This window comes from Anaerosporobacter faecicola (genome assembly GCF_012070565.1).
GTDB classification, from domain to species: Bacteria; Bacillota; Clostridia; order Lachnospirales; family Lachnospiraceae; genus Anaerosporobacter; species Anaerosporobacter faecicola.
This window is the reverse complement of the sequence record NZ_JAAQRO010000012.1, coordinates 1-51570: the sequence shown is the minus strand read 5'-3', so window position 1 is coordinate 51570 and position 51570 is coordinate 1. Positions and strand designations below refer to the sequence as shown.

Sequence of the window (51570 nt, the reverse complement as noted above, 5' to 3'; positions counted from 1 at the left end):
TTCGTATTTTGTTTGTTGTGGTGACTACATTATACTTCAAAAAGGGAGGTCATTGCTCTTTTTATTGCAAACTCCCATAAAATCGAGGTTTATACAATAAAAAAGGTAGTAAAATTTGACACTACCTACTAATTAAAGGAGGATACTATATGAAAATGTTACAGAGTATTGTTTTAAAAAAACGTATCGCTAAGGCGATGTGCATAACACTTACTTTGGGAATTATATCTATACAACCAAATGTTTCTTTTGCACAAACGTCAGATGCAGTAGTTTGTGTCAGTACGGAGTCATATGATTTAGTTACTGATGAGCAGGGATTGATTAATATGGCTCTAAATCAAACAAAAACAACGATGTCTATTACGAATAGTATTACGCAAGATACGATGAAAGCTGTCGATAATTCTGATGATAATGGATTAACTGTTGTTCAATTAGTTAATGAAAGTTATTACAGTGACGGAAGCATAGAAAAAGCATATGTTGTTGATAATTTTGCACTTGAAAACAAGGTTACAGGAAGTATCTCATATTCAAGCTCAACTACCAGTACGAATACTACAAAGTACAGTATTGCTGCTAGGCAGACGTTATATTTTACTTGCAAATACTATGAGTCAGGTGTAGTTGGTGTATATAATGATATTTTAGTTCATGCAACTAAAGTTGAATCTTATGTGAATTTTAGTTCAACTGCAGTTGCGTATTTTAAACATGGTATTATTGCAACTGCTTTTTTGAATACAAGTGTATATCCTGAGGTTTATAATATTCAAACTGTTGGGGCGCCGGTAAATAATAAATCATATTATGTATATGCGAATGAATCAAACTACTATAAATCTGACAGTAATGGTATGTATTCATCAATAATGAATGTACGTACTTCAAATAATAATGAATTTGAACTGCAAATCGATATATTAAGCATAGTGGATGGTATATAAAGTGAAGAAAAAAAGGGTATTGTCAACGGTTTTAATTATGTTTATCAGTGTTTTTCTTACATCATGTTCGAACAAATCGACTAGTAAAGATAAAGATTACGGGATTTCTTCTCCCATAAGTTATTTATCTTGGGGTACTAGTATTGATGAATGTAAAAGTAATCTTGCAGATCATCAAATAGATATGAATAATGAGGATAACAGTTTATTTTATCGTCTTTCTCCTACGGTAAGCATATTAGGTTACACAGATGAAATAACGGAGATACTTCTAAAGTTTGACCCTGCAAGTACAGAGGAGTATTATCCCTATCATTCAGAAGCATTAAGTTCTATACAGATCGTATTCACTGATATTGATCTTAATCAGTTGAAAGATAAAATTACCGAATTAGTTGGAAGCGAGGGAGAGCATTGGGTTGATAGTAAGGATATTTACTATGTTACTTGGAAGAGCACAGATACGCTTGATAATCTGGACCATGACTCCTACCAATTATTAGAGGATTTATGGTTGCTATTAGAAAGTAATACGAATGTAAAGGTAGCGCAATACAAAGAAAAGATTCAATCCATAAACAAAGTAGTCATGCATTATACAACAGAAAACGATTGTTCTGTAGAATTTTTTGGTGGAGTTAATGTATTACTATTCAATTTGAAGCAAGTAGACAAGTAGAATTAGTAAGTATAGTACTCTCGAAATAGAATAATGTAATTGATAAAAGTTGTCTTTGATCCTTACATCATATAATGAGTTGCCCGACAAATAGGATTTGTCGGGCATGAGTCTACGCATGACTACGCATTTTATGCTTTCGTCATGCTAAAAACATGCGAAATCCGCACTAATCGTGCTACTTTCTCATGTTTTAGCGGTCCCCATAGACACAATTTTTCATGCAAGCATGAAATTGTGTCTATTTGTCCCTTGACTCATATAATAAAAAGAGCTCTATATCCATCTTGGTACGTGATTCTAAGAATCACACACCAATGTTGGTATAGAGCTCTTTTGAGTATTCTTTCTTTTATTCTTTCGTTTGTTGATCGTTGTTATCGTCTTTCTTTCGAAAAACACGACATAACATCATGTATACATATAAGCATATAGGAATCACGATCGTACAGAATAGACTTGCTTTGAAAAGAGAAGCAGACGTCTTTGTGGCAAAGATAGCAGAAATCAAGGTAACAACATAGAGTCCTACTAAGAAAACAATGCCAATAATCGCTAAGATACGTTTCGATTTTTGCATGGGATAGTCCTTTCATGAATTGTTTACTAATGAAAAAGTGATTGAGGCATAATAACGTGTGTTCTTTCAACATAAACACAGGAGCGTACACCCCTACCATCTCTATTACGCAAGCATCGCACATCGAAAAATTTACTTCGTGCATGTGATTTCTATATTCACTACGAATAAAGCAATCATCTACGCGTTCTGAACATTCATGTGCGAAGTATGAATATATTATAGATTGCTCCACATAGAAATGCAACTAGCAAGAAAACGAAAAATATTTTTTGGAAATGTATAAACAAGATTGTTTCGATACATACTATAATTAATCTAATAACCAGTGAGGAAGTAAGTTGAACTTACCCTACTTCTGGTTTAGATTACAACACAGCAACGTTTACGTTTGCTGGTTGCAAATGATAATAGTTGGACTCCCCCTCCAATTATTATACAGTCGTCCGAAAGGGCGAAATCAGATTCTTGACAAGTCACTAAAGAAAAATTAAATACTTATCCTCCCCTTTTTGAATCACTTTGGTGATTCGGATACCTCTTACAATTGATAATTGTAAGAGGTATTTTTTCGGTAATCTCTAGGGGATTGGTTGGTAACTTTACGGAATAGATCCCCGAAATAGTTGCTATCACTAAAGCCACATCGTGTCGCAATGGAAGTAATGGAATCATTGGTATCTGCTAGGAGATGAGCAGCTTCTTTTAACCTTGTATGAATCAGATATTCTTTAAAACCAAAACCAGTAGAAGTCTTGAACTTTTTAGAAAAATACGTTGGAGAAAGATTTACATAAGCTGCTACATCTTCTAGTGTAAGGTCGCTGGAATAATTGTTACAGATATATTGCGCTGCACTTACAATATCAGAATCCGTTGTCGTATCTTCGTTCTGCATATGAGAAGATTCCTTTGTTCGCATTAAGAAAACCAGAAGTTCCTCAAAATAATTTAATAGGAGAGAGGAAGAAAAATTATCTTGTGAAGAATATTCCTGTAACATACGATTCAATAATTGTTGAAAGTAATCATTGGAATCCTCTCCAATGGTTCTTTTTTGTGTACAAAGACAAGCAGAACGGATATCCTCTGTAATAGGTAAGTGAAGAGATGAGAGCCATTGCTCATTAAAATATAGAACGATTCGTTCATGGCAGGAATCGGAAAGAAAGGAGGTGCGATGCAATTCCCCTTTGGAGATGAGAACTAGATCATGCTCATGAAGTGTATAAAAACTGTGATTGATGAAGAATTTACGTGTTCCAGATAGCAAGAAGTACAGTTCATATTCGGAATGAAAGTGATTGGATTCCATCTGGAAATAAGGTCCTCGTGAAACTTTATCAATATAAAAATCCATGATTTTATTGTTCATAGGTTTGGGTTCTTCCTTTCGTTGTTTATTGATTAGGGTGTGAAATTCCTGTGTTGTATTACAGTAGTCATAAATCTATATCGACAAGTTTACCACAAAAAAACAGTACTTTAAAGAAAAATACCCTAGAAAAACAGTAGAATCTACTTAGAAATTGCGATAAAATACCAACATAAAACATGGGCAATGTATGGAATATGAATAGAGTACTCAATTGGACAGATTGAAGTTACAGAATATGAACATATAGGATTTGCATGGGTTGAGTATTGGAAGTAAAGAGGTAAGTAATGAAAACGGAAAACGAGAAGTTATCAAAAAGAGACGAGAAAAATAGGGAATACATATTAAACGGGAACATGTGGAGCGTGGTGATGCGAATATGCTTTCCTTTGGCGTTGTATCAATCTTTGACACAGATTTTTAAGATATTTGATTCTCAAATGGCCTCCTACATTAGTTCGGAAGCAGTATCAGCAGTAGCATATCTTTCACAGTTGAATATGGCAATCAGTGCTGTTGGTGGAGGACTGGCGGTAGGGGCGAGTTTGAAGATTAGTGAGACTTTTGGAGCAGGAGATTTTAAGAAGGTTAAGAAACAGGTAAGTACGTTATATTTGATCTGTGGATTAATTGGACTGATTATAATTGGTGTATTCGTTCCATTTGCAGAAGGATTTCTTCGTATGGCTAAGACACCAGATGAATTGATTACAGTTGGAAAACAATATTTCATAATAGAAACCTTTTCTTTGGTAATCCTGTTCTTTAACAATGTGTATATTGCAATTGAGAGAGCAAGGGGGAATTCGAAACGAATCCTGAATCTGAATGTTATGATGATTGTGGTGAAATTATCCTTGACAGCTTGGTTTGTATATGGATTACACGGGAATGTAACCAGTATAGCAATAGCAACGTTGCTATCTCAACTTTTGATGTTTGGTATCGCTATTAAGAATATGAGTGGAAAAGAAGGAATCTTTGGATTCTCTATTCGAGCAACAGCATTGAATCATGAAATTGCTTCTCCAATGATTAAACAGTCAATACCTGTTATTGTAGAGAAGTTCTCGTTCGCAATAGGGAAAGTAATCGTGAATTCCATGAGTACAGGGTATGGAGCACTAACAGTAGGAGCATTAGGGATATCAAATAATATTGGTGGGATTACAACCAATCCTCAAAATGGATTCCAAGAGGGTGGAGCGGCTATTATCAGTCAGAACTTAGGAGCTAAGCAGTATGATCGTGCCTTTGACGCATTTAAAAAGATAATGGTTTGTAATATTGTAGTTGGATTTATTGGTTATGGATTGACAATGTGGAATCTCCAGATCATCAGTGGAATGTTTGCAAAAGATGATGTTGTTTTTAGAGAATTGATACAGCATATCTATCGTTATGAAGCATATGGTGTGGTACCACTTGGAATACATGCATCAATTATGGCATTGCTGTACGGATATGGTTTGATGAAATACACATTCTTAGTGAATTTTATGCGCGTATTTGCACTAAGAGTTCCTGTGCTATGGTTTCTACAGAATTACACAAACATCGGAAGTGATAGTGTTGGTATTGTCATGATGATCAGCAACATAGGCGTAGGGGTGCTATCAGCATTGATTGCAATCATTGAGATTGGTAAGATTAGAAAGCAGAGAATGCAAGAAGAGCAAAGGGTAGCAGTATAAGGAAAAATATAGAACGATAAATCGAATGGTAAATATACCAAGAAAAAAGACAATATATATAGGACTAAAATAGAACAATAAACAGAACCAATATATAAATTAGGTAAATAGAATAAAGAGATCGAAGTAAAATGAGGAAAAAAAGACAAGTAATTTAGATTTTCGTTTACGTTAAGAGGTATCTTACGAAACGAATTCTAAGTTCTTGTCTTTTCTTTGTTTGCAACTAGAAGTCTGTTGTTTCTCTTTTTACTAATTCTGCTGAGAAGACAGAACGGAACGGAACAGAATTCCCATTAAATATATTCATCAGAGTTGAAACGCAGTTTTTACAGATTGTTTCAAGCTTATTGTCAATGGAAGTCAATTCTGGATCACAACAGGTTGCAATCATGGAATTGTTATAACCGATAATTGAGAGATCCTTTGGAACGGAGATTCCTTTTAACTTGGCAAATTTTAGTGCACCAACGGCAAGATTGTCGTCTGATGTTATGATCGAATCAAATGTAAGGCCTTTCTTTGTCAAATTTACTAAGAAATCTCTAGTTTCGTGAATATCACCAACAAAATATTGAATATAAGATTCATTAATCTTTAAACCCATCTCAGAATAGGCATCATGAAACCCTTTTAACTTCTTTTTACCACTATATGAATGAGAATTGTAAAGATATAAGATGCGCTCATGCCCTGTTTTTAAGAGCTTTTGTGTAATCTGAAAAGTCGCGTGATAATCATCACAGAGAGAACTATAGATATTAGGGGCATCGATGGCACCATTTAGTAACATGATAGGTACAGATTTTGCAGCTTCTTTTATATACTGATTTTTTTCTTCATCTGCTTCGACGAAATTTGAACCTACTAAGATGATACTGTCTACTTTCTTGGAAAGTAGCAAATTAAGATACTTTTCTTTGTCTTCCTGATTATAACCGGTACAACAAAGAAGGGAATCATATTGTTCTTTATGTAACATTTGTTCAATGTAGTAAATTGCACTTGCTAGATATGGGTCAGAAGAATCAGCGCATAGAATACCGATCGTCTGCATGGTATTAAGTCCCAGACCTCTTGCAAATGCATTTGGTGTATAATCATATTGTTCAATAACGGCCATTACTTTTTTACGTGTTTTTTCACTCACGTTGCTGTTCCCATTGATTACTCTTGAAACAGTGGCGATAGAAACCCCCGCTTTTTGTGAAATGTCGTATATGTTCATTCTTTTACCTCTCTCAATACATGTTTACGTGTGACGTATGAACGTCATTTTGCTTATTTAATATAGGGTAACTGTTTCAGAACGAATCAGTTCTGAATAGTTGCAGAATAAGAAAATACTAATTTAATAGATAGTTATATATGTTACCAATAATGCGAATAGAGGCTAACATACGATAAAATCTAGCATATCTATTATACTATATTTTGTCTGAACAGGAAATGCTTGCATTGAATTATCTGAAAGATTCGTTGCATTTCATACATTATATGTAAGTACTTTCATTTCTATACACATTATATATGATAATTATAGCAGTTACAAGAGAAAAAACAGGAAGCAATGAATAAAAGTATACAAAAAAATGGGGAATGATTGAATCTATATTGATGAAAATGACATATTGTTTAAAAAATAGTATTGACTAAATTATTAAAATGTTGTAATATCAATGTAAGCACTTACATATAATATTACATATAACTTACAGAGCCCATGTAAGTAGTAATTTAGTTAAGTGTAGAAGAAATGTGAAATCAAGAAAAAGGAAAAAGGAGAGGGCTTTTTATGAAAAAATTCAAAAAAGTTGTAGCACTTTGCTTAGCATGTACTATGGTATTATCTTTAGCTGCATGTGGCAAAAAAGATTCATCTTCTAAGAACAACACAGCATCTACAGAAGAAGGATCTACAGAAGGTTCTACTGAACAAGTAACAATTAAGTTATCTTGGTGGGGTGGAGATGAAAGACATACTGCAACAATTGACGCAGTAAACAAATTTATGGAATTAAACCCAGACGTTAAAGTAGAGATGGATTACGGCGCATGGTCTGGTTGGGAAGATAAGATGTCAACAGCATTCTACTCAAGCACAGCTGCTGATGTTAACCAAATTAACTGGAACTGGCTTACATCTTTCAGTTCTGATGGAAGCGTTTTCTTAGATTTAAACACTGTAAAAGATACGTTAGATTTGTCTAAATTTTCACAAGCTGCTTTAGATCAATGTGTAGTTGCTGATTCACTTCAAGCAGTTCCTGTATCAATGACAGGTAGAATTTTCTACTTCAACAAGACTACATTTGAAAAAGCTGGCATTGCAGTTCCAACTTCTTTAGAAGAATTAAAAGCTGCTGGTCAAACTTTCAAAGATACTCTTGGAGAAGATTATTATCCATTAGTACTTGGTGAATACGACAGAATGATTCTTATGGTTTACTACTTAGAATCTGTATACGGTAAGAACTGGGTAGAAAACGGAACACTTAACTATACAAACGAAGAAATCCAAGCTGGTATTGAATTTATTCAATCATTAGAAGATGCTCATGTAACTCCAAGTATTCAAACAATCTTAGGTGATGGTGCTGAATCATTAGATAAGAACCCTAAGTGGATGGACGGAACATATGCTGGTATTTTTGAATGGGATTCTTCTGCTACTAAATTCAGAGACGCTCTAAATGAAGGTCAAGAATTCGTAGTTGGTGATTACTTCAAAGATATGGGTGAATACCAAGGTGGATTCTCTAAAGTTTCTTTAGGGTTTGCTATTTCTAAAAACACAAAATACCCAGAACAATGTGCAAGATTAATCAACTTCTTATTAAATGAAGATGAAGGTGTTGCTATCATGGGATCACAAAGAGGTATTCCTCTAAGTGCAAGTGGTTTAGCTTACTGCCAAAACAACAACTTATTAGATGCTACTGTTGCTGAAGCAAACTCTAAGATCTTAGCTTGGACGCAATTCCAATTAGATCCAACATTTGAAGATGCAAAATTAAAAGGAACTGATGGTGTTTACTATGATGCATTCCAAGGCTTAAGCTATGGTGAATATGATTCTGCTAAGACTGCTAAAGTATTAGCTGACGGAATCAATGATGTTCTTGGTAAATAATCAATAAAATAACGATTTGTTTGGAAAACTTCTTATAGGAGTAAACTTCTATTAAAGAAGACAAACTTCTATTCAGGAGAAGGACTGATGTGTAGAAGAAGGGGATATCCTTTCGGGTATCCCTTCCTTTATGCAAATGAAAGAAGATTTGTGAAATTGTTGACAGGAGAGAGTCATGATCGTAACACAGTATCTAAAAACATATCTTTCAAATTACCAAAACTATAAAGAGTATTGGAATTATGAAGATGGGTGTGTACTTATGGGTTGCAAAGAGATGTATGATACAACTGGAGATTTGTTTTACAAGGAATTTATTCAAACATATGTGGATTCATTTGTTAATCTGGAAGGAACAATTTCGAGGTATAAAAGAGAGAGTTATAGTTTAGATAGTATTAATGCAGGCAAGATTTTATTTTTCCTCTATAAACAGACGAAGGAAGATAAATACTACAAAGCGATTGAATATAGTATGGATCAGCTTAGGAAACAGCCGAGAACCAATTGTGGTAACTTCTGGCATAAGAAGATATATCCAAATCAAATATGGTTAGATGGCCTGTATATGGCACTACCATTCTACATGGCTTACGAGACTGTATTTAATAAGAAGGAAAATTATAATGACATCATCAATCAATTCATGAATGTCAGAAAATATATATTTGATGATAAGAAGCAACTTTATTATCATGGCTATGATGAGACAAAGACAATGCCTTGGGCGGATCCAATAACGGGGGTATCAAAGAGTTTTTGGTTACGTGCAATGGGTTGGTATCTCATGGCATTGATCGACACAATGGATGTTATGTCGATTGAAATATTTGAAGCTTATAAAACGTTAGAAGGTTTGTTCAAAGAAGCTGTTAAGGGAATCTTGCAGTATCAGGACAAAAATAATAAGATGTTTTATCAGGTTATAGATAGAAGTGACGTGAAAGAAAATTATACAGAAACGTCAGGAACTTCTATGATTGCTTATGCAATTTTTAAAGGCTGTCGACTTGGTGTACTTTCTGAAGAAAGATATAAGAAACGTGCAGAAGAAATCTTAGCAAGTGTAATTGAACAAAAACTTGTTGAGAAAGATGGTACAAAAGTGTTAACAGATATTTGCCATGCAGCAGGACTAGGTCCAAGTACAGAAAGAGATGGCAGTATCTTGTATTATTTGTCTGAAGAAGTCGCAGTAGATGACCCAAAAGGCGTTGGTCCTTTTATGATGGCATATGCACAAAGTCTAATGACGAAGTAATACACTAGAAAGGGAGGAAAAAAATATGGCAAAGAATGCAGTAGACTCGGCAGTTTTTGTTCCAAAGAAAAAGTTTTCGATGAAAAAAACGATGAAGAATAATATGGGATTTTTCTTTATTTTACCATGGTTAATCGGATTTTTAGTATTCCGTCTTTATCCGTTTGCATCTTCTTTGGTTTACAGTTTTACAGATTTTCATTTATTTAACGGGATTAATGAGACAGGTCTTATGAATTATCAGGAGATCTTCACTTCGGATAAGATCTTGAAAGCGTTAAAGGTTACCTTCAAATATTCATTCATTACGGTGCCTTTAAAGTTAACTGCCGCACTATTCATTGCTTATATCTTAAACTTTAAGATCAAAGGTGTTAACTTATTCCGTACAGCATACTATATTCCATCTATTCTTGGTGGTTCCGTAGCAATCGCTGTTTTATGGAAAGCAATCTTTAGAGATGACGGATTAGTAAATACAATGTTAGGCTTCTTCGGTATTGAAGGACCACATTGGTTAAGTGATCCAAAATATGCGATCTTTATTATTTGTTTACTTCGTGTATGGCAATTTGGTTCTGCAATGGTTATCTTCCTTGCAGCACTTAAGAATGTACCAGAAGAATTATATGAAGCAGCATCTATCGATGGAGCAGGAAAATGGAGACAATTCTTCAAGATTACAGTTCCTATGATCACTCCAGTTATTTTCTATAACTTAGTAACGCAGTTATGTCAAGCGTTCCAAGAATTCAATGGACCTTATATCATTACTCACGGTGGTCCAAGAAACTCAACAACGTTAATGTCATTATTGGTTTACAACAGTGCGTTCCAATCACATGAAATGGGTCTTGCAAGTGCAATGGCATGGGTAATGTTTATTATCGTAATGATACTTACTGGTATTGCATTCTGGAGCCAGAAACACTGGGTATACTATAGCGATAGTGATGGGAGGTAGAAAATAATGTCGTTGAAAACTAGAAAGATCATAGCTACTATTCTAAAGTACGCAGTATTACTCTTTGTAGGGCTTTTCATGGTCTATCCATTATTATGGATGATCAGTGCAACATTTAAGAGCAACAATGAAATCTTCGCTGGTGTTGGTTTGTTTGCGAAAGAACCTACTTTAGATGGATATAAAAAGGCATTCCAAGGATTTGGTGGCGATATTAACTTAGTAAAATCCTTAATTAACACATATTCATATGTAATTCCTAAAGTTGTCTTTACTGTAATATCAGCAGTAATTACCGCTTATGGATTTGGTAGATTTCAGTTCAAAGGTAGAAACTTCCTTTTCGCTGTATTAATGGGAACATTATTCTTACCTCAGGTAGTATTGAATGTACCTCAGTTCATCTTATTCAATCGTTTAGGATGGGTTGATTCACCATTATACTTACCAATTATTGTTCCAACTCTTTTTGCTGTTGATACGTATTTCGTATTTATGTTAATTCAGTTCTTACGTAATGTACCAAGAGAATTAGAAGAAGCAGCAGAAATTGATGGTTGTAATGTAATTCAAACATTAGTTAAAGTTATTGTACCAATGCTTAAACCAGCAATCGTTTCTTGTGCGTTATTCCAGTTTATGTGGTCATCAAACGACTTCATGGGACCTTTGCTTTATGTAAGTACACCATCTCGTTATCCAGCGTCTTACTTCGTTAAGTTGTCAATGGATGCCGATAATGGATTCCAATGGAACAGAGTATTAGCAGTTTCCTTGATCTCAATCTTACCATCCTTGATTGTATTCTTCTGTGCACAGAGTACGTTCGTAGATGGTATCACAGCTGGTGGTGTAAAAGGTTAAAATCAAACAGGATTTGGTGCCAGTCGGTTTAGGATGGTAAATATATAGAAAACAGGCTGCTGAATGTGTTCAATTTAGCAGCCTGTTTCCATAAAAAAGAGAATGTCAGTGGTTCGTTGTTGATCTGATTATTTGAGGAGATTCGTATATAGCAAACATCTACTCGCTAGAAAATTGTAAGTGCGAAGTTTGAGTTAATCACTCAAATCATGAGATCAACTACGAAGTTGTGATGGATAGTCAATGAAGTAGTTTTAATATGATTTCTTTGATGAGTCATGGAAGCAGAGAAGAGAGGAAGGTGAATAGAAGAATGAATCTTGCGATTCTAATGAAAACAGCGAGAAACGTTGTGTTAGAGATTAACGATGAAGGTGTGTATGAAACGAAGTGTCAATATGACATTTTTGTAAATGAAGAATATAGATGTAGTACGAATAAGGTCGTAACAAGTTTATATGAGCTTTGGCCTGATACGGAATACCTGATCCAGGTGAAGAAAGAGGGGGAAACACTTGCAGACATAACTTTTCGCACCGATTATGAATTTGTTACATTGGATGTTACGAAATTTGGAGCTAAAGGGGATGGCATACAAGATGATACCACATTTATTCAGGCAGCGATTATGGCTTGTCCAAAGGAAAGTAGAGTCTATTTCCCAAAAGGAACATATAAAGTAACGAGTATTTTCTTAAAAAGTGATATTCGAATCGAATTTGCGAAGGGTGCGATGTTGTCTGCGGATACGGAGCGTGAACATTTTCCTAAATTCCAAGGATTAATCGAAAGTTTTGATGAAACTGAGGAATACAATCTAGGAACTTGGGAAGGAAACCCACTGGTCATGTATTCTGGCATTATCACAGGAGTTAACGTAGAGAATGTTCTAATCTATGGACAAGGGATCATAGAAGGAAATGCTAGCAGGGAAAACTGGTGGTTTAATGAGAAAGTGATGCGTGGGGCATTCCGTCCTCGCTTGTTCTTTATTAATCATTGTAAGAATGTAGTCGTACAAGGATTGCTATTTCGGAATAGTCCAGCTTGGACAATTCATCCGTATTTTAGTCAGAATATTGGCTTCTATGATGTGGCAGTGGAAAATCCTGCAGATTCACCGAATACCGATGGACTTGACCCTGAATCCTGTGAAAATGTTGACATCGTTGGTGTTCGATTCACATTAGGAGATGACTGTGTAGCAATTAAATCTGGGAAAATCTACATGGGTCGTAAGCACAAAAAACCTTCTACCAATATTACCATCCGTCAATGTCTTATGGAAAATGGACATGGAGCAGTAACCATTGGAAGTGAAATGGCAGGTGGAGTAAATCACGTTTTCGTGAAAGATTGTATCTTTCGGAGAACGGATCGTGGGCTACGGATCAAAACAAGAAGAGGACGTGGAAAAGATGCCATCTTAGATGAAATCGTATTCGAGAATATTAAGATGGAACAGGTTATGACACCATTTGTAGTAAATGCATTTTATTTCTGTGATCCTGATGGACGAACGGAATATGTGCAATCCAAAGAAACATATCCAGTTGATGAACGGACACCTTTGATTAAATCCCTGGCATTTCGACATATTACTTGTGAAGACTGTCATGTTGCTGCTGCGTATTTTTATGGTCTGCCAGAAAAGAAAATTGAATATATCGAAATGAAAGATATTAACGTTACGTATGCCCAGAATCCCCAAAAGGATGTACCAGCCATGATGAATGGCATTGAGCCATGTTCCAAACTTGGAATCTATGCGAATAATATTGAAAAAATGGTCATCGAGAATGTAAGGATTACGGGACAAGAAGGAGAAGCGATGACGTTACTTCATATTGATGATCCACAGATACAATAAGAATGTAGTCATTGGAAAGGAGTAAGATATGCAGATCGGATTAAGACTTCATGATGCAAAACAATTACCATTAAAGGAACGTTTAGAAGAGATAAGAAAGCAAGGGTTTGTGTGTGGACATTTGGCATTGTCAAAAGTAATCACAGAGAATTCTGTTGCGAATCCTGCATTAACTCCAGGATACGCCATGTATCTTAAGAATCTGTTCGCTAAAAATGAAATCGATATCGCAGTTCTTGGCTGTTATCTGAATCTGGCTAATCCAGATCAGGAACAATTAGCTGTAATCAAGGAACGCTATATGGCAAATATTCGTTTCGCGGCACATTTAGGCTGTGGCGTTGTTGGAACAGAAACGGGAGCGCCTAATACGGAATATTCCTTTGAACCCGCTTGCCATAGTGAAGAGGCTTTAGAAATATTCATACAAAACCTAAAGCCAATCGTTGCATATGCGGAGAAGATGGGCGTAATTGTTGCCATTGAACCCGTATATAAACATATCGTTTGTAATCCAAAGAGGGCTAGGTATGTTCTTGATACGATTCAATCTCCGAACTTACAGATTATCTTAGACCCAGTGAATCTGTTGTTTGAAGGAAATTATCAAGATCGTGACGCTATCATTTCGGAAGCCATCACCTTATTGGGAAAAGATGTTGCAGTCGTTCATTTAAAAGATTTTATAATTGAGAATGGAATGATGAAATCTGTTGCAGCCGGTACAGGGATGATGAATTATGAACATATTTTACAGTTTATTAAGAAAGATAAACCGTTTATTCATACTACATTAGAGAATACGACACCGGATAATGCCGTGTCCGCTAGAGAATATCTAGAAAAGATCTATCAGTCCATATAATAAACGTTTGCTTTTTATTGATAGAAGAAACAAAGCCTCTGTAGAGAGGTTTGAGAAGAAAGGGATAAGTAATGATGAAAATTAATGAAAAGATTGAAAAGAAATTTGGTAAGTATCCAGAGAAGATCTTACAATTCGGAGAAGGTAATTTCTTACGTGCCTTTGCAGATTGGATGATCGATGGAGCGAACGAAAGAGGCGACTATCAAGGAAGCATCGTACTTTGTCAGCCAATTGGTGATTTCCCTAAGATGGCAGATATGATCAATGCACAAGACGGGATCTATACATTAGCAATGAGAGGCATTGAAAATGGAGAGCCTGTTGAAAAGATTAAACCAATTACAAGTGTATCAAGATGTATCAATGCATATCGTGATTTTGATGCGCTTATGGAGATTGCACGTAGTGCTGATTTAGAAGTTGTCATTTCGAATACAACAGAAGCAGGTATTACGTATAAAGAAGGAGATCAAGTGACAGATCGACCTGCAAGCTCTTTCCCAGCGAAAGTAACACAATTCTTATATGAAAGATTCAAAGCATTTAACGGAGATAAGAGCAAAGGACTTCTGTTCTTACCAGTAGAATTAATTGATTATAACGGCTCTGAGTTAAAGAGAATCGTTCTTCAATATGCAAATGAATGGAACCTTGGTGAAGACTTCCTGACTTGGATCGAGGAAGCAAACAAATTCACCAATACATTGGTTGACCGTATTGTAACGGGATATCCTAGAGACCAAATTAGCTATTTTGAAGAAAAGAATGGGTATTCTGATGATGTAATCGTTACAAGTGAAGTATTTAACTTATGGGTTATTGAAGGAAAGAAAGAATGGGCAGACATTCTTCCAATTCATAAAGGAGAAGCCAATGTTCTTTGGACAGAAGATGTGAAACCTTACAAGATGAGAAAAGTTCGTATCTTAAATGGTGGTCATACATCAACTGTATTAGCTGCGTACCTTGCTGGACATAATATCGTACTTGATTTTATGAAAGACGATGTATTCGAAGGATATTTAGAAAAATTACTACACAGTGAAGTAATTCCTACATTAGATTTACCAAAAGAAGAGTTAGAACAGTTCGCAAAAGCAGTTGGTGAACGTTTTGCAAATCCATATATCAAACATAACTTACTTGATATCTCACTTAATTCTTGTGCCAAATTCAACGCAAGATGTTTGCCTTCTTTACTTGGTTATGTTGAGAAATTCAATGAAATTCCTAAGTTATTAACCTTCTCCTTAGCAGCATTTATCAAATTCTATCAAGTAAAAGCTGTAGATGGTAAATACATGGGATGTCGTGCAGATGGAACAGAGTATCAAGTAAAAGATGATGCGGAAGTATTATCGTTCTTTGAAAAGGTATGGGAAGACAACACAAGTGCACAAATCGCCAAAGCGGTATTATCCAATACAGCATTCTGGAGCGGAAAAGACTTAACAGAAGTAGCTGGTTTAGAAGAAACAGTAGCTGCTTATCTAGAAGAGATGAATAGCAAAGATATGAGAGAAATCGTAGCAAGTCTGTAATAATGACATGCACAATGGAAAAAAGAGGAAGGAAACGGTCTCTATGGAAAATAAAGTAATCATGATCTCGGATAAGGATAGTGTTGCAGTGGCATTATCAGAAATCAAAGCGGGAGAAGTTGTCAATGTGAATGGAAATGAAATCACAGTACAGAATGATATCCCATTCGGTCACAAGATCGCACTATTTGATATAAATGAAAATGAAAATATCATCAAATATGGTCATCCAATTGGTCATGCTCGTTGTGATATTAAACAAGGTGAACACATTCATGTGCATAACCTAAAGACAAATCTTGATGGTGTTTTAAACTATGAGTATAAGAAAAACGAGCAAGTGTTTGAACCATTTAAAGGAAAAACGGACTATACATTTGAAGGTTATGTAAGAAAAGATGGAAAAGTTGGTATTCGTAACGAAGTTTGGATTGTTCCAACGGTTGGTTGTGTGAATACAACAGCCAAAATCTTAGAAGAACAAGCAAAAAAAATGTTTGGTGATCAGGTGGATGATATCTGTGCATTTACCCACAACATGGGTTGTAGCCAGTTAACAAAGGATCATGAAAGAACACAACACATATTAAAAGGAATCATTAACAATCCAAATGCAGGAGCTGTCTTAGTATTAAGCCTTGGCTGTGAGAATAACAATTTAGAAGTATTCAAACCAGTACTTGGGGACTATGATCAGGATCGTGTCAAATTCCTGATTACACAGGACGTGGAAGATGAATACGAAGCTGGTATGGACATTATGAAAGAATTAGTAGAATACGCTTCTACATGCAAGAGAGAAACCGTATCTGCTGACAAATTAGTCATGGGATTCAAGTGTGGTGGATCCGATGCATTCTCTGGAATTACAGCCAATGCACTTTGCGGTAGAATCAATGACCGTGTTGTTTCCTTAGGGGGAAGTACCGTTCTTACAGAAGTACCAGAGATGTTTGGTGCAGAAACCTTATTAATGGAACGTGCCGTAGACCGTGAAACATTCGATGAGACAGTGGATTTGATCAATAACTTTAAAAATTACTTTACAAAGTATGATCAGACAATCTATGAAAATCCTTCTCCAGGTAATAAAAAAGGTGGAATCTCTTCTTTAGAAGAAAAATCACTTGGTTGTACACAAAAAGGTGGTCATGCACCAGTAGTAGGCGTATTAAATTATGGAGAACGAGTAGAAAAATGTGGATTGAATCTACTCATTGGACCAGGTAATGACCAGGTATCTTGTACAAATCTTGTGGCAAGTGGGGTACAGATGGTCTTATTCACAACAGGACGTGGAAACCCATTCGGTTCACCAGTACCAACCGTGAAGATTTCATCAAATAGCAAATTATATGAAAGAAAAACAAACTGGATCGATTTTAATGCCGGACAAATCTTAGAAGGTAAGACATTCGAAACCGTAACCGATGAATTCTTCAGATACCTACTAGATGTAGCATCAGGCAAGAAAACCAAGAACGAAGAACGAGGATACAAAGAAATCTCCGTATTCCGCGATGGCGTAATATTATAATGCAAGGGTCAAAAGGTCATTTCACATTGTGCTTGCACATATGTGAACATGACGTGTTGACCCGCAAAACATGAGCAAGGAGCGCGGAGCGCGGATTGCGAATGTTTTAGAATTGCGAGAGTTGCAAAGCAACGAAGCAATTCGTGCATTGGCAAGGGTTATCAAAAGGTCATTTCACACCTGGCTTGCACATATGTGAACATGACGTGTTGACCCGCAAAACAGGCGGTTTTGATAGGAACCAAGATCGCCAGACATAAGAAAGGGCATGGGAATTAGTATGAAACAATTTATGGATCAAGACTTTTTATTGTCAACAGAAACAGCAAAGAAATTATATCATGAGCATGCAGCGATGGTACCTGTACTCGATTACCATTGTCATATCAATCCAGAAGAGATTGCCAATGACCGTAAGTTCGAGAATATTACACAGGTTTGGTTAGGTGGTGACCATTACAAATGGCGTCAAATGCGTTCCAATGGTATTGAAGAACGATACATCACGGGAGATGCGACGGATCGTGAAAAATTCCAAAAGTGGGCAGAAACATTAGAAAAAGCGATTGGAAATCCATTGTATCACTGGAGCCATCTAGAATTACAGCGTTACTTTGGTTATACAGGACACTTAAATGCAGAAACAGCACAAGAAGTTTGGGATTTATGTAATGCGAAGTTACAGGAAGATTCTATGAGTGTACGTAATCTGATAAAACAATCAGGTGTAACCTTAATCTGTACAACAGATGATCCGGTGGATTCTTTAGAATGGCACCAAAAAATCGCAGCAGATGAGAGCTTTGATGTACAGGTTCTTCCAGCATGGAGACCTGACAAGGCTATGAATATTGAAAAAGTGGATTATGTAACATATCTGAATAAATTAGCTGAAGTGAGCGGTGTTACAATCACAACCTTTGCATCTCTAAAGAAAGCATTACAAGAACGTCTATCTTACTTTGCAGCAAATGGTTGTAAAGTGTCTGACCATGCATTAGAATATGTGATGTATGCACCAGCAACAGAAGAAGAGATCGAAACAATCTTTGCAAAGAGATTACAAGGGGAAGCAGTAACGAGAGAAGAAGAATTAAAATTCAAAACAGCATTCATGGTATTCGTTGGCAAAGAATATCATCGTTTAAACTGGGCAATGCAATTGCACTATGGATGTAAACGTGACAACAACGTATTCCGTTTTAATCAATTAGGGCCAGATACAGGATATGATTGTATTAATAATTATGCACCTTCTGCTCAAATGGCTGATTTCTTGAATGCACTAAATGCAACCGATCAACTTCCAAAGACGATCATCTACAGCTTAAATCCATATGACAATGCTGCAATTGGTACAATTCTTGGATGTTTCCAAGATGCTTCAATAGCTGGTAAAATCCAACAAGGTAGCGCATGGTGGTTTAATGATCATAAAACAGGAATGACAGAACAAATGACTTCGTTGGCAAATCTTGGTTTGTTAGGGAATTTCATCGGTATGTTAACGGATTCAAGAAGCTTCTTGTCTTATACAAGACATGAGTATTTCCGTAGAATTTTATGCGAATTAGTTGGTAATTGGGTTGAGAACGGAGAATATCCAAATGATGAAAAAGTTCTTGGAAAAATGATCGAAGACATTTCCTATAACAATGCAGTTCGATATTTCGGATTTTCATTATAGATGATGAAGCTTGCTCGTATCGACTATGATGTATGTTCATGATTTGATTTGAACAGGAACAATGATATAATTAATGGTGCCAGAGAACGTATGTCTTCTTATGGCACCATTTGTTGAAATAAATATATAAAGGTTGTTATAAATTACGTTTCGCTACATAAGCGAGGAAAGAGGAATCAGCATGGAAAAAAAGGAATATGCAGCATTGGCATTAGGTGAGATTTTATTACGTTTATCTACACCGAATAATGAAAGAATCGTACGTGGAGATACCTTTCAAAAATGTGCAGGAGGCGCAGAATTGAATGTTGTTTCTGGAATCTCTGCCCTTGGTTTGCGTACAGGAATCATCTCCAAAGTGCCGCAAAATGATCTAGGAGTATTCGTGCGTAACCACATTAGATTCTGCGGTGTAAGTGATGATTTCCTTCTATATGATAAAGCGAGGGATTCGAGACTTGGAATCTATTATTATGAAAATGGTGCTTATCCAAGAAAAACATCCGTTGTATATGATCGCTCCCATTCATCCATTACGACACTAGCAGTAGATGAGATTCCAGAAGAAGTGTATCGTTCTACTCGTTTGTTCCATACAAGTGGTATCACATTAGCATTGTCTAGCCAATTACGTGAAACAGCAGTAGAGGTCATCAAGAAATTCAAAGAACAGGGAACAAAGATTTCGTTTGACGTGAACTATCGAGCAAACTTATGGAGTGAGGATGAAGCGAGAGAAACAATTAAAAAAATCTTACCTTATGTGGATGTATTATTTGTTTCAGAAGAAACTTCAAGAAGAATGTTTGCAAAGAAAGGCGAATTGAAGGATATTATGAAGTCCTATGCCGAGGAATATGGCGTGAAGATTGTTGCAACGACAGAGAGAATAATCGTTAGTCCGAAGAAACATCATTTCAACTCTATGATCTATAATGCGGTGGAAGATCAGTATTATCAAGAAAAACCATACGAAAACATTGAAGTTGTAGACCGTATTGGAAGTGGTGATGCATATGTATCAGGCGTACTTTATGGATTACTTCAATACGATGATTGTGAGAAAGCTCTAAAGTTTGGTAATGTTGTGAGCTCACTTAAGAATACCATTCCAGGAGATGTTCTTTCCACAAATCTTAACGAAGTTACTCGTATTATGGAAGAGCATTCCGGATTAAAAGAAGTCAGCGAATTAAATCGATAAATGCAATCCTCTGGGGGAATTGCAAATTTTCGGTTGAAATTGCCCTACAAGGTATGATATACTGAAACGAGCAATGAACACCAATGCAAAAGGAAGGGTTAACATGAGTTTATTAGAACAATGGAGAGAGCATGCTTACTCTCAAGATACAAACCAAAAACAAGGTCAGCTTTTTTGGGCTAATTATTTCAACATTGAAAAAGGCATCTATGAACAATTATTAGCAGATCCTGAGAATGTTGTAACAGGAACTGTTAAAGAATTAGCAGAAAAGTACGATACTACTATTGAAATCATGACTGGTTTCTTAGATGGTATTGATGAAAGTTTAAAAAATCCAAATCCAATTGAGACAATGGATGAGAATACAGAAGTAAACCTTGGCTTCGATAAAGAAAAACTTTATTATAACATGGTTGGATGCAAAGCAGACTGGTTATATGAATTACCAGCATGGGACAACCTCTTAACTCCAGATAAGAGAAAAGAGTTATACCTTCAATCAAAGAAATCTGGAACAATTGTGAAAGAGAAGAAGATTGGTAGAAACGATCCATGTCCATGTGGTTCAGGTAAAAAATACAAACAATGCTGCGGTAGATAATACCATCTATTCGAAGAATGAGAGACTGTTACGTAATGTTTTCATACATTATGTAGCAGTTTTTTTGTGCGGGATATAAGTTACAGTAAAGCGCAGGGCTCGTTTCTAATGTTTCGGAAGTATACTATTTGGTTCACAGTACGTTGTCAAATGTTTTACAAGTTTACATGATTGCTAGATAGATTAAATGCTAAATTATAGTATGTTTGAATAGAATATAACAAGGAATAGAGGGTGGCTTATGGGAAAAATGAAGCAAGATAATGATAATAATCGTGGAGTAAGGAATTTTTTATTGGGTGGATTACTGATTATTGGCTCGGTTTGTATAGCAGCTACTGGAGTTGAGCTGTTTGAGAAGGTATCGAAAGACGAACCAACCTATTCCTATGTAAAAACGATAGAAGAGTATGAAAAACAAGAAAAATTAAGGGATACGGTTGAGCAGACTGTGCCAAAACAGGAGGAAAAAGAGCAGGAACAACAGAAAGATGGTTCAGGGGCAACAGAACAAAACGGAGAGGAAAAGACAGGAGAATATTCGGATAATGAATTAGCTGGAGAGTCGGATGAAACGAAAGAGACGGATGTTGCAAAAAAAACAGAACCATGTAAGGTGAAAGGTATCTATGTAACGGGGCAGATGGCAGGCTCAACAAAGAATATGAATAAACTGATTAATCTTGTGGATACCACGGAATTGAATGCAATGGTGATCGATATTAAGAATGATTCCGGTGAAATTACATATAAAATGGATAATGATCTTGCGAAAGAGATTGGTGCGCCTGTCAATTATATAACCGATATGAAACAATTGATACAAACGTTAAAAGAAAAGAACATCTATCTGATTGCACGAATTGTCGCCTTCAAAGATCCCATCTTAGCAGAGAAAAAACCAGAACTTAGCATTAAGAATCCAGATGGTTCGATCTTTCGTGATAAAGCAGGATTGGCATGGGTGAATCCATATAAAAAGGAAGTATGGGAATATCTAGTGAGTGTAGCAACGGAAGCAGCCAACTTAGGATTTGATGAGATCCAATTCGATTATATTCGATTTTCTACTGACAGTGGAATCAAAAATGCGGATTTTGGAGAGGCTGCAAAAGAGCAGTCAAAGATTGAAACGATTACTTCATTTACAAAATATGCCTATGAACAATTGAACCCATTGGGTGTCTATATATCAGCAGATGTATATGGAACAATCATTGGAAGTAAGGTGGATGCAAAGATCGTTGGGCAAAGTTATGTGAAGATGGCAAAATATCTAGACTACATTTGTCCTATGATCTATCCTTCCCACTATGGAAATGGAGCCTACGGAATTGATTACCCTGATTTGGAACCTTATCTCTTAATTAAGAAAGCACTAGAGAATTCCAAGGAAGTTCTGGCCGCTAAAAAGGCTGGAGAACACCAAGCAATTGTACGCCCATGGCTGCAAGATTTTACAGCATCCTGGATTGATAACTATCAAAAGTATCAAAAGCAAGAGATACTTGAGCAGATTAAAGGGGTCTATGATGCTGGGTATGAGGAATGGATCATGTGGAATGGAAGCAACCAATATACAGTGGATGCATTTGCGGAGGTTAACGAATAGTATCATATAGAGAAACACCCATCGTACCCTAATTGTATGAAATACGAATTGTATAAGATATAAGATATAAGATATAAGATATGAAATATGAAATATGGGATATGCAATACGAGATAAAAGATACGATTATGAAATACGCATCAACATAATAAAAATAAAAGTGCAGCTAGAAGTAAACAAAAAATAAGAGGAAAGATAGTGTAAAAAAAGAAATGGAAATAGAATCAGAAGGAGAATCCATGAAGATCATTGATATGCATTGTGATACGATCACAGAATTATATAACAAACGAAAAAAGGAGCAAAGTCAAGAAAACTTGCGGCACAATTCGTTACATATTGATCTGGAAAAGTTGCAAAAAGGACAGTATATGCTTCAGAATTTTGCTATTTTTCAATCCTTGAAAAAGCATCCGAATATGTTTGAAGATAGTATCCACTATATTGATTACTTCTATCAAGAAATGGAAGCAAATCAAGATGTAATTCGTGCGGTACGTTCCTATGAAGAGATAGAGAAAAACCAACGAGAGGGGAAAATCTCTGCACTGCTTACCATTGAAGAGGGGGGAGAAGCAGAGGGAAAATTAGAATATCTTCGAACGTTCTATCGGTTGGGTGTGAGAATGATTACGCTTACATGGAATTTCGAGAATGGAATCGGATATCCGAATTTTATAGATGAAGAAGGAAAAGAACCTGACCGTAAATCCCGTAATACCGTGCAAGGATTAACAGAATATGGCATTGCATTCGTGGAGGAGATGGAACGTTTGGGAATGATCATTGATGTTTCTCATCTATCCGATGCAGGATTTTATGATGTTCTACGTTATACAAGAAAACCGTTTGTTGCAAGCCATTCCAATACGGTGCATTGCTGTAATCATTGTAGAAACGTGACGGATGATATGATCCGAAGGATTGCAGAGCGTGGAGGAGTTATGGGGATTAATTTTTATCCACCATTTCTCGACGAGGTGCCAGCAAATGAAAATAGAAATGCTTATGCAAGTATTCAGAAGATGATCGCGCATATTAAGCATATGCGTAAGATTGGTGGAATTGGGTGTATTGGACTTGGTACAGATTTTGATGGTATCGAAGGTGACGTAGAGATTACCAATGCCTCCCATATACAGAAACTTGTTGAGGCTTTGAGAAAAGCAGATTTTACAGAAAATGAGATAGAAGCCATTTGCTATAAGAATGTGCTACGTGTATACAAAGAAATCCTGTAAGGATTAACTCTTTCGGGTATAGGGGAGAATAAAAGGGCATAGTATAGAATAGTGGAATTGAAAGGTTGCGGATCTATGAAGTTTAGTAAGATGCATGGACTGGGAAATGACTATATCTATATTAATGCAATGGAGGAGAAAGTAGAAGAACCCAAATATTTAGCAATGCAATTATGCAGAAGACATACTGGAATAGGTGCAGATGGAATTATATTGATCAAGTCTTCAAGTGTGGCAGATTATCGAATGGATATGTACAATGCAGATGGGTCACGTGCACAGATGTGTGGAAATGGAATCCGTTGTGTGGGGAAATATGTATATGAGCAAGGCTTAACAGAGAAAACAGAACTTTATATTGAAACATTAGCCGGAGTGAAACACATTTTCTTAGAAGTTGAGGATCATATTGTTAAAATGGTAACAGTAGATATGGGAGAACCGGGGCTTCTGCCAGAGGATATTCCTGTTATATCTGATAATCAAATAACAAAGAACTTGCCTGTCAAAGTGAATGATCAAACATATCAGTTAACCTGTGTCTCTATGGGAAATCCACATGCAGTTGTATTCGTTGAGGATATATGTGAGGTGGAAGTGGAAAAGATAGGACCTTTACTAGAACAACATAAAATCTTTCCACAACGTTGTAATATTGAATTTGTAGAAGTGATTACCGATCATATCTTACGTATGCGGGTATGGGAGCGAGGAACGGGACTTACATTAGCCTGTGGAACAGGTGCGTGTGCCTGTGCAGTTGCCAGTGCATTACATGCATATACAACGAGAAGAGTTGATGTGATTCTAGATGGTGGGTTATTGACCATCAACTGGGATGAAGCAACCAATCATGTCTATATGCGTGGACCCGCAGAAATGGTGTTTCACGGGGAGTGGGACATAGAGTGATAAGGATATTTTTATGGACTTGGTGATTAATTCAGTAGGAGAGAAAGAACGTTTAACAGTTCCTTTTGGACTTGTTAAACGTTCTTTTTTTCTAAATAAGAAAATCCTCCGACCTCCTATTATAGAAGTTTCCGGGTATGCGCACTTGCGTATAAGGTAGAGATTAGCTATGACTGACACTGACTGTGCTCGGTGCGAAGAACAAATCTTATTATAGGAATTAGATAAGCGAATTCGTTCGTAGATTATAAGATTGTATGATGATTATGTGCAATATAACGAAAAAATACTGGAAACAGAGGAGTAAATTAACAAAGAAAGGAGCTAGAGGGGGGGCATAAGGCGGGATGTGTTAAATTGCATAAAAAAAATAGAATAATATCGATTTTTTGATTAATATGTACATTGACAAATAATTAACAACATTATAAAATAGACTTTGTTAAAAGATAAACAATATCTCGAAGAAAGTATTGTCGAGATTCTTGTTAATTATTTAACGTAATTATTCAGTTAATAACGAAAAGAACATAGATGCGATTTTATGTTTGAAGTAGTTAAGAAGTTTATATCCAAGAAGTAGTATTCATGAGGAACCCCTCTGGATACGGTATGATTTCAAAATTAGGAGGATAATTGGAATGGCAAAGAAAGAAGAACAAGCTACAGTACAACCAACTGGCTTAGTTGATAACGTTGATGCATTAGTAGCAAAGATGAATCAAATCAGAGAAGCTCAGAAAATTTTCGCAACTTACACACAAGAACAGGTAGACAAGATTTTCTTAGCCGCTGCTACAGCTGCAAACAAACAAAGAATCCCACTAGCAAAGATGGCAGTTGAAGAAACTGGAATGGGTATTGTTGAAGATAAAGTTATCAAAAATCACTACGCAGCAGAATATATCTACAATGCATATAAGAATACAAAAACTTGTGGCGTTATCGAAGAAGACACTAGTTTTGGAATCAAGAAAGTTGCAGAACCAATTGGTTTGATCGCAGCAGTTATCCCAACTACTAATCCAACTTCTACAGCTATTTTCAAAACATTAATTGCTTTAAAAACTAGAAATGCTATCATCATCAGCCCACATCCACGTGCAAAAAACTCTACAATTGCAGCAGCAAAAGTTGTTCTTGATGCAGCAGTAGCAGCAGGTGCACCAGCTGGAATTATTGGTTGGATCGATGTTCCTTCATTAGAGTTAACAAACGAAGTTATGAAGAGCGCTGATATCATCTTAGCTACAGGTGGTCCTGGTATGGTTAAGGCTGCTTACTCTTCAGGTAAACCAGCACTTGGTGTTGGAGCTGGTAACACTCCAGTAATCATGGACGAATCATGTGATGTTAAATTAGCAGTTAACTCATTAATTCATTCAAAAACTTTCGATAATGGTATGATCTGTGCTTCCGAACAATCTGTTATCGTTAATGAAAAAATCTACGCAGAAGTTAAGAAAGAATTCCAAGATAGAGGATGTTACTTCACTAACGCTGCTGAAACAGAAAAACTTAGAAAAACAATCCTTATCAATGGCGCTCTTAACGCTAAAATCGTTGGTCAAAAACCAGTTACTATCGCTAAATTAGCTGGATTTGATGTACCAGAAGCAACGAAGATTCTTATCGCTGAAGTTGAATCTGTATCCATCGAAGAAGAAATGGCACACGAAAAATTATCTCCAGTATTAGCTATGTATAAAGCAAAAACATTTGATGAAGCAGTTTCAAAAGCAGAAAGACTTGTTGCTGATGGTGGTTATGGTCATACTTCATCATTATATATCCATGTTGGAACTGGAAAAGAAAAGATTGAAAAATTCCAAGAAGCTATGAAGACTTGTAGAATTCTTATCAATACCCCTTCTTCACACGGTGGTATCGGTGACTTATACAACTTCAAATTAGCTCCATCATTAACTCTTGGTTGTGGATCATGGGGTGGAAACTCTGTATCTGAAAACGTAGGTGTTAAACACTTAATCAACATCAAGACAGTAGCAGAGAGGAGAGAAAACATGCTTTGGTTTAGAGCACCTGAAAAAGTATACTTTAAGAAAGGTTGTCTTCCTGTAGCTCTTGATGAACTTAAGAACGTAATGGGCAAGAAAAAAGCATTTATCGTAACTGACTCTTTCTTATATAAGAATGGTTACACAAAATGCGTTACAGATAAATTAGATGAAATGGGTATCCAACATACTACATTCTTCGAAGTAGCTCCAGACCCAACTTTAGCATGTGCTAAAGAAGGTGCAAAAGCTATGAGAGCATTCGAACCAGACTGCATTATCGCAATCGGTGGTGGTTCAGCTATGGATGCTGGTAAGATTATGTGGGTTATGTACGAACATCCAGAAGCTGACTTCATGGATATGGCTATGCGTTTCATGGATATCAGAAAACGTGTTTATACATTCCCTAAGATGGGTGAAAAAGCATACTTCATCGCTGTTCCTACTTCTTCAGGTACAGGTTCAGAAGTTACACCATTCGCAGTTATCACTGACGAACAAACTGGTGTTAAATACCCATTAGCTGATTATGAATTATTACCAAACATGTCAATCATTGATGCTGACATGATGTTAAACCAACCAAAAGGATTAACAAGTGCTTCTGGTATCGATGCATTAACACATGCATTAGAAGCTTACGCTTCAATCATGGCTACTGATTACACAGATGGTCTTGCATTAAAAGCAATGAAGAACATCTTCACATATTTACCAAGTGCTTATGAAAATGGTGCAGCTGACCCTCATGCAAGAGAAAAAATGGGTGATGCTTCAACTATGGCTGGTATGGCTTTCGCAAATGCATTCCTTGGTGTATGTCACTCAATGGCACATAAATTAGGTGCATTCCATCACTTACCACATGGTGTTGCTAACGCATTATTAATTACAGAAGTAATGAAATTCAACGCTGTTCATGTTCCAACTAAGATGGGTACTTTCTCACAATATCAATATCCACACTGCATGGAAAGATACGTAGAATGTGCTAACTTCCTTGGAATTCAAGGTAAGAATGATCAAGAAAAATTCGATAACTTATTAAAAGCAATCGAAGAATTAAAAGAAAAAGTTGGTATTAAGAAAACAATCGCTGATTATGGCGTAGATGAAAAATACTTCTTAGACACATTAGACAAGATGGTTGAGCAAGCATTCGATGATCAATGTACAGGAGCTAACCCAAGATATCCATTAATGTCAGAAATCAAAGAAATGTACTTGAAAGTTTACTACGGTAAATAATCAATAGAGATTAATTAAATCAAAATTCTGCCAAAACCCCTGGAAGGTTTCTTCCGGGGGTTTTTTTGGCTTTTTTTCGGCTCTGTGCCACGTGTTGGGTTGCGAGTGAACGATATCCTGTATTACATGTTAGACAAACTTAAATTGTGCAAATTGACGGACATCAAAATAAATAAGGGTTTTTGACACCCAAACCATTATAGTAGAACAATACGGTTGCAGCTGGTGGATGATCATATATTTTCCGTAAATATGAATGAAAAATGGGTGGAAAGATGCTTGAAAACATTTTGATAAAAATCAAAAAGAAAACATTGACAGTTGGTTCATGTCTGCTTATAATTTGAGTATAGGAAAATAAATTAATCTGTTTAAGAGATTAATATTAGCTTAATAAAATTGCTAAATTAATTATTAACAATCCATTTCATATGAATTATTGCATAAGAAAAAGGAGGAAAGAAGTATGGCGTTCGGGAAAGAATTTGTATGGGGTGTTGCAGCTTCTGCCTATCAAATTGAGGGTAGGGCAGAGAATGATGGAAAGGGTGAAGAAATCTGGGATATCTTTGGAAAGCAACCAGGGAAGATTAAAGAGGGGCATACTGCTGAGGTGGCGTGTGATCATATTCACCGTTACAAGGAAGATATTGCATTAATGAAACAATTGGGCATACGTGCTTATCGTTTTTCAATGGATTGGTCAAGAATTTTACCAAATGGAATTGGAAAGGTGAATGAACAAGGGATTGCTTTCTATAATGATTTGATTGATTGCATGCTAGAGAATGAAGTTGAACCGTACATAACCTTATATCATTGGGAGTTGCCATATGCGTTATATCAAAAAGGTGGGTGGTTGAATCCAGAATGCATCGATTGGTTTGGAGAATATGCAAAGGTTGTAGCAACGTATTTTTCGGATCGTGTTACAAAGTTTTTTACCCTCAATGAACCACAATGCTTTGTGGGGCTTGGGTGCTTAACAGGAGAACATGCCCCTGGAATCAAACTGCCATTGAGAGATACTTTTGAGATGGCACATAACGTATTACGAGCAAATGGTAATGCAACACGAATGCTTCGAGAATATGCGAAACAACCAATTGAAGTAGGATATGCACCTACCTGTGGTGTTGCGTATCCAGCAAGTTCAAAACCAGAAGATATTGAAGCAGCAAGACAATGTTATTTTAGTTGCCCAGATTTTGAGCGTTGGACCTGGAATGTAAGCTGGTGGAGTGATCCAGTGATTTTGGGGGAATATCCAGAAGATGGTCTCCGCAAATATCATGCCTATCTACCAAAGATAACAAAAGAAGATATGAAATTAATCCAACAACCATTGGATTTCTTAGGACAGAATATATACAACGGTTATCAGGTTAAAGCGGGAGAAAACAGTCCGTGGGAATTTGTAAATCGTAAAGTGGGACTTTCCAAGACGGCAACTAACTGGCCAGTAACGCCAGAATGTATCTATTGGGGAATGAAATTTCAGAACGATCGATACCACATTCCCATGTATGTAACGGAAAATGGTATTTCCTGCCATGATACAGTATCACTAGATGGAGAAGTACATGATCCAAACCGCATTGATTTCTTACATCGTTACCTGTTACAAGTAGATCGTGCCATTCAGGAAGGGATTGATATCAGAGGATATTTTGAATGGACTTTACTAGATAACTTTGAATGGAATTGTGGTTATACAGAACGATTTGGTATGGTTTATGTAGATTTTGAAACGCAACAGAGAATAATTAAGGATTCAGGCTATTGGTATAAAGATGTGATTAATAGCAATGGGGCAAATCTAATCATCAAATAAGTTGAGGAGGAAGTAACATGCTTGTGGATGAAGCAAAAGTAATGTTGGAAACAAAAATTCTCCCATTTTGGGAAAATCTAAAAGATGATACATTCGGTGGGTATTATGGTTTGCTGGACTATAATCTAAAATTAGATAGAAAGGCAGTGAAAGGTTGTATATTAAATAGCAGAATATTATGGTTCTTCTCCAATGCCTATCTTACCATGCATGATGAGAGACTATTAACGTATGCAGAGCAGGCATATGAATTTATGATCAAGTACTGTATGGATACCACTTATGGTGGTGTTTATTGGTCGATTAATTATGATGGCACCGTGAATGACCCAACAAAACATACGTATAATCAGGCGTTTGCTATCTATGCGTTAAGCTCCTATTATGCTGCAACGAATAAGCAAGAAGCACGAATTTTTGCAGAACAGATCTATCACCTTATTGAAACAAAGTGTAAGGATTCAGTTGGATATCTAGAAGCATTCACCTATGATTTTCAGCCTGAAAGTAATGAAAAGTTATCGGAAAATGGAGTAATGGCAGAGAAAACCATGAACACATTATTGCATGTATTTGAAGCATATACAGAGCTTTATCGAGTTACCAAAAATCAAGCAGTAGCAGAGCAGCTAATGAACATATTGAATATGTTTGAGAATAAAGTGTTTAACAAAGAACGACGAAGACTAGAAGTCTTTTTTGATAAGAATATGAATACGATACTTGATCTGCATTCCTATGGACATGACATTGAAACTGCATGGCTGCTGGACCGTGGTTGTGAAGTCCTTCAGGAAGAAGATTTAATCCAACGGGTAAGAGCGATTACAGAAGTGTTGGAAGACCAGATCTATCAAGTAGCCTATAAAGAACATTCTTTAATGAATGAGTGTGAGAATGGAATTCCCAACAAAAATCGTGTTTGGTGGGTACAGGCAGAAGCGGTTGTCGGTTTCTTGAATGCATACGAAAAAACAGGAGAGGAACGCTACAAAGATGCGGTGAGAGATATTTGGAAGTTTATCGACAGCAAAATTGTTGATCACAGGGAAGGTTCTGAATGGTTTTGGCAAATTGATGAGTATGGAAATCCAGATAAGAGGCCAATCGTTGAACCATGGAAATGCCCATATCACAACGGAAGAATGTGTTTTGAAATTATAAGGAGGAATATTGATGTTGCATAAAAATTATTTTACAGAATTAGAGAAATATAATACACTAATACATAGGGAGAATAAGATTGCTGATTTTTATAATGGTATTTTTGAACGTTATGAAAATCCTGTATTGACAAGAGAGCATATTCCATTAACTTGGAAGTACGATCTGAATGTAGAGACAAACCCATATTTTATGGAGCGACTTGGCGTGAACGCAGTAATGAATTCCGGTGCCATCGAGCTGAATGGAAAGTTTTATCTGATTGCACGAATCGAAGGAAATGATAGAAAATCCTTCTTTGGAGTAGCGGAGAGTGAGAATGGTATTGATGGATTCGAGTTCTGGGATTATCCTGTTGAATTACCAGATACTTGTAAAGAAGAAGTAAATGTATATGATATGCGTCTGACAAAACATGAAGACGGTTATATCTATGGTGTATTTTGCTCAGAAAGTAAAGATACCAGTGTGGGTGATTTATCAGCAGCTGTTGCAGCAGCTGGCATTGTTCGAACAAAAGATCTTAAGACATGGGAGCGCTTGGACAATTTGAAAACACTACATTCTCCTCAACAAAGAAATGTTGTTTTACATCCTGAATTCGTGAATGGAAAATATGCCTTTTACACGAGACCAATGGATGATTTTATCGATACAGGGTCAGGCGGTGGCATTGGCTTTGGATTGTGTGATGATATTGAACATGCGGTTATAGATGAAGAAATCATTACAAGTTGCCGAAAATATCATACCATTACAGAAGTTAAGAATGGTGCTGGAGCTGTACCAATTAAAACAGAAAAAGGATTCATCCATATTGCACACGGAGTACGAAATACTGCAGCAGGGTTACGATACGTTATTTATGCATTTGCAACGGATTTAAACGAACCATGGAAAGTAATTGCTGAACCAAGTGGATATTTGATCGCGCCAATGGGGGAAGAACGAGTGGGAGACGTATCCAATGTTGTATTTACCAATGGTGCAATCGCAAGAGCGAATGGAGACGTTTATCTCTATTATGCATCTTCTGATACGAGAATGCACGTTGCGACTACTACCATCGATCGTTTAGTCGATTATGTATTCCATACACCAAGTGATCCATTGCGCTCGCCAGATTGTGTGAAACAAAGATGTGATTTAATCCGAAAGAATCTAGCGTATTTAGAAAAGAAGGAAGGCTAGGAGCCGAAAACTGATATGAAAACCATTTCGTCTTTCACAATTTTTATAGGATAGGCGAAGTGGTTTCTATATATAGTATTGGAATGTTTGTAGATGGGAGAAGAAAATGGAAATAAGAATACCGATAACCGATCGAATCGTTTCACCTAGTGAAAAAGAATTGCAATATTGCGGGAGAATTGATTGGTCGAACTCAGAAGAACCTGTTTTTGTTTATCCATGCAGTTTTGTAACATTTCGTTTTACGGGAACGAAAATTAAAATTATAGTGAGCAATCAACACGATTACTATGATAATTATATTGGCTACATATTAGATGGAGAACAGGGAAGGCTTCTGTTACCTGAAGATTCACAAAAAGTGATTCTATCCATTGGAGAAGAGTTAGAGGATAAAGAGCATGAAATCCTCTTATTCAAACGGATGGATGGGTGTCATTATTTTACGTTGTTTGGATTTGTAATCGATGAGAAAGCTAAACTTTATCAAACAGAGAAACTTCCAGAGAGACGAATTGAAGTGTATGGAGATTCTGTGTCAGCAGGTGAAGTATCAGAAGCACTGGAATATATGAAAAAACCAGACCCACAGCATAATGGAGAGTATTCCAATGCATGGTATTCCTACACCTGGATTACTGCAAGAAAACTTGGGGCACAATTGCATGATATAGCCCAAGGGGGAATTGCTTTACTAGATGGAACAGGATGGTTTTGCGCCCCAGAGTTTTATGGAATGGAACACAATTGGGACAAGATCAAATACAATCCACATCTGGGCACGAAAACAGCGTGGGATTTTAAGAAATACACCCCTCATGTTGTAATTGTAGCCATTGGTCAGAATGATAATCATCCTTTTGATTATATGAAAGAGGATTACAATGGTGTAGAAGCAAAACATTGGAGGGAGTCTTATAAGAAATGGATCTGTACCATTCGAAAAACTTATCCGAAAGCATGGATTGTTCTTACCACAACCATCTTAGAACATGATAAAAACTGGGATTCTTCAATTGAAGCAGTTACCAAGGAACTACAGGATCCAAGAATAAGACATTTCCTATATTCTCAAAATGGAAGTGGAACGCCAGGACATATACGGATTCCAGAGGCAGAAGATATGGCAAAGGAACTTAGTACCTATCTTTTGTCATTAGGTGATGAAATTTGGGAAGATTAACGTGGGATGATTTGTGTCTTGCACAAATTCACCAGACTTAGGAAAGGGCATGAGAATGAGTATGAATACTTTGGAAAAATACAAGGAATGGTGTAACAATACATATTTTGACCAGGAAACCAGAGCGGAACTTCAATCAATTAAAGATAATGAAGCAGAGATTGAAGATCGTTTTTATCGTGATCTGGCTTTTGGTACAGGTGGATTACGTGGAATATTAGGAAATGGATCAAATCGGATGAACCGATATACGGTACGTAAAGCGACACAAGGATTAGCTAATTTTATCTGTAATAAACAGGGACAGGACAGAGGCGTTGCCATTGCGTATGATTCTCGAATTGGTTCAGCAGAATTTGCAAAAGAAACAGCATTGTGTCTTGCAGCAAATGGAATCAAAGTTTACATATATCCAACATTAAGTCCAACACCACAATTATCGTTCACTGTACGCAAACTTAATTGCATTGCGGGTATTGTTATTACGGCAAGCCATAATCCATCGAATTATAATGGATATAAGGTTTACTGGGAGGATGGAGCGCAGATTACCTATCCCCTTGATCAGGAAATCATTGCAGAAGTAAATGCGATTAAGGATTATGCACAGGCAAAAACGATGAAGGAAACGGAGGCAAAAGAAAAAGGACTTTACGTAGTGATTGGTAAGGAGATGGAAGATGCCTACATAGATGAGATGAAAAAACTTGTCCATGATCCAGAGCGCGTGAGGGAGTATGCGAAACAAATCAAAGTTGTATATTCTCCTCTTCACGGAACGGGTTTAGTTCCCGTTACAAGAATCCTAAAAGAAATAGGCTTTGACCAAGTATATGTTGTGGAAGAACAGGAAAAACCAGATGGTAGATTCCCAACTGTGAGCTATCCTAATCCAGAAGATCCGAAAGCATTTACATTAGCTCTTAATCTAGCAAAGAATGTGGATGCAGATGTGATTTTATTGACGGATCCAGATGCAGATCGTTTGGGTGTATATGCGAAAGATCGAATAACAGGTGCTTATATGCCGTTTACAGGAAATATGTCAGGGTTGTTGATCTGTGAGTATCTATTATCAAGATATCAAGAAGAAGGAAAACTATCTGATCAAGGAGCAATTGTAACAACGATCGTATCCAGCAATATGGCAAGAGCAATAGCAAATGCTTATGGTGTTACATGTATTGAAACATTAACTGGATTCAAATACATTGGTGAACAGATTAAATTCTTTGAACAAGAAAAATCCTATAAGTACCTGTTTGGATTTGAAGAAAGCTATGGTTGCCTGATTGGAACCTATGCGAGAGATAAAGATGCTGTTTCTGCAGTGATGGCCCTTTGTGAAGCTGCTGCTTATTATAAAGCAATGGGACGTACATTATGGGATCAGATGCAGGTAATCTATCAGAAATATGGCTACTATGTGGAGGATCTTCATACTATAACCTTGAAAGGACAAGAAGGAGCGAAACGAATTCAAGAGATTATGGAGCAATTTCGAACGAGGCCAATTCCTGAAATCGCTGGCATTAAAGTACTTGGTCTGCGTGATTATTTATTAGATCGTTCCCTATGTTATGAAAGCCAAGAGGTTGCTTCTACCGGATTACCAAAATCAGATGTACTGTATTTTGAACTTGAAGAAGATGCCTGGTGTTGTGTAAGACCTTCTGGGACGGAACCTAAGATCAAGTTCTATATGGGCGTGAAAGCCACTTCATTGGAAGATGGAAAAGAGCAGGTAAATGCACTGAAAGAAGCAATGAATCATTATGTTATATAGAAACCCTCCGGGGGATGCACACTCGCACATAAGGGAGATGTCAGCTGAAGTTGGCTGTCCTCAGCGCGGAGAACAAAGTGTACTATATATTGGTGTTACCAAAAAGAAAAGGGACTGTGAAAACAGTCCCTTTAGGTTTACTTGCGAGTAATTTGTTATATTATGTATAAGCGAATGTACGGAGGAAGCAGTAGGTTCTATTCGTAATCTACTACATCAAGCCATTTCATTAATAAATCTTTTTCTTCTGGTTTGTTTTTCGTAAGTTGAGCAGCAGCTACGATAGGTAACCAAGTCTGTACGTAACGTTTCTCTGTTTGACTCTTCTTGCAGAAGGCATCCAAATAGAGGTCTGCAGTTTTTGCATCATCCAAAGAGAGAAGCAAATATGTTCTTGCAACATCTGCACTTGCATTACCTTGTGATGCGTGTACCCAGTCTAAAACATACCATTTATCTTTTGCTACGATGATATTACGAGGATTAAAGTCGCCATGACAAACTTTAATATGCTTTGGCATACCATCTAAGCGAGTTAACAGATCATACTTTTTAACATTGTCGATACAATCAAGGCTATTGATTTGACGAACCATCTTATCTTTTAATTTGTTGAGGAGTGGAGAACGTTTAGAGTGAATCTCTAACTGCAAGTCCACCATCTTTTCAATATAGGATTGGATCTGATCAGGATTCTCTTTCATTAATTGATAAAGGGTTTTTCCTTCGATAAAGTTCATGCTGATCGCCCATTGGCCATTATTGATGGAAACTTCACTGATACTAGGAATTGCTAATCCAGTTTCTTCAACTCTTGAGGTGTTTAACGCTTCATTCAATACTTCTGTTTTAGGAAAATCTTTATTAAATACTTTAATTGCAGTGTTACCGTCTCTGAATACACTAGCATTGGTACCTTTTGAAATTAAGTTCTCTAACTTCATATGAATCGCTCCTCTCGTTTCTGTCTTTCCTTTTAGTTTTCCATTCTGTTACTTAATAGTAAGCTTTTGGATTGACTATATTATACTACAATATGCTTAGAAAGTATAGTGTATTTGGTAAAAAAATATAAAAAATATATAAAATTATATTTACTAGAATAAAATTGATAATAAAAACGACGGTAAAAAGAATAAATATAATACAAATGCATGCAATTTGCCGAAATATTATATACAAAAAAGGAGGAAATAGTAGAATTATACTGTATTATATGTTAAAATATAAACAATACAAAAGAAAAATGAATTGGAATGTTATACAAAAATAACAAAAGGGGTGCTTGACATGAAGTATTATATAGGAAGAAGTTCAAACACAAATGTTACAGAAGCAGTAAAAGAGGCAACACAGAATCTTACCAAACCAAAGTTAATTTTTTTCTTTTGTGGTGTTTCTCACTTTTCTGAATATACAAAAGAATTTTATAATTTATTTCCTGCTAGTATTACGATTGGTTCAACTACAATTGTTGAATTATGTAAGGAAGGAGCTTTTAAAGATCAATTACTTGTCCTTGGTATTGAAGATGGTATCGAATGTAGTGCGGATTTGCTAGAAGACGTAGATCGATATCCAGTTAAGTATGTGAATCGTGTTGAACAATGTGTGAAGAAAATGTCTAGTTTACAGAATTGTATATGCTTTGTATTTAGTAATGCATTTCTGGGGTGTGAAGAGTCGGTATTGAATACGCTGAATTCTGTTTTAATGGAAAAAAATATCCCTGTTGTTGGTGGAACAGCAGGTAACAATGCAAAAGAGAATGTTACATACGTAGCATTGAATGGAAAGATTGTAGAAAAATCTTCCGTATTTGTGCTGATTCGAAACTTAGGTGGTAAGATCCATTTTATACGAGAGAATATTTACAAATCCACGGGTAAAACCTTCATAGCAACGAAAGTGGATAGTAGACAGAGAATTGTATATGAGTATGATCACAGACCTGCGGCTGATGTGATTGCAGAAGCGCTGAATACCACCGTTTCTGGATTAAGCAAATATATGGATACTTGTCCAATGGGTAGAATTATTGGAAATCATATGTACATAACAGCTAATTGTAGTGTTTTGGAGAATAAGGGAATCATGTATCATGCAAGGGTCTATAATAATGCCAAAATGGCGTTGTTGGAACCAGATGATTATCGTACTGTTGGAGAGGAAACATTTCGTGAGATTAAAAAGGAAGTACCAAAACCATCTCTTACGTTGATTGTACATTGTCTTGCAAGAACACTATTATTCGAGGGAGAAGGATATCTGCAGGAATATGCGAAGAAAATTGGTACAGAATTAGGTGATTATGTAGGCTTTTCCGGTTATGGAGAACAATTAAATCAACATAATTTTAATCAAACAATGACAGCAGTAGTATTTGAATAGATCGACTTTGTGAGAGAAAATCTTGCATGAAGCTTTGTGTTGATCACAAAGTTGTTAGACCTTTGAAAGGACATGGTGAAGAATATGAACATCTTTAAGAAGAATAGAAACAAAGAAAATACAATCATAGAGAATGAGGTGAAAGAAAAGTATCAAGATGCAACACATATCCAATATGGTGTTGAACATGTAGAAAAACGTGTAGAAGACTTTATGAATCAAGAAGGAGATGTTACGAAATATCTTGATGAGATTAAGGATGGTTTTGACTCTACGAATATGCAATTTAATAGAATTAATGACAATATCGATCATACATATACGAATTTTCAGGAATTTCATAGTTATGCTAGTCAGGTGAATGATATTGTATCAAAGTCAGATGCTGCTATATCACAAGCAGATGAAAAAGTAGGTACATTATCAAACTATATTGAACAATCCTGTTCGCAATTAGGGAATATAACGAATACCTTTAAAACATTGGAAAAGAACTTTGAGAACATACAGGAAATGTCTCAAAATATCACAGGAATTGCTTCTAATACGAATTTACTTGCCTTGAATGCTTCCATTGAAGCAGCAAGAGCGGGGGATGCGGGTAGAGGATTTGCTGTAGTAGCAGAGCAGATTCGAGATCTTTCTACTTCAACAACTAAGTTAGTTGCAGGAATTGATGAGTCGGTTAAAGCGTTGTATGACAGCCTTGATGGATTAAAGAAAGAGATTGAGCAAACAAAAAGTACCATACAGGATAACCTATCCTATGCGAAAGATGTGAAAACAAATTTTGCTGAAGTAACGGAGTGTACAAAAGAAGTAAAAGAATTCAGCAATAAGATAGTGAATCAAATTGGTATTGCAGGTAATGAAATCGAAGATGTTGCTAAGGATACCACAGAGATTGCATCGGTTATCAATCATTTAGGAAGCAAATTGGATACATTAAATGAAAAAATGTCAAGGAAATCCACACTTCTGTGTGAAGTAATCGATTTCTTACAACAATTGGATCATATTGTAGAAGAAGAGATAAAAAAATAGGAAAGATTGAATCCTTAACGAGTTTTGAATTAGGTATGTTTGACAATCGTGCTATAATAGAAGAGTGATATTGTAGAATTGGTTGATGAGCGAACAATCGAGCGTAACCAATTGATTTGCTATTTCATACGGAAAGATAAGCTTGGAAGGGAGAATTCAATAACATGAAGAAAAGAATTACTTTATTATGTATAGCGATTTTGTGTGTTGTAACATGCATTGGCTGTCAGAAGAAGAATAATGCAGAACAAGTAACTGAGGAAACGGCAGAAGTAACAGAAGAAACGGCAGAAGTAACAACAGAAACGGCAGAAGCCACGACTGATTCCGTACCAATAAAGGTTGCTGCGTTGAAAGGACCTACGGCTATGGGAATGGTTAAGATGATGGATGATGCAAAGAATACGAAATCCTATGAATTTCAAATTGCATCTGCTGTTGACGAAATCACGCCAATGCTCGTAAAGGGTGAAGTGGATATTGCCGCAGTACCTGCCAATCTGGCATCGGTTCTGTATAATAATACAAAAGGTGAAGTTAAAGTCTTAGCAATTAATACGTTGGGTGTTTTATATATTGTTGAGAATGGGGATACCGTACATAGCATTGCTGATCTAAAAGGGAAAACCATTTATGCAAGTGGAAAAGGAGCAACGCCAGAATATTCATTGAATTATATCTTAAAGGAGAATGGAATCGATCCACAAAAGGATGTAACCATTGAATATAAGTCAGAACATTCCGAATGTGTTGCTGCATTAGCAAGTGAAGAAAATGCAATTGCCATGCTGCCTCAACCATTCGTAACAACAGCGCAGATGAAGAATGAATCCATCCGTATTGCAATTGATCTGAATGAAGCATGGGCTGCCTTGCAAACAGAGGACAATAAGAGTGCAATGGTAACAGGAGCAGTTGTAGTTCGTACGGAGTATTTAAAACAACATCAGGATCAAGTGAATGAATTTCTAGATGCTTATAAAGATTCTGTAGATTACGTGAATACCAATGTGGAAGAAGCTGCTACTATGATAGAAGAACAAGACATCGTACCAGCAGCAGTTGCCAAGACTGCACTACCGTATTGTAACATTGTTTTCATCGAAGGAGAGGAGATGAAAGCAAAATTAGAAGGCTATTATTCCGTATTATTTGATCAAAATCCAAAATCAGTTGGAGGAACATTACCTGATGAATCGTTCTACTACAAACGATAATAGCAAAAAGAAACAATCCATCCGGATCTGGGCAGTCATCTGCTGGTTGCTGATTTGGGAGGGAGCGAGTCGTATATTGGATCAGGAGATACTTTTAGTATCTCCTGTTTTCGTGGCAAAGCGTTTATGTATATTAACAGGAGACCAGGATTTTTTTCAACGAATTGCATATTCCATGTCTCAGATCATTCTGGGATTTTTGCTTGCCACATTTTTGGGAATTATCCTAGCAATTGGAAGTAAGCTGAATCGGTATATAGAAGAATTCTTACAACCATTATTTGCTGTAATGAAAGCCATACCAGTTGCCTCCTTTATCATTTTATGTCTGGTATTTTTGTCATCAAAGAAGTTATCTACCTTTATCGTATTTTTAATGGTTTTACCCATTATGTATACGAATATGCTTCAGGGGATGAAAAGTTTGGATCATGAACGAATGGAGATGGCAACTGTATTTGAAGTTCCATGGTTTCGGAAGATTCGTTACATTCATATCCCGGCAATCTGGCCATTCTTTTATGCAGCTTGTAAAGTTGGTATTGGTTTTAGTTTTAAATCAGGAATTGCGGCCGAGGTAATCGGGATACCAGATGGAACCATAGGAGAACGCTTGTATGAGTCGAAGATTTATCTGGATACACCAGATTTGTTTGCTTGGACCATTGTCATTGTTATAATTAGTATTGTATTTGAAAAGATATTTTTACTGCTTCTACGTTGGTTATATCGTAAAATTACAAAACGAATCTAGTGAGGTAGCTCATGTATATTGAAGTGAAAAATCTATGTAAACAATATAATGGTTTGATGGTATTAAAGGACTATTCTTACCGTTTTTCATCTGGAATGATTCATTGCATCATGGGTGAATCAGGTAAGGGGAAGACCACATTATTCCGTATCCTTCTTGGTTTAACGGATGCAGATGAAGGAGAGCTTATAGGAGTAAAGAATAAGAAGATCCGTGCTGTTTTTCAGGAAGATCGATTACTAGAGGAGAATACAATTATTGATAATCTACTATTTGTCCTTCCAACAAAAAGGGGGGCATTAAAACGTAGATTGGCTGAAATTTCAGAAGCATGTGAAGCGGTGGGACTTGGATCGTTAGAGAATAAGCCGGTGAAAGAATTAAGTGGTGGTATGAAACGCCGCGTTGCTATATTACGGGCATTGTTAAGTGAGTATGATATCTTACTTATGGACGAACCCTTAAAAGGGTTGGACCAAAAGAATAAACAATTGGTTGCCTCGTATATTCAAAAAAGATTACTAGAGGAAAAACAAGAAAAAATCGTAATTATGGTAACACATGATCAGGAAGATGTAGAGTTAGTAAAAGGCAATGTCTGCTATTTATAGACATTGCCTTGTTTTTATCCTACATCCAGACCACTGTGGTAAGAACGATTTCCAATGGTTTCGAGCAACCGGTCAAAGAGCCTTCGTTCTGTCCAAGCAGTTGCTTTGCTTGCAATATATGATTGAAGTCGTAATGCGATATCTTGATAAAAGTGAGAAGATTTGCGGTAGAGATCATCAAAAGAATCATTTGAAACAATGCTTTGATCCCATGGATTGTGCCAAAGGGCATGGGAGCGATTACAAGCATCCATGGTATCTGTTAACGTATCATTATTAAATAAAGAAGAAAGCATGCCTTCTTTTTTTACTAAACGTTCGATAGAACGAATACTTTTTTGTTTTCGCCCTTTTGGATCATGAAGTAGAAGTGTTTCGTATTTCATAGCGGTAATGGCTTTACGGATCTTTCTAGGATTTGTAATTTTGGCTTCCTTACTGGAATTTGATAAGAAAGAGTGATAGGTTGCATTAAGCGCAGAACTCATAGTAGAAGCAATCACTTCTTTTTCTTTTTTTGATAAGCTAATGGTTTTATTAGGATAGAATTGAGAAGGCATCATAGACTTCTTTTCTAATAACATCTGTTTGTCAATTAAAGCTTCCAATGTACCATGTGTTGGAAAGCTTGCAAGACTGGAACCTGGTATGGAAGGAGAATAACCTGTTCGATAATAGATATAGGGATGAATATAGGAATCCAGTGTATAGTGACCCAATAGACCACATAGATATGCCATCCCACAACAAAATTCGTCTCCAGTTAATTGATCCAGTTCTTCAAGATAGTATTGAAAGAATTGTGACACCTTATGTTCATGCATATGATCACCAAGGTTGTATTCGGAGGCACCCAGTACAAGGGATACATCGAAATAAAAGAGATCGGGCCCTTGTAAACCAAGTTTATATGCATTTTGGTTTTGATATAGAATCTGTTTGATAAAGGAATTGGTTTGCTGATGAAACAGATCGATCCCGTATAGATAATGTGTAATAAATGCTGGCATAAGTACCTCCTTTAGCTTTCTAGGATTAGTATAGCAGAAGTTAGTGAAAAAGATACAAAAGTATTCTTTTTTAAGAAACAATTTAGATACTTTATAGAATGTTTCTGAATGCAAACGATTTGAGACAGTTGTCCCTTTTTCATCTTTATGTTATGATAGAGGTGTTTGCAATGTAGGAAACATTACATTTAATATGCAAATATGCAATGTAACCGAACAGAACTTCAAGCTGTTTGGATACAAATAAATAAAGGAACATGTAACAAATCGTAAGAGTATGTCGTTACAGATGAAGTGTTATGGAAAGAACAAATGGAAAAGATATTCGTAAAGAAAGTAAACTTGTTCGATGGTTTGCCTCCATCCTTATGATTATGCTGATGACAGTGACTGCAGAGATTTTAGGAGAGAAGTGATTTATCCAATTTCCGTTTGCATCATGGCAATTATCATTGTTGGTGTGCAGTGGTGGTTTGAGAAAAAAAGTTATGTTGAAAGAGTCATCTATCAACCAGTAGAGAGAAGGAATAAGGAAAGTGTGTTGTATTATGGGAAGCGGATTGTAATATTTTTAATTCTTGCTTGTATTCCAATTCTCTTTGGAAAATTATACATAGTTGCACCACCGTTGATCGTTACCTTTATGGAGTTTTCCAATGAAAAAGCGAAGATTCGTGGTAAGTATAGAGAAGTCATGATTCTTATGGTGACGGCTTCTATTCTTGGAACTTGTTCACGGTTGGTTCTTCATGAACAAATGAGACTTTCTCTCACTTTTTGTACCTTTGTCATTATCAGTTGTATGTTGGTTGCATTCACAGTTATTAGGGTTTCCTTCCCACCAGCAGGAGCCATCAGTATGTTACCGTTGATTCTGAAAGTTCCAGGATTACGTTATTATCCAGTTTATGTGGGTATAGGAAGTGCGGTGCTTATCTTTGCGGCATGTTTTTGTTTTAAAGAAAAGGATATAGAAGCAAAGGATATTAAAGAAATGGGTATTAAAAGCATAGAGTGTTAAATGCAAAAGGTATGAAAATAAAGGAAATTAAAAACCAAGTCTGTTAAAACAAAGGGAATAAAAAGCAAAGAGTAAAAAAGAAAAAGATCTAAGCTTTTATATAATATTTCTAACCTAAATCTAACTCTTCATTTGGTATACTTTTGATAAGAGAAATGAAGCAAGAGTCTTGAACGAAAAGACGGCTTGTTTCTCATTCTAGAAAAGAAACCAAAGGAGAGTTGATTTTATATGAGAAAGAATAAAGTTTTAATGGTAATTACAATTGGTATGGTAAGTTTAGTTGGATTGACTGCTTGTAAGAAAGTAGAAGTGAAAGATCAAGATTCCAATGTAAAGGTTGAGGCATCTGGTATTCACATTCAAGATGGGGATGAGGAAGTAAGAGTCGATACGAATGGAGTATATGTAAAAGGGAAAGATGGAGAAGTAATTGTAGATTATTCCAATATGCATAATTGGTTAGAGGATTGCATCGAAGAAATTGGTGATGCTGTTGACGATGTTTTACATGATGAGGATACAACGGTTATTATAAATGGAAAAAGAATTTATTAACGAATAGGTGCTATTGTTAAGCAATATTTCATGCTTAGCACGTGTACAAATTCGTTGGAATTATGAAAGGTATGGATATTACTATGAAATTGCTGATCGTGGAAGATGAGATATTAATGCACAACATTATAGCAAAAGGGTTGAAGAAGACGGGATATGCGGTAGATTCTGCGTATGATGGAGAAGAAGCACTTGAATTATTTGATGTGAATTCCTATGATCTGATAGTACTAGACTTGAACCTTCCTAAAGTAGATGGTATGGAAGTGTTGCACCAGATTCGTCAAAAAGATCACGAAGTGAAGGTTTTGATCCTATCTGCGCGTAGTCGTGTGGAAGACCGAATACAAGGACTGGATGCAGGGTCTAATGATTATTTGGTGAAACCATTTGACTTTCAAGAGTTAGAAGCAAGAATCCGCTGCCTTCTACGGCGCAATTTTATTCAAGAAGATACGGTACAACGATACCATAATATTACATTGGACACAGCAAAGAAAATGATTTTTGTGGATGATAAGAAATGTGACCTAACAAAAAAAGAATATGGCATTTTGGAATATCTACTATTACATAAGAATCGTGTCATACAAACCGAAGAACTGATTGAGCATGTGTGGGATAGTGAAACGGATTTATTCTCCAATTCTTTTAAATTTCATATGAGTTCTCTGAAGAAGAAGTTAGCAGCTAATGATGCAAATATCATGATTAAAAATCTACGTGGACAGGGTTATCTGATAGAAGATGAGGAAGTACTATGATGGAAAGAAAAAAGAAACAGTATATGTCATTAAAGGGGAAGTTAATCGGAATCACAAGTGGAATCTTTGTAGTGACAATCGTTATACTAACCATACTTCTCGTACAGAATGCGAAAGCAACGTATGGGAATGAATTCAAGTTACAGATAGGGAATGGAATCTCTTTTTCAATGAATGATAATGGAGTCAATATTGATGGAAACAATGATCTCAATGAAATCTTATCTTTTATTGATAAACTGGGAAAGGGGAAAGACACAGAACGTGGACCATTACAAAAAGCAAATCTAGATTTTGCAAGGAAGAGTATCTTATGTATGATTGGCATTAGCTTGGTTAGTCTATTAATCATTTCACTTGTTGTAAATCATGCGTTGAAGCCAATGAAACAACTTGAGGAGAGTATTCGAAATGTGAATGAAAGAAATCTAAACCAACCAGTTTCTGTTGCAACAAAGGAACGGGAAATAATCAGCCTAGAATCATCCTTTAATACAATGATTACAAAATTAGATGGTGCATTTCAGATGCAGAAGAATTTTGCGGCGAATGCGGCACATGAATTAAAGACGCCTTTAACAACCATGAAAGCGGGCATACAGGTTCTTCAGTTGGAAGGAGAGCCAACGCTACAAGAATATAGAGAGACAATTGATGTAGTGGAACAGAGTACAGAGCGATTGATTCATGTGGTGGAAGATTTGTTGAATCTTACAAGAGAGGAAGAAAATGGATATGGGGAGCATATTCATTTACAAGAACTTGTGGATATTGTGGTTGATGAGTTAATGCTAACAGCACAGGAAAAACAAGTGAATATGGAAGTTCGAACCTGTACGGGAGAGATGTATGGTAATTCTACACTGCTATATCGCGTTATATTTAATCTGGTGGAGAATGCCATCAAGTATAATCGACCAGGTGGCAATGTATATGTGGAAAGTTTTAATTCCCCAGACGGGACGGTTAATATAGTAATTGCAGACCAGGGAATTGGTATGAAGGAGGAGGAGTTACAACATATATTTGAACCGTTCTATCGGGTAGACAAATCCCGTTCAAGGCAGATGGGAGGTTCCGGATTAGGTTTATCCATTGTGAAGAAGATTGTGGAGAAGCATTATGGTACGATTTCGGTAAACAGTATTCCAATGGTTGGAACTACCTTTCATATACAATTCCCTTCTGAACATTGAGAGAATGTCTCAAGAAGGAAAACAAAGCCCTATCATACGAATATCAGGATTGCATAGTAGGAAATAGAATGGTAACATAATAGTATTCATGCATATACAGAAATAGAGTGTATAGAACGATGAGATCATATCTATGGAACATAATGGATGAATGAAAAAGGTATGAACCAAAATTGTTTGGAACAGAAAGGGCATGTTACGTATTATGGAAGAAAAAACAGGCTTAGATGCTGCTGCACTGGCAGGTAGAATTCTTTTGCAGAATGGAGCAGAGATCTTTCGCGTGGAGGAAACGATTGAACGAATCGCAAAATCCTATGGAATGGAAGGAAACAGTTCCTTTGTATTAAGTAGTGGAATATTCATTACAGAGGAAAAAGATGATAAACATTTTTATGCAAATGTTAAACATATCCCTCTTAGTGCGGCTCATCTTGATAAAGTAGCAGCAGTAAACCAATTATCGAGAGAAATTGAAGAAGGAAAATATACAGCCACAGAAGCAATTGCGGAATTAGAAAAGATTCAGCAAATGCCGGAGAAACCAAAGTGGGCACAGATTCTTGCATCAGGAATTGGAAGTGCCTGCTTTGGATATTTGTTTGGTGGTACATATATGGATAGCATAGCAGCATTCATAGTAGGCAGTCTATTATGGATGTTTCTTTGCGTCATGTCAAAAAGAAAAAAGCGGACAACAAAGATTATGTTAAATTTAGGTGGTGGAATGTTTTTAACGTCTTGTGCCATTCTCATTTATCAACTAGGTATCGGGGATCGTTTGAGCCACATTGTAATCGGATCAATCATACCACTCGTACCTGGAGTTGCTTTTACCAATGGAATTCGTGATTTAGCAAATGAGGACTACATCAGTGGGATTGTTCGTCTTGTAGATGCCTTGTTGATTGCTTTTTGTATTGCACTTGGAGTTGGAATTGTTTTTACCATATACCATCGATTAACAGGAGGTGGTATGATATGATGGAACAATTTTTAGCAGCAATGATTGGAACGATTGCATTTTCTTTGCTTTTTAGCGTACCAAGTAGATATTATCCTTGGTGTGGTATAGTTGGTGGCATTGGGTGGTTATGCTATTTGATAAGTGGTTCTTATGTGGGAAATATCGTAGGGTGTTTTTTCGCGACGTGCGTAGTTGTACTTCTTTGCCGATTCTTTGCCACTCGAATGCGTTGCCCGGTTACGATCTTCTTAATTTCAGGAATATTTCCTCTTGTACCGGGAGCAGGAATCTATTGGACAGCATATTATACTATTATGGAACAGTATTCTTTGGCTTCAGCAAAAGGGTTTGAAACAATAAAATATGCTGTAGCAATCGTATTAGGAATTATCTTTATCTTTGAGATACCACAAGGTTTTTTTAAACGTATGGAGCACAAGGAAATAGGACAATAATGGAGGGATGATAGTGAATGAGTTAACGCAAAATGCATATAGACGATTAGAAAAAAATGTGATTGATACCGTTCATGAATGGCAGGTTAAATTAGGATATGCAGAAGAGATGATCCATATCTATTATAATCGGGATTCCTTGGAACAACTGGTTGGACTTTCCCTTCCTACAGTGGAAGAAGCGAAAGCATTTTTGATTCAATGGAGAGAAGCAATCGAAGGACGATTTGGTCAAGTGAAGTTAAGTAACAAAGGTGAGCGATTCTGTGTTGGCATTCCGGCACAGGGAACAAGATATGTACATGAATGTAAGAAGGATAATACCTTTTTGTTGGAACTTATGGAAGTTATAAAAAAACCAGCATGTACCATTGATGATGTAATGGTCGTTTTCAAGAAGCAAAAGCCAGAGGTAATCTGTGAAAAAGCCAATGGAGACGAATTCGATTATGTAATCTATTATCCTGATTATGAGGAAGATCCTTATCGGTATTGCTTCAGTTTTGGACAAATGGGAGCATTCTATCATCGATTTACTCCTTATGACTATCAGACGATCTTATAGTTCGCAGTTGTTGTTATGATTTTCTTCGTGTATAATGAAGTTATGTGTGATCTAAGGAACCATGTTGATGGATGATCCTGTTGATGTACACCCGCAAAATAGAAAAAGGAAAGTTGACAATTATGAATAGTATTGAAAAACAATTACAATTTACCTGTCCCAAATGCAAAGAAGAACATAAGGTTACCTGTTTTGAACAAATAGGTCCCGATCAAAAAGAGCAAGTAATGAATTCTTCAATCTTTCAATGGGATTGTGAAAGTTGTGGTCATAAAGTTAAGTTGGTTTATCCAACAATGTACTGTAATGAGGAAAAGAAGTTTGTAATCTTCTTAAGGCCAAATGCAGCAGATGCAACCTGTATTGGCGAGGAAGAGCAAGCAAGATTTCCAGGTTTTACGAAGCGATTTTGTAAAACAGCAGATACATTCGTTGAGAAGGTTCGTGTTCTGGAAGCAGGGCTGAATGACCAAGCGATCGAATTACTAAAATTAATTACTTTTGCAAAGATTCATGTTGAAAATGATACAATGGAGGATATATTCTTCTATCGTATGAGTGAAAGTGGTAGTTTGGAGTTCACCTTAATGTACAAAGAAGATGTAGACGGAATTGATATTGATTTTTCCATGTATGAAAATGTTCTGCATATTGTGCAGGATGAAGTGCCACCTTTAGAGGATGATGTCTATTGTATTGATCTAAACTGGGCAGGAGCACAGGTGGTATAGAGTATACTACATGCAAACAGTATCGTCTTGTATGTTAGTAGGAAAGAAGGAAGAGAACGATGCGAGAAGTTCGATTTAAGATGGAACGAGAAAACTTGGTAAAAGCGGGAGATCGCGTGGAAGTATTGGAGAAAAAGTCCTTTCACTATTACTACATCATTGAACCAGCTGTTGCCATGTCAGGCTGTATTGGACCTGCCGATCGAATAAAATCCAAATATGGGATCGTTAAGGAGATTGAACAGACGGATCGAGGCTATTATGTAATCGTAGATTTTGATGAATAAAGTAGTTACCCATGACGAATATGAATTGCACAATTGTTTAAATTGTGCAATTTTGCAAGTATAGCAATGGATACAAGGTAGGAATGTATCTTCAAAAAAACATACCAATATACTATAGAATCATTTGACAGGGATATAGCCTGTATACTATTATAGATGTAAGGATTTAAACCTTAGATTACTAGGAAGATATGAGGAATTTAGCAGGATGGATAAAGCATTACAAGATAATATATTTCGGTATATTGATGAACTACTTGAAAAGAGTACACCAGATCGACCAATTTGGAATATTGAGAAGATTCTTGAGGGAAAAAAAGTTGATTGGAACTACATAGATGGTTGCATGATCAAAGCAGTTCTGGAAATGTACGCAATTACAGGAGAGAAAAAATACTTTGACTTTGCAGATAATTTTATTGACTATCGTGTTCGGGAAGATGGTAGTATCGATGGTTATTCTGTGGAAGAGTTGAATATTGATAATGTAAATGCAGGAAAAACTTTATTTGAATTATATGATCTAACAGGAAAAGAAAAATATAGAAAAGCCATTGATCTTGTATATAGCCAAATTGAGAAGATGCCAAGAACAAAGGAAGGAAACTTCTGGCATAAGAACATCTATCCAAACCAAGTATGGTTAGACGGACTGTATATGGGACAACCATTCTATATGGAATATGAAACGAGATTCCATGGAAATAAGAATTACGATGATATCTATAACCAATTCTTCCAAGTTGTGAAGAATATGCGAGATGAAAGAACAGGATTATATTACCATGCTTATGACGCTTCAAGAGAGATGTTTTGGTGTGATAAAGTAACAGGACTTTCTTCGAACTTCTGGTTACGTGCACTTGGTTGGTATGCAATGGCACTCCTTGATACATTAGATAAGGCAGATCCTTCTGTGAAGGAACCTTATGAGAAGATGAAACAGATTTTTGTGGATCTTATGGATGCCATGCTTCGTTACCAAGATGAAAGTGGAATGTGGTATCAGGTTGTTAACCTTGGAGGAATGGAACGTAATTATCTTGAAACAAGCGGAAGTTCAATTATGGCGTATGCATTGTTAAAAGGCGTTCGTCTTGGTTTCCTTGATGAGTCCTATGTTGCATATGGAGAAAAGGCATTCAATGGTGTTTGCAATACGTATCTTCATGTGGAAGATGGCAATATGCATCTAGATGGAATCTGTCTTGTTGCTGGTTTAGGCGGAGCAACAAAACGTCCGGGAACATTTGATTATTATATGTCAGAACCAATTGTGAAAGATGATGCAAAAGGTGTTGGACCATTCTTACTTGCCTATACAGAAATGTTGCGTTTACAGCAAAGATAGAATAAAAGCAAGGATAGAATAAACTACAAAGGTAGAGTAACAAAAAGATAGAATGAACAAATAGATAACATAAAAAAGACAATCTTTTCTAACAATAGTCATTACACTGTATTTGATGTTTTATGAAAGCACAGTGTAGGGTCTATAAGTAAAAAGATTGTCTTTTTGTATATGGTTTGTGTTACCTTTGTAACTTATTCAAACAAGTTATTTAGTTTTTCTTGAATCCGCTTTGCGCGCGCACGGGTTTCCTTATGATCCAATCGATAGCCTTGTTCCGTATGGGTCAAACAATCCCCTTCCTTACAATCAGCAGGAAGTTCGAAACGTGGAATGGTAAGAAAACCACCATTTTCTTGTTCGCATATGGCGAAGGAGCCTTCAAAACGGTCAATGATATAATGCATAGAGTGTTCTCCTTTCGTATATAGGGGAATTATAGATGCTTGCGAAATGCGAAATCCCGCATAAACCCCCTCTTTGGCAGATTTTTATTAATTAAAATCATCTTCATTGAAATTCTTCTTAGAAGGTGCACCCTTAATTCCATTCAGATAAAGTTTATACCGTTTCTTTTCGGTGTCAATATATTTTGCCTGACTTGGGTCGATTACTAGCGATGGGGAAGGTCCAATACCATAATCAAATGGAATCCACAAAATCTTTCCTTTGGAATTTTTCACTTTCACAACACTCCAAGCATGATTGATCTGATAGGAACTATTGTAATAATTCGTCATGCCTAGCTGTTCAAATAAAATACACTCATACCTAGCAAATATCATGCATACTCCTTCTGCCTTATTCTCATACATGGTTTTCATTGCCTTATAGCCATAGGTACTTGTGTAATCCGTTTTATATACCATTCCAAAGTCTGGACGTGAGAAATAACAACTGAAATACGTACTATAGTCGATTGCATAGATTTTCATTGCATCGCTCAGTTCTCCAAATGTATGATTTAGCAACAATGCTTCCTGAGAATTTATCTCATTCATAGCAATTTCCTTTGATAGTTCTTCAAGGTTCGGTAATGCTGCAAATTCTTCATAGGAACGTAATACATAATGATCGTAGGAATCTGGGTCAGTTGTATGCTCTTTAACTATGAAGTCAGTATAGCTATTATCATAATCATAATTATCAAAATTATCAAAATAAGCTTCCGTAAACGTAGTCTTTTCATCAAATCCTGTAATATATTCATGATAATCATAATCATCATAAAACCAACCGTAATCTTCTAAGAATGTAGCTACAACAAAATCATATAGAATCCTTGTCTTTCTCGTATGTTCATCAGGATACGTAGTTAGATCTACAATTCCAGGATGATTCTCTTTCAGTTTATTTTGTATTACTTCGTTCAGTTTATGAACAAATTTTACACTGTAGTAATACATTTTCGCATTATCGGAAGATATGATATACGTATTGTAATTGCCTTTTTTCTCTCCATATGTATATTGGAAGACAACGCCCTGTTCATTAACAGATTTTATCATTTCACGTAATGATATGCCCCCTGTCAAGTAGACAGGTTAAATATCTAAAATGAGTGTTTACTGAATGACCATACTTCGTATGAGGTATGGTCATTTTTTATGCACACCATTTTTCTTTGTATTTTTTGATTCGT

At 36.3% G+C, this 51570-nt stretch carries 45 protein-coding genes; 38 read left to right on the top strand and 7 right to left on the bottom strand.

The genetic code is table 11. The features are described 5' to 3' along the window. The first annotated feature begins 149 nt into the window (after positions 1 to 149). Positions 150 to 950 (top strand): hypothetical protein, encoded by an 801-nt coding sequence (locus HBB17_RS08000; protein ID WP_167956976.1) that lies wholly within the window; start codon positions 150 to 152, stop codon positions 948 to 950. A gap of 1 nt (position 951) precedes the next feature. Continuing rightward, complete coding sequence (locus tag HBB17_RS07995; RefSeq protein ID WP_167956975.1) at positions 952 to 1629, top strand: hypothetical protein; 678 nt, start codon at positions 952 to 954, stop codon at positions 1627 to 1629. 352 nt (positions 1630 to 1981) lie between these two features. Here the strand turns inward: HBB17_RS07995 and HBB17_RS07990 are convergent, their stop codons facing one another. Continuing rightward, the gene (locus HBB17_RS07990) at positions 1982 to 2209 is read right to left on the bottom strand and encodes a hypothetical protein (protein ID WP_167956974.1); all 228 of its coding nucleotides are present in this window, start codon (positions 2207 to 2209) and stop codon (positions 1982 to 1984) included. A gap of 541 nt (positions 2210 to 2750) precedes the next feature. Continuing rightward, complete coding sequence (locus HBB17_RS07985) at positions 2751 to 3584, bottom strand: helix-turn-helix domain-containing protein (RefSeq protein ID WP_167956973.1); 834 nt, start codon at positions 3582 to 3584, stop codon at positions 2751 to 2753. Positions 3585 to 3874: 290 nt separating this feature from the next. Between HBB17_RS07985 and HBB17_RS07980 the strand changes: the two genes are divergently transcribed. Next, the gene (locus tag HBB17_RS07980; protein WP_167956972.1) at positions 3875 to 5281 is read left to right on the top strand and encodes an MATE family efflux transporter; all 1407 of its coding nucleotides are present in this window, start codon (positions 3875 to 3877) and stop codon (positions 5279 to 5281) included. A gap of 226 nt (positions 5282 to 5507) precedes the next feature. Here HBB17_RS07980 and HBB17_RS07975 read toward each other — a convergent pair whose 3' ends face one another. Beyond that, positions 5508 to 6509: a LacI family DNA-binding transcriptional regulator gene (locus HBB17_RS07975; protein WP_167956971.1), complete on the bottom strand. Its 1002-nt coding sequence runs from the start codon at positions 6507 to 6509 to the stop codon at positions 5508 to 5510. A 567-nt stretch (positions 6510 to 7076) separates the two neighbouring features. On the opposite strand from HBB17_RS07975, the gene HBB17_RS07970 reads away from it, so the two are divergent. From HBB17_RS07970 to HBB17_RS07875, 20 genes are all read left to right on the top strand, one after another. After that, positions 7077 to 8414: an ABC transporter substrate-binding protein gene (locus tag HBB17_RS07970; protein ID WP_167956970.1), complete on the top strand. Its 1338-nt coding sequence runs from the start codon at positions 7077 to 7079 to the stop codon at positions 8412 to 8414. A gap of 175 nt (positions 8415 to 8589) precedes the next feature. Beyond that, entirely contained in the window at positions 8590 to 9675 is a 1086-nt protein-coding gene (locus HBB17_RS07965; protein WP_167956969.1) for a glycoside hydrolase family 88/105 protein, read from the top strand. Positions 9676 to 9754: 79 nt separating this feature from the next. Then, the gene (locus tag HBB17_RS07960) at positions 9755 to 10639 is read left to right on the top strand and encodes a carbohydrate ABC transporter permease (protein ID WP_238483704.1); all 885 of its coding nucleotides are present in this window, start codon (positions 9755 to 9757) and stop codon (positions 10637 to 10639) included. Between the two features lie 6 nt (positions 10640 to 10645). Then, positions 10646 to 11503, top strand: a complete 858-nt coding sequence (locus tag HBB17_RS07955; RefSeq protein ID WP_167956967.1) for a carbohydrate ABC transporter permease — start codon at positions 10646 to 10648, stop codon at positions 11501 to 11503. 313 nt (positions 11504 to 11816) lie between these two features. Beyond that, positions 11817 to 13373 (top strand): glycoside hydrolase family 28 protein, encoded by a 1557-nt coding sequence (locus HBB17_RS07950; RefSeq protein ID WP_167956979.1) that lies wholly within the window; start codon positions 11817 to 11819, stop codon positions 13371 to 13373. Between the two features lie 28 nt (positions 13374 to 13401). After that, entirely contained in the window at positions 13402 to 14238 is an 837-nt protein-coding gene (locus tag HBB17_RS07945) for a sugar phosphate isomerase/epimerase family protein (protein WP_167956966.1), read from the top strand. Positions 14239 to 14309: 71 nt separating this feature from the next. Further along, on the top strand, positions 14310 to 15782 hold the full coding sequence (locus tag HBB17_RS07940) for a tagaturonate reductase (protein WP_167956965.1): 1473 nt from the start codon (positions 14310 to 14312) through the stop codon (positions 15780 to 15782). A 43-nt stretch (positions 15783 to 15825) separates the two neighbouring features. After that, on the top strand, positions 15826 to 17319 hold the full coding sequence (locus tag HBB17_RS07935; protein ID WP_167956964.1) for a UxaA family hydrolase: 1494 nt from the start codon (positions 15826 to 15828) through the stop codon (positions 17317 to 17319). A gap of 280 nt (positions 17320 to 17599) precedes the next feature. Continuing rightward, positions 17600 to 19006, top strand: a complete 1407-nt coding sequence (uxaC, locus tag HBB17_RS07930; protein ID WP_167956963.1) for a glucuronate isomerase — start codon at positions 17600 to 17602, stop codon at positions 19004 to 19006. A gap of 181 nt (positions 19007 to 19187) precedes the next feature. Beyond that, complete coding sequence (locus tag HBB17_RS07925; protein WP_167956962.1) at positions 19188 to 20210, top strand: sugar kinase; 1023 nt, start codon at positions 19188 to 19190, stop codon at positions 20208 to 20210. Between the two features lie 103 nt (positions 20211 to 20313). Continuing rightward, positions 20314 to 20814 carry an SEC-C metal-binding domain-containing protein gene (locus tag HBB17_RS07920; protein WP_167956961.1) on the top strand — a complete coding sequence of 167 codons (501 nt, stop codon included), beginning with the start codon at positions 20314 to 20316 and terminating at the stop codon, positions 20812 to 20814. A gap of 241 nt (positions 20815 to 21055) precedes the next feature. Further along, positions 21056 to 22426 carry a putative glycoside hydrolase gene (locus HBB17_RS07915; RefSeq protein WP_238483702.1) on the top strand — a complete coding sequence of 457 codons (1371 nt, stop codon included), beginning with the start codon at positions 21056 to 21058 and terminating at the stop codon, positions 22424 to 22426. A 239-nt stretch (positions 22427 to 22665) separates the two neighbouring features. Next, a complete protein-coding gene (locus tag HBB17_RS07910) occupies positions 22666 to 23667 on the top strand; it encodes a dipeptidase (RefSeq protein ID WP_167956977.1) in 1002 nt (333 codons plus the stop codon). A 75-nt stretch (positions 23668 to 23742) separates the two neighbouring features. Continuing rightward, positions 23743 to 24579 (top strand): diaminopimelate epimerase, encoded by an 837-nt coding sequence (gene dapF / locus HBB17_RS07905; protein WP_167956960.1) that lies wholly within the window; start codon positions 23743 to 23745, stop codon positions 24577 to 24579. A gap of 641 nt (positions 24580 to 25220) precedes the next feature. Then, positions 25221 to 27848: a bifunctional acetaldehyde-CoA/alcohol dehydrogenase gene (gene adhE, locus HBB17_RS07900; RefSeq protein ID WP_167956959.1), complete on the top strand. Its 2628-nt coding sequence runs from the start codon at positions 25221 to 25223 to the stop codon at positions 27846 to 27848. A 466-nt stretch (positions 27849 to 28314) separates the two neighbouring features. Next, entirely contained in the window at positions 28315 to 29682 is a 1368-nt protein-coding gene (locus HBB17_RS07895) for a GH1 family beta-glucosidase (protein ID WP_167956958.1), read from the top strand. Between the two features lie 17 nt (positions 29683 to 29699). Further along, a complete protein-coding gene (locus tag HBB17_RS07890) occupies positions 29700 to 30869 on the top strand; it encodes an AGE family epimerase/isomerase (protein ID WP_167956957.1) in 1170 nt (389 codons plus the stop codon). Further along, complete coding sequence (locus HBB17_RS07885; RefSeq protein WP_167956956.1) at positions 30859 to 32037, top strand: glycoside hydrolase family 130 protein; 1179 nt, start codon at positions 30859 to 30861, stop codon at positions 32035 to 32037. The genes HBB17_RS07890 and HBB17_RS07885 overlap by 11 nt, the downstream gene beginning before the upstream one ends. 106 nt (positions 32038 to 32143) lie before the next feature. Next, positions 32144 to 33220, top strand: a complete 1077-nt coding sequence (locus HBB17_RS07880) for an SGNH/GDSL hydrolase family protein (protein ID WP_167956955.1) — start codon at positions 32144 to 32146, stop codon at positions 33218 to 33220. 61 nt (positions 33221 to 33281) lie between these two features. Then, entirely contained in the window at positions 33282 to 35006 is a 1725-nt protein-coding gene (locus tag HBB17_RS07875) for a phospho-sugar mutase (RefSeq protein ID WP_167956954.1), read from the top strand. Positions 35007 to 35203: 197 nt separating this feature from the next. Here HBB17_RS07875 and HBB17_RS07870 read toward each other — a convergent pair whose 3' ends face one another. Beyond that, complete coding sequence (locus HBB17_RS07870) at positions 35204 to 35950, bottom strand: phosphotransferase (protein ID WP_167956953.1); 747 nt, start codon at positions 35948 to 35950, stop codon at positions 35204 to 35206. Between the two features lie 346 nt (positions 35951 to 36296). Here HBB17_RS07870 and HBB17_RS07865 point away from each other — a divergent pair, with 346 nt between their 5' ends. From HBB17_RS07865 to HBB17_RS07845, 5 genes are all read left to right on the top strand, one after another. Next, the gene (locus HBB17_RS07865) at positions 36297 to 37397 is read left to right on the top strand and encodes an FIST signal transduction protein (protein ID WP_167956952.1); all 1101 of its coding nucleotides are present in this window, start codon (positions 36297 to 36299) and stop codon (positions 37395 to 37397) included. An 84-nt stretch (positions 37398 to 37481) separates the two neighbouring features. Then, positions 37482 to 38441 (top strand): methyl-accepting chemotaxis protein, encoded by a 960-nt coding sequence (locus HBB17_RS07860; RefSeq protein WP_167956951.1) that lies wholly within the window; start codon positions 37482 to 37484, stop codon positions 38439 to 38441. A 164-nt stretch (positions 38442 to 38605) separates the two neighbouring features. Continuing rightward, positions 38606 to 39658 carry an ABC transporter substrate-binding protein gene (locus HBB17_RS07855; RefSeq protein WP_167956950.1) on the top strand — a complete coding sequence of 351 codons (1053 nt, stop codon included), beginning with the start codon at positions 38606 to 38608 and terminating at the stop codon, positions 39656 to 39658. Next, positions 39633 to 40412: an ABC transporter permease gene (locus HBB17_RS07850; protein WP_167956949.1), complete on the top strand. Its 780-nt coding sequence runs from the start codon at positions 39633 to 39635 to the stop codon at positions 40410 to 40412. Before HBB17_RS07855 ends, HBB17_RS07850 begins: the two co-directional genes overlap by 26 nt. Positions 40413 to 40423: 11 nt before the next feature. Further along, complete coding sequence (locus HBB17_RS07845) at positions 40424 to 41023, top strand: ATP-binding cassette domain-containing protein (protein WP_167956948.1); 600 nt, start codon at positions 40424 to 40426, stop codon at positions 41021 to 41023. Positions 41024 to 41037: 14 nt separating this feature from the next. On the opposite strand, the gene HBB17_RS07840 is transcribed toward HBB17_RS07845, so the two are convergent. After that, positions 41038 to 42033: a zinc dependent phospholipase C family protein gene (locus HBB17_RS07840; RefSeq protein ID WP_167956947.1), complete on the bottom strand. Its 996-nt coding sequence runs from the start codon at positions 42031 to 42033 to the stop codon at positions 41038 to 41040. 439 nt (positions 42034 to 42472) lie between these two features. On the opposite strand from HBB17_RS07840, the gene HBB17_RS07835 reads away from it, so the two are divergent. The 10 genes from HBB17_RS07835 (at position 42473) to HBB17_RS07790 (ending at position 49928) form a co-directional block, all read left to right on the top strand. Beyond that, positions 42473 to 43054, top strand: coding sequence for an HPP family protein (locus HBB17_RS07835; protein WP_167956946.1), 582 nt, complete (start codon positions 42473 to 42475; stop codon positions 43052 to 43054). Between the two features lie 231 nt (positions 43055 to 43285). Further along, positions 43286 to 43612: a hypothetical protein gene (locus tag HBB17_RS07830; protein ID WP_167956945.1), complete on the top strand. Its 327-nt coding sequence runs from the start codon at positions 43286 to 43288 to the stop codon at positions 43610 to 43612. Between the two features lie 83 nt (positions 43613 to 43695). Then, complete coding sequence (locus HBB17_RS07825; protein WP_167956944.1) at positions 43696 to 44376, top strand: response regulator transcription factor; 681 nt, start codon at positions 43696 to 43698, stop codon at positions 44374 to 44376. Then, a complete protein-coding gene (locus HBB17_RS07820; RefSeq protein ID WP_167956943.1) occupies positions 44373 to 45572 on the top strand; it encodes a sensor histidine kinase in 1200 nt (399 codons plus the stop codon). Before HBB17_RS07825 ends, HBB17_RS07820 begins: the two co-directional genes overlap by 4 nt. A gap of 205 nt (positions 45573 to 45777) precedes the next feature. After that, positions 45778 to 46557 (top strand): threonine/serine exporter family protein, encoded by a 780-nt coding sequence (locus HBB17_RS07815; protein WP_167956942.1) that lies wholly within the window; start codon positions 45778 to 45780, stop codon positions 46555 to 46557. Further along, positions 46554 to 46994, top strand: coding sequence for a threonine/serine exporter family protein (locus HBB17_RS07810; protein WP_167956941.1), 441 nt, complete (start codon positions 46554 to 46556; stop codon positions 46992 to 46994). Before HBB17_RS07815 ends, HBB17_RS07810 begins: the two co-directional genes overlap by 4 nt. Positions 46995 to 47007: 13 nt before the next feature. Next, positions 47008 to 47559: a DUF3877 family protein gene (locus tag HBB17_RS07805; RefSeq protein ID WP_167956940.1), complete on the top strand. Its 552-nt coding sequence runs from the start codon at positions 47008 to 47010 to the stop codon at positions 47557 to 47559. Positions 47560 to 47681: 122 nt separating this feature from the next. Continuing rightward, entirely contained in the window at positions 47682 to 48290 is a 609-nt protein-coding gene (locus HBB17_RS07800; protein ID WP_167956939.1) for a CpXC domain-containing protein, read from the top strand. A 59-nt stretch (positions 48291 to 48349) separates the two neighbouring features. Next, positions 48350 to 48577: a hypothetical protein gene (locus HBB17_RS07795; RefSeq protein ID WP_167956938.1), complete on the top strand. Its 228-nt coding sequence runs from the start codon at positions 48350 to 48352 to the stop codon at positions 48575 to 48577. Between the two features lie 208 nt (positions 48578 to 48785). Then, positions 48786 to 49928 (top strand): glycoside hydrolase family 88/105 protein, encoded by a 1143-nt coding sequence (locus HBB17_RS07790; protein WP_167956937.1) that lies wholly within the window; start codon positions 48786 to 48788, stop codon positions 49926 to 49928. A 194-nt stretch (positions 49929 to 50122) separates the two neighbouring features. Here HBB17_RS07790 and HBB17_RS07785 read toward each other — a convergent pair whose 3' ends face one another. Then, positions 50123 to 50335 carry a DUF3006 domain-containing protein gene (locus HBB17_RS07785; protein ID WP_167956936.1) on the bottom strand — a complete coding sequence of 71 codons (213 nt, stop codon included), beginning with the start codon at positions 50333 to 50335 and terminating at the stop codon, positions 50123 to 50125. An 87-nt stretch (positions 50336 to 50422) separates the two neighbouring features. Next, positions 50423 to 51436 (bottom strand): hypothetical protein, encoded by a 1014-nt coding sequence (locus HBB17_RS07780; RefSeq protein ID WP_167956935.1) that lies wholly within the window; start codon positions 51434 to 51436, stop codon positions 50423 to 50425. Positions 51437 to 51570 lie beyond the last annotated feature (134 nt).

What these genes read in the sequence shown, in the direction of transcription:
- HBB17_RS07885 (WP_167956956.1), top strand. Translation starts at nt 30,859, where the DNA reads ATGTTGCATAAAAATTATTTTACAGAATTAGAGAAATATAATACACTA.
- HBB17_RS07940 (WP_167956965.1), top strand. Translation starts at nt 14,310, where the DNA reads ATGATGAAAATTAATGAAAAGATTGAAAAGAAATTTGGTAAGTATCCA.
- HBB17_RS07965 (WP_167956969.1), top strand. Translation starts at nt 8,590, where the DNA reads ATGATCGTAACACAGTATCTAAAAACATATCTTTCAAATTACCAAAAC.
- uxaC (WP_167956963.1), top strand. Translation starts at nt 17,600, where the DNA reads ATGAAACAATTTATGGATCAAGACTTTTTATTGTCAACAGAAACAGCA.
- HBB17_RS07825 (WP_167956944.1), top strand. Translation starts at nt 43,696, where the DNA reads ATGAAATTGCTGATCGTGGAAGATGAGATATTAATGCACAACATTATA.
- HBB17_RS07950 (WP_167956979.1), top strand. Translation starts at nt 11,817, where the DNA reads ATGAATCTTGCGATTCTAATGAAAACAGCGAGAAACGTTGTGTTAGAG.
- HBB17_RS07795 (WP_167956938.1), top strand. Translation starts at nt 48,350, where the DNA reads ATGCGAGAAGTTCGATTTAAGATGGAACGAGAAAACTTGGTAAAAGCG.
- HBB17_RS07835 (WP_167956946.1), top strand. Translation starts at nt 42,473, where the DNA reads ATGGCAATTATCATTGTTGGTGTGCAGTGGTGGTTTGAGAAAAAAAGT.
- HBB17_RS07820 (WP_167956943.1), top strand. Translation starts at nt 44,373, where the DNA reads ATGATGGAAAGAAAAAAGAAACAGTATATGTCATTAAAGGGGAAGTTA.
- dapF (WP_167956960.1), top strand. Translation starts at nt 23,743, where the DNA reads ATGAAGTTTAGTAAGATGCATGGACTGGGAAATGACTATATCTATATT.
- HBB17_RS07850 (WP_167956949.1), top strand. Translation starts at nt 39,633, where the DNA reads ATGAATCGTTCTACTACAAACGATAATAGCAAAAAGAAACAATCCATC.
- HBB17_RS07890 (WP_167956957.1), top strand. Translation starts at nt 29,700, where the DNA reads ATGCTTGTGGATGAAGCAAAAGTAATGTTGGAAACAAAAATTCTCCCA.
- HBB17_RS07960 (WP_238483704.1), top strand. Translation starts at nt 9,755, where the DNA reads ATGAAAAAAACGATGAAGAATAATATGGGATTTTTCTTTATTTTACCA.
- HBB17_RS07800 (WP_167956939.1), top strand. Translation starts at nt 47,682, where the DNA reads ATGAATAGTATTGAAAAACAATTACAATTTACCTGTCCCAAATGCAAA.
- adhE (WP_167956959.1), top strand. Translation starts at nt 25,221, where the DNA reads ATGGCAAAGAAAGAAGAACAAGCTACAGTACAACCAACTGGCTTAGTT.
- HBB17_RS07870 (WP_167956953.1), bottom strand. Translation starts at nt 35,950, where the DNA reads ATGAAGTTAGAGAACTTAATTTCAAAAGGTACCAATGCTAGTGTATTC.
- HBB17_RS07895 (WP_167956958.1), top strand. Translation starts at nt 28,315, where the DNA reads ATGGCGTTCGGGAAAGAATTTGTATGGGGTGTTGCAGCTTCTGCCTAT.
- HBB17_RS07785 (WP_167956936.1), bottom strand. Translation starts at nt 50,335, where the DNA reads ATGCATTATATCATTGACCGTTTTGAAGGCTCCTTCGCCATATGCGAA.
- HBB17_RS07815 (WP_167956942.1), top strand. Translation starts at nt 45,778, where the DNA reads ATGGAAGAAAAAACAGGCTTAGATGCTGCTGCACTGGCAGGTAGAATT.
- HBB17_RS07935 (WP_167956964.1), top strand. Translation starts at nt 15,826, where the DNA reads ATGGAAAATAAAGTAATCATGATCTCGGATAAGGATAGTGTTGCAGTG.
- HBB17_RS07860 (WP_167956951.1), top strand. Translation starts at nt 37,482, where the DNA reads ATGAACATCTTTAAGAAGAATAGAAACAAAGAAAATACAATCATAGAG.
- HBB17_RS07840 (WP_167956947.1), bottom strand. Translation starts at nt 42,033, where the DNA reads ATGCCAGCATTTATTACACATTATCTATACGGGATCGATCTGTTTCAT.
- HBB17_RS07875 (WP_167956954.1), top strand. Translation starts at nt 33,282, where the DNA reads ATGAATACTTTGGAAAAATACAAGGAATGGTGTAACAATACATATTTT.
- HBB17_RS07780 (WP_167956935.1), bottom strand. Translation starts at nt 51,436, where the DNA reads ATGATAAAATCTGTTAATGAACAGGGCGTTGTCTTCCAATATACATAT.
- HBB17_RS07855 (WP_167956950.1), top strand. Translation starts at nt 38,606, where the DNA reads ATGAAGAAAAGAATTACTTTATTATGTATAGCGATTTTGTGTGTTGTA.
- HBB17_RS07915 (WP_238483702.1), top strand. Translation starts at nt 21,056, where the DNA reads ATGGGAAAAATGAAGCAAGATAATGATAATAATCGTGGAGTAAGGAAT.
- HBB17_RS08000 (WP_167956976.1), top strand. Translation starts at nt 150, where the DNA reads ATGAAAATGTTACAGAGTATTGTTTTAAAAAAACGTATCGCTAAGGCG.
- HBB17_RS07980 (WP_167956972.1), top strand. Translation starts at nt 3,875, where the DNA reads ATGAAAACGGAAAACGAGAAGTTATCAAAAAGAGACGAGAAAAATAGG.
- HBB17_RS07880 (WP_167956955.1), top strand. Translation starts at nt 32,144, where the DNA reads ATGGAAATAAGAATACCGATAACCGATCGAATCGTTTCACCTAGTGAA.
- HBB17_RS07925 (WP_167956962.1), top strand. Translation starts at nt 19,188, where the DNA reads ATGGAAAAAAAGGAATATGCAGCATTGGCATTAGGTGAGATTTTATTA.
- HBB17_RS07955 (WP_167956967.1), top strand. Translation starts at nt 10,646, where the DNA reads ATGTCGTTGAAAACTAGAAAGATCATAGCTACTATTCTAAAGTACGCA.
- HBB17_RS07810 (WP_167956941.1), top strand. Translation starts at nt 46,554, where the DNA reads ATGATGGAACAATTTTTAGCAGCAATGATTGGAACGATTGCATTTTCT.
- HBB17_RS07910 (WP_167956977.1), top strand. Translation starts at nt 22,666, where the DNA reads ATGAAGATCATTGATATGCATTGTGATACGATCACAGAATTATATAAC.
- HBB17_RS07830 (WP_167956945.1), top strand. Translation starts at nt 43,286, where the DNA reads ATGAGAAAGAATAAAGTTTTAATGGTAATTACAATTGGTATGGTAAGT.
- HBB17_RS07920 (WP_167956961.1), top strand. Translation starts at nt 20,314, where the DNA reads ATGAGTTTATTAGAACAATGGAGAGAGCATGCTTACTCTCAAGATACA.
- HBB17_RS07945 (WP_167956966.1), top strand. Translation starts at nt 13,402, where the DNA reads ATGCAGATCGGATTAAGACTTCATGATGCAAAACAATTACCATTAAAG.
- HBB17_RS07975 (WP_167956971.1), bottom strand. Translation starts at nt 6,509, where the DNA reads ATGAACATATACGACATTTCACAAAAAGCGGGGGTTTCTATCGCCACT.
- HBB17_RS07845 (WP_167956948.1), top strand. Translation starts at nt 40,424, where the DNA reads ATGTATATTGAAGTGAAAAATCTATGTAAACAATATAATGGTTTGATG.
- HBB17_RS07790 (WP_167956937.1), top strand. Translation starts at nt 48,786, where the DNA reads ATGGATAAAGCATTACAAGATAATATATTTCGGTATATTGATGAACTA.
- HBB17_RS07970 (WP_167956970.1), top strand. Translation starts at nt 7,077, where the DNA reads ATGAAAAAATTCAAAAAAGTTGTAGCACTTTGCTTAGCATGTACTATG.
- HBB17_RS07990 (WP_167956974.1), bottom strand. Translation starts at nt 2,209, where the DNA reads ATGCAAAAATCGAAACGTATCTTAGCGATTATTGGCATTGTTTTCTTA.
- HBB17_RS07865 (WP_167956952.1), top strand. Translation starts at nt 36,297, where the DNA reads ATGAAGTATTATATAGGAAGAAGTTCAAACACAAATGTTACAGAAGCA.
- HBB17_RS07985 (WP_167956973.1), bottom strand. Translation starts at nt 3,584, where the DNA reads ATGAACAATAAAATCATGGATTTTTATATTGATAAAGTTTCACGAGGA.